This is a genomic window from Algibacter agarivorans (assembly GCF_039543245.1).
In the GTDB taxonomy this organism is placed as follows: Bacteria; Bacteroidota; Bacteroidia; order Flavobacteriales; family Flavobacteriaceae; genus Algibacter_G; species Algibacter_G agarivorans.
Genome location: NZ_BAABJJ010000044.1, coordinates 115,343 through 173,013, shown reverse-complemented (window position 1 = coordinate 173,013; position 57,671 = coordinate 115,343). Strand labels below are relative to the sequence as shown.

Here is a 57,671-nt window from a genome sequence, read left to right as displayed (position 1 = left end):
TCGGAAGCATTTTGGCTGCCTAAAATGTGATTGTCTTGTAAGGCAGCTAAGTTAAACCCATAAATATTATCATAATCGTCATCACAAGATTCAATATCATTAGGTTTATTAGCAATTGGTAATGGATTTATAATAAGCTGAAACGGATAAACGTAATGGCAACCTCTGTTGTCTGATTCTATTCTTATATAAATGGTATCGTTTGTAGTTGCGTAGGTGTAATCGGTACTTATTGGAGCCATGTTGGCTTCGGCATCTGTATCATTCAAATAATAAGAAATTAAGGCATCGGGGTCATTAGCTACTATTACTGAATTAATGGTGTTTAAGTCAAAATAGCGTGTTGGGTTATCACAAATTTCATAGGTATTAAATGTGTTGATCGCTGGCGGAGAGGTTATGATTAGTTCCTGATTAATAACGTTGTAACAATCTGCTGAAACATTATAAACTTTGATATAAATGGTCTGAGGATTTGATAAGTTTGTGTAATTAACTGGGTCCGAAATGGCTGAAGCATCATCATCAATTAACGTTAAATCATCAAAATAAGACACGATGATATTGCTTGAAGGTGTTGTGAATAAGTTGCCTTCATTTGTAGATATATCGAAAACTACTGTTTCGTCATAATCCACATCACATTGAACAAGAGGCGTAACTTCATTGGGATATAAATGTACAATCGTATTAAACTGGGTCGTACTATAACATCCCGTAACATTATTTTCTATACGGATGTAGATAATTTGACCATTAGCGGCATTGTAATTATCTGTTAAAGGCGAATCGTTATTGTTGGCAGAGGCATCATTATCATGATATGTGATGGTAAATGCACTTGGATTTTGTCCTCCTAAAATGCTATTGTTTTGTGTTGATAGGTCGAAGACCTCGAAACCATCTGCGCTAACATCATCACAAGATTCCATATCTAAAGGTTGGTTGGCAACCGGCAAAGGGTTAACAACAAGTTGAAACGGATAGACATAATGGCAACCTCTAATTGCTGATTCTACTCGAATATAAATGGTGTCGTTCGCACTGGTATAGGTGTAATCGGTACTAATTGGTGTGTTACCAATTTCGGCATCTGTAGCAGTTAAATAATATGTAATTATAGCATCAGCATTATTTTCTACAATTTCAGAATTAATTTCATTTAAGTTGAAATAACTAGCAGGGTTATCGCAAATTTCATAGGTTTCGAATTTTACAATAGCAGGAGGTAAGTCTACCGCTAGTTCTAAAGGTAAACTAACCGAACAATTTGAGATGGTGTTATTTATTTTTATAAATACCGTTTCTGGGTTACTGGTATTATTGAAGTTTTCAGGATCGGTAATAATATCTGTATCATTATCAACACCATCTTGCGAAGTATGATATGATATCACTAAATTATCTTGCCTGAGCCCTAAAATTTGTACTTCGGATTGTTTTAAATCGAAGGTTACAAAACCATCATAATCTACATCACATATTATAAGTGGTTCTGGTTCGGTTGTTATAGGTACTTGTACGATACTAAGCGTAAAATCTGCTATCCCATGACAATAGGTGCCATTGGTAATTCGAGCGAAAATAGTTTGTGGATTATAATAGTTTGTGAAGTTTGGGTCGATTTCAGAATAACCATTTTCAGCATCATAACGGCTCGTGTGAAGGGTAACGGTTAGATTGTCACTTATGCCATCTTTTATATCCTCAATGGTTGATGTAAGGTCGAATATTTCAACAGCGTCATTAGAAATATCATCACAAACTTTAATATCATCAGGTTCGTTAAATAAAGGAATAGAGCCTACCTCCACACCAAAAGAAGAAGTGTTATAACAATCAGGATCTGTAATACTTTCGACCCTTACATAAATTGTTTGTGGGTTCGAGGTGTTGTTGTATATGTTGTATTTATCAATCTCATTGGTGCGATCTATGGCATCTTGTTCGGTTTCAAAATAGAGGACTTGTTTGCCGTATTGGTTATTTAAAATTTCAGCATCTTTAACATAGAAATAAAAATCTGCAATATCGCTAAAGCCAGATTCACAGTTTTCAAAGGTGCTAATACTTGTGAATATGGGTAAGGTATTTACGTTTATATAAATGTAAGAGATATTAAAACATGAGGTTGTGGTGCTCTTAACTCTAAAATATATGTATTGATTTGTTGCATTAAAATTTTCAGGATCTGAGATTGCGTTTTCATCATTATAGGCAGCCCAATAATTATCAAAATAGCTAATTTCTAAGTTTGAAGTGTTTGAAACAACATCAGGGACAACATGGGTTAAATCAACTACGGAGTAGGCATCTTGATCATCATCGCAAATAATAATATTGTCGGGGTAGTTAACTACCGGTGCGGTTATAATATTAATTTCAATAGGTTTTATTGCAACACACCCAATATCTGGATTAAAAACCCTGATAAGTAATTTTTGTGGATTTGCTGAATTGTAAATTGTGGGAGGTAATCTGTTCTCGTCGTTTTGGGCATCTATTTCATTGTAATAATAACTTATGCTCACTGGCGATATCCCTGCAGTTAATTCTCTATCAAAAGTGCTCAATACAATGGAAGTATAGCCATCAGTATCCGTATCGCAATAATCCAAACTACTAACATCTGGTAATTCTAAAGCAGGATTAATCACTAAATCTACCAATAGGTTTACTTTACACAAATCGTCAACAACTGTTGTGTAAAGTATTGTTGGACTTGAGGTCACTGTAAACGGTGCGTTTTCGTTTATCGGGTTGGTTTGGTTATCTAGATCATCTTGACTTCTATAGAAAACCACGTTTAAATTGCCATATTCTGATATTATATCTTCTTCAATACTAGCCAAATCAAAACCTTCAATACCATCATTGGAAAAATCGTCGCAAATAATATATTGATTAAAATCAATGCCAAATTCGACTAAATTGGTTTGTAATTCTACGGTTGTAATTGAGAAACATCCAGTTGTGTCATCAACAACTCGAATGTATATGAGTTGAAAATAAGGGTCTATGTTTTGGTAATTGGTTGCGTTACCTATTTCATTTGTACCGTTTTGAGCATCAGTTTCGTTGAGGTGAAACGTGGTTGTTGCATTGGTTACGCCATTTAAAACACTAGTTAAAACGGAGGTTAAATCAAAGTCTGAAAAACCATCAGAATTCATTTCACAAGCATTAATGTAATGCCTGTCTTTTAAATTAATATCTGGGTTTGGTTGTACAGTAACATCAATAGTTGTGGTGGAATAGCAGCCCGTAAAAGAGCTGTAAACCCTAACAAATAAAGTGTCTGTTGGATTTGTATTTGTGTATGGTGGGTATATTTGGTAATAACCTTTATCTGCATCTTGTTGCGAATAGTGATAGGTAACTTGTAATGAGGTGTCTCCTCCTGTAATGCCATAATTAGCTTGGGTTAAATCTATTACCCTAAATCCATCATTGCCTTCATCGTCTTGGTCATCACAAACAACAATAGGGTCTGGATTATTAATTACGGGCACTTCATTTACTATTAAATTGAATGTTGGATACGCTAAGCAACCGTTATTGGTATCTTCAATTCTTACATGAATAGTTTGAGGGTTACTGGTATTTGAATATGCGGATGTAATTGGGTTATTATTGTTTTTTGCATCATCGTCAGAGGGGTGATATGAGATATTATAGTTTCCAGAAGGCACTGAATAAAGAATTTCGTAATATTTTGAATTCAAATCAAAACTTTCTATACCATCATTGCCAGCCGTGTCACAAAGAATAAAATCTGTAATGTTACCGGAAATTTGTTCGCCATTTAGGATAACTTCAATGTCATTATCAATAAGACAAGAGGTATTATTTACTTGTAGTGTTATTTCAACTTTGTAAGTTCCGGATGTTGCTGCCGTATAATTGGCGTTATTTTCACCTGGAATTAAGGTGTCGTTTAAAAACCATGAGTAAGTGGCTAAATTATTATTAATATTGGCATTCAATTCTACAGTATTGGCACAAGTTGATACATCTGGACCTAAATCTACCGAGGCATTAAAACTGTTTCCTTCAATAAAAACTGCAGAATCGAATTTATAATCTGTTTGATCTGCAATAACTAATTTTATATGGTACTTTACATTGGGAGTAATTGTTGCATTTGCAGTAAAAACCGTTGTCCTTCCATTAAAATTGGTATCTCCAATATTGAAACCTTCAAAATAACTTTCATTTTGCGCTGCACAAAAGTCAATAATGTTTTCATGAATAGTTGTTGTATTAACGGGTGTATTTGTTCCCGGTATTAAGGCGATGTTTTGGTATGGATTTGCAGTGCCAGCTTCTTTTATCAAAAAAGCAAATCCATCAGAATAATTACAAGGGTTTGTTTGGTAATACTCTTCTGAAGCTAAAAGATAATTAAATTGAACTTGGTTAGAGAAAGAAACAAAGTCAAACTCGATTGAGGTAGCGTTTAATGTATTGCTAATGCCTAAAGCTGTTTCTAAATCGGTGTCTGTGCCCCAATTATCATTACCTTCTGCTAAAATATTTGTATTTGTACTGTTTCCAGCAGAATTTACACTGCCTGTAGAAAGCACGATTCCATTTTCAAAAGGAAAGTTAGAAGATGCTTTTTCAAAATACCCATAGCTTTCTAAGCTACTGGTACTTCCATTTACGGTAGATTGAATATTGGTTATTTCCACACAACCTTCAGCTAAATTATTTAAAATAAGTTGTTCTAAGGAAATTGAACTATCTGTTGTGATTTGCTGAGAATGTGTTTTATTCGAAAATATAAAACACAATAAAAATGCTAGCGAAAAAAAGTACTTCATGCTAGGTTTTGGTTTTTGGTTTTAGCCAATGTGATTAACATTAACTAATTGGTTAATAGCTAATGTAAATGTATAGATTTAAAAAGAGTTTTACTATACCCAATTATAGGTATATTAAGGTTTTACGATAAAATGTTGAAATGAATAGATTAACATTTTTTATTATTTTATTTCATCGTATAAAAGTACCCTTTAAAAGAAAACTTAGTTATTGTTAGGTGTAACTTTTACAGACTTTATAAGGTAAAATGGATTATTTTATTTGATAATAAGTTTAAATAGTAAATAGTTAGGTCTTATCGTTTTAAAGTAAAATGCCCTGAAAATGCTCTACCATCTTCAAGAAATACTTTAAACCAATAATCGTCTGTTGGCATTACAGCTCCATTAAAAGTGCCATTCCAGCCCTGTTCTGAAGGTCTTATTTGTTTAAGAAGTTTGCCATAACGGTCATAAATTGAAACAGTGCTATTTACTTGATTAGTCGTACTTATACCTTTAATTTGCCAAAAATCATTGTATCCATCTCCATTTGGTGTAAAGAATTTTGGGTGACCTATAACAGAAATGTTTAGTTCTACTGCATCACAAGTAGCTTCATTGTCTTGGACAAATAGTGTGTAAAAACCTGCTCTTACATTATTAAAAACAGGGTTTTCTTGATAAGGAAACGTAAGGTCCCCTGAATCTGAAACAAGAGAGAACATGTAAGTGCTATTACCCAGACCAGATGGATTTAAAATAGTTACTGTATTGTTTTCTGAAAGATCAACTATTTTGATATCGTCTAAAGTAATATTTGCGACGTCTGCTGCTCTAATATTTACTGAAAGTGATTTAACACATAGGCTTGTAGGGTTGGTAAGTGCTATAGTGTATTTCCCTGGTTGAGATATGTTTTCTAATATAAGATTATTCCCTAGAATAGTTCCGTCCTCAAAAGTCCATTGATAGTCAAATGCTTCGGAAGGATTTGTTTGAATTGGTACTAAATCAAATGGAACAAAAGGGGCGTTACAAACAAGAATTTCTTCATCTAAAATAAATTCAGGTAAAGGATTTACAGTAAGTTGAATGTTCGTATTTGCTGTACAAGTTGTATTTATAGGGTTTATAACTTCAACAGTAATCGTTTGGTTTCCAGAAATAAGTGGATTTGGTAGGGTTGTACTATCTGTAATGAGATTTCCATTTTCATCTATATAATCATAATAGATTTCCATGTTAGTTTGTGTGCTTAAAATGGTTTCGGTAAATATTGAAGTATCAAAAGGATAAAACCCGTCATCAGTAATATCTCCTGAATCGCCATCGCATACTATTTGCGCCGGTACTGGATTTGTTATGGGTTGTTCATCTACAATAAATTCTAACGTAGTTTCATCATAACAAGGCCCATCTGGCGCGGCACTTGCATTATTGGTAACACGAATGGTAATGGTTTGATTTGCTGTTAGGAATGAAGGCTGTATAGGACTTGTAACAGGTGTGCCATCAGCATATAATAATGTATTGCCGTTAGAGTCAAAATAAGAAATGTTAACATCTGCTGAATTTTGACCGCTAAGAATATCTGTTTCTAAATTAGATGTGTCAAAAGGAAATTCGCCATCGGCATCATCATCACATTGTCTTCCAATATTTATTGTATGAGCTATAGGTAAAGCTTCAACGTTTAATAATATATGGGCTCCTAGACCTAAACAGTCGTTTGCTATAGCGCTATCTACTCTTATATAAATAAATTGAGAATTTGGATAGCCAATATTTCTGTAATTGGACGTGTTTGTTATTTCGTTTATTTCTGCTAAAGCATCAGCTTCATTTCTGTAATAGCGAGGCGGTAAAGGGTTTTGTCCTGATGGAATAAAACCTAAAATGGTAGCCGTTACGCTGCTAAAATCAAATGTTGCTATACCATCTCTATCATCATTATTATTTACAGTATCATTACCATCAATATCTAAAAAATCATCACATTGGTTAAAAGTGACTACAAATGTTGGAGGGACCACTGTGGTTGACACATTTAATTGAATTTGTGAAGTGGATGCACAACCAAATTGCGATTCTATTCTTGCCCAAATAGCGTCCGAGCTAATGGTTCTGTTTTCAAATATTGTAGGGTCACTAATATAATCGGGACTTGCAACATCTCCTGAAATTGCAGCTGGCTGGGTTAAAAAATAGGTAAAGGTTTCGTTGACTGAATTTGTTGAAATTTCACTGTTTACCTCTGTTAAATTAAAAGGACTGTACCCAAGTGTGGTTAGGTCATTATCATCACATTGTATTAAAATAACAGGTGAGGTAACAATAGGTAAAGGGTTGACAGTTAAATCAATTTCATCAGAATATAATCCACAAGTATTGCCAATTCTATCTATTTTGACTCTGTACTGATACGTGTTGAATGATAAAGGGATACTCGTTATATTTAGATTTGTTGTTTGCGAACCATTATAGGTAGCGTCATCAACAATCATATTCCAATTAATGCCATCTGTACTGACCTCCCATTGATAGGTTTCGGCATCAGGTGATATTACAGCAATTGTTCCAGTTGAAGACTCACAAACTTCTGTATCTATGGGTTGAGTAGCAATGGTTAGAGGAGCAAAATCTAAATAATCACTATTTGGTAGGGAGTAACCATCAGTTGCATTTGTAACTAGCCCTAAAGTATTAGTAGTTACAATATTATCGCCTAAAAAATCATCGCCATTAGCGTCAGAGAAACCTGCCTCAATAACATCGCTACAACCGTCACCATCACTATCAGCATCTAAATAAGTAAAAATAGTATCATTATCTAAGTCATTCAGAGTATATCCAATTATATTACTATCTGGAGAAGTTTCAGCAGCATCTGCCCACCCATTCATACCGTAAGTTGGACCATCTTCTATACCGTCTAAATCGATGTCTGATAATGTACCTAATTGTCCAGTTTCAATTAAATCATAAATGCCATCATTATCGCTATCTAAATCGTAAAAATCTAAAACACCATCGTTATCTGAATCAATAGGGCTTACTGTAATATCATAAACATCATCTAGTCCGTTTAGATCGGTATCTATATTTGATAGTATTGTTAATACCCCTTGATTTTCAATAAAATCTGGGATTCCATCATTATCGCTATCAAAATCAAGTTCGTCTTTTGTGCCATCAGTATCGTTGTCCTGTTTGAAGCATGTAAGCGATAAGTTAGCAGAAAATGTTGATGATTCAGTAATATTTTGGAGCGTATGTACAAAGGAGAACCCTTCGACAGAGTTGGCTAAAAATTGAAAAGGAGTATTTCCATTTGGGGAAGGGTTAATTCTAAATTGAATTTCTGAACCTGACATTTGAGTAACTCCTGTTTCAAATAAACCATCAAAATTGGAGTCTATTAATAGTCTATTGTCAGGGTCAACTAGTGTAATGTTTTTATTTGCAGGAGCAATTCTAACAATAAATACATCACCGTTTACAGCGGTATTAGTTATAGATGGATGTTCTGTAAGTTTAACATTAACAGGTTCTGTAAAATTAACAGTGTAATTACCTTCGGCAGAAGCAGCATTACCAACGGTACTTGTAAAATTTCCTAAGTTGTCGCCAGTTAAACTATTAGAATTACCTGAGCTACTTGACTCTGTATATGCACCACTTGCAATTAGGCTGTTTGTAGAATTATCCTGGAATACTAAAATAGGATTGGTTTCATTTGAAATATCTAAGGTAACATCACCTCTGGATTCAGTACAATTTAGTATACCATCATTATCATTGTCTATATCTATATTGTCAATGATACCATCATTATCAATGTCATCAGGGCATAGGCTTACTGGTATTTCAACAGATTCCAAGGTTTCTCCCGTACAAGTTATAGTGCCAATTAACTTATATCTTGCGGGAATTGTAGGGGTTATAGAAGGGATGTTTGTTGCTAAAGATTGAAACCCTGACCCATCATCATAAGACCATTCATAAGTATCAAAATTTTGAGCATTTGCAGCTTCTAGTGTTACATTTGGAATACAATTCCCTAAGGTTGCAAATTGGGCATCAAAATTAATTTCTGGCGCAGAAGGAAAGCCAGAATAAAAACTTCCTGAGGTCGCTGAACCATTAACATTAAAATAGGCCACGTAAAGCTCATCATCTCCTTGAACAGAAACGTTTCCTGTTAATCCTGTTACTCTATAGGTTACATAGTCGCTTTTACCGTTAACTAAAGTTGGACCAGTTACATTTACGTTAGAAGGCAAGGATGCTAACGCTGTATTATTAATAGTAATTATTGCGCCTTGTTTTGTTACAATTGAAACGCCACTTTCTTGTGAGTAATCTGTTGCTCCAATAAAATCAATAATAGGAATATTATCTATATTCCCTCTGGTTTCACAGCTCAAGGGAGGTACGAAAAACATACCTTGATTGGCTTCAGATGACGAACCAATACCTTGGTATACAAATGCGTCAACACTTGTTTCAATATACATATTTCCATTGGCATTATAATTGTCGCCCTCAAAAACTCTATACTTGTCAGTTGCTGTAATTGTAATAGGAGTTAAACTACCATTTACAAATACGTTAGCAGGATAACTAGAGGGAATTACTAAAATGTTTTCCCAATCATCATTTCCGTTACCTCTTACAAAAATATACTCATTGCCTATTTTTGAACTACCTACAATTTGATCAATACCATAATCTCTTGCCCCACCGTTGCCAAAACTACCATTGGCAGAACCACAATTAACAACAATAGGTTTGGTAGATGTTACAGAGCTCCCTATTAAACCGTCCATTAAGTTATTAACTGATGGCCCGTTGTCTAAAATATTTGCTGCAACAATATAACTTTCACCTTCATTAAGAGTAATGATTATTGGTGTTGTACCAGAAAAATTTTTTATGTTAAATCCTGAAGGTAAATTATCAAAAGTTACTTGTGTATCATCTTCAGTAGCCATAACGGATACAAAGCTTAAATAGTTGCTTTGAGGGTTTTCACTTGTAAACGTTCCAATTCTAAAAGATGTATCTAAGGCAGAAAGTCCTTTGCTAACTAAAGCACCTGCTTGGGCACCACCACCTGCATTCATTCTAACTGAAACGTAAATAGGAGCTTCAGCCTCAATAATGTACCCTTTATTGTTAAATACAGTGCTTGTAGTATTAGAATTAACAAATAATTGTGTTGCCCCTGTACCAATAGACTGAGTTTGAGGCGTTGTGTTAGATACAGTACCAGTTATGTAATTTGCAACCGTTTGTCCTACTGGAATTATTGTGTAAGGCACCATTGAATTACTCGGCGTGGAAATGTATAGGTATTGATCTTCTGGATTAGCATTACCAAATTCCGCAGCAGTTAAAGGTGGGATATAATGTGTTTTACTTAATTGAGAAAAACCTAAATTTCCAATAAGGATAAATAGAACGAGATATAAGTATTTTTTTTGGAACTGAATATACATTTTATCAATTAAAAGTTTACACTTCAATTGGTCTCAATCTGGAGCCAATTACGAAAATATGACATTTAATTAAGTTAGACTTCGGAAATTGAAAAAGGTTTATTTTTTTAAGATGAAATGATTTAAACTTCTGTTGATGTGTTGAAAGGAATTATCGTTTTAAAGCAAAATGCCCTTTGATATCAAATGCATTACCTTCTAAATCTACAATTTTTGCAACAAACCAATAATCGTCAGAAGGCATGTTTTGTCCATTAAAAGTGCCATCCCAACCAATAGATGTATGTGCTAAGGTTTTTAAAAGTTTACCATGTCTGTTATAAATATACACTATGGTTCCTGCTAATTGATTTGCCCCAATAATGTGCCAAGTATCATAATAGCTATCATCATTTGGTGTTACAAATTTAGGAATGTCGAAAACAAAAACATCTTTTGTTTCATCCAAACATCCATTTAAATCTCTAACGGTTACGGTATGTCTGCCAAAAGTTACATTATCAAAAATGTTAGATATTTGTGGTTCTCCACCATCTAAGATATAGACATAGTTTCCTATTCTGCTTGAGTTAATATCTACTGTGATTCTATTTGGGTCTGTAAAATTGACTACTGATGTGAATGTTATTTCTGCCTGTTCTGATTCTCTAACTTCAAATGTTTTTTGGACAGGACAACCATCAGGTGATGTAACTGTTACAGTATATTCTCCTAATTCTGTTGGGTTAATTTGTATTAGAGAATTTGTACTATTATTTTCGCGAGGGTTTATAGTTGTAGACCATAAATAGGTTTCGCCAGAAACACCTGTATCAGCATTTACGAATAGTGGTAAATCATCAAGACATAGGGGCACAATATCATTAATCGGAATTATAGGTAGTGGGTATACAATTGTGTTAAACTGTGTGGTGTCATAACATCCTGTATTATTATTTTCTAGTCTGGCATACACGGTATCTCCATCTTCAGCAGAATGTAAATTATTCAGTGGGTTTGTTTTTGCTTCAGCCTCTCTTAAATCATTATAGTAGGTTACGGTAAACTGACTAGGGTCTTCTGCGCCTAAAATGGCATTCGTGTTATCAGACAGAGTAAATGCAAAAACGCCATCAAAATCGTCATCACAATTTGTTAAATCTTGCGGTGTTGTTGCTACTGGATTTGGGTTTATTTGAAGCGTAAATGGCGACACTATATAACAACCTGTGGTAGTATCTGAAACTCTTATATAAATAATGTGACTACTAGCAGTGTAATTGTATATATTATTTAATAGTGAAAGATTATTTTCTGCATCATTTGCGTTATTATGATACGATATGTTCACTAAAGATGTGTCATTAACAATCATGTTGTTTACCAATGATAGGTCGTAAGTATCCGTACCATTATCACAAATAGCAATTGTGGCAATAGTGTTAATTACTGGAGGTAGATTGACTATGAGTTCTAATGGAATGATACTAAAACATCCTGTTAAGCTGTTTGCTACTTTTATATAAACAGTTTGTGTATTTGAAAGGAAGTTTGTTGGGTCTGTAATTTCATTTATATTATCTAAACCATCATCTGGATTAATATCCGTCATGTTTTCAAAATAATTTGTAGACAGATTACTTTGAACTCTATCAAGGATTTGAAAATCGGCTGTAGTTAAATCAAAAGACGTTATACCATCATAATCCGCATCGCAATTTGTTAAAGGCGCCGATACATCAGTAATATCTGGTGCAGAAACAATGTTAATGCCTATTTCTTCTACCACATAACAAAAAGAAAAATCACTTTCAATTCTAATATAAAGTGATTGTGGATTAGTGATATTTGTATATGTTGTTCCTAAAGGATTTGTATTATCCTCAGCTTCTTGAGTTGATAGATGAAATGAAATATTAAGTACGTCTGGCGAGGTTGCTTTAATTTCATTAGCTTTTTCTTCTAAATTGAATTCATTAAGACCATCGTTAGTAGCATCGTCGCATACCAGAAAATCCATTATTGGGTCGTAAATGGGGTCTGGGGATACTTGTAATGTAATTTCAGCAGTATCAAAACAATCTGTATCTGTAATATTATGGACGCGTACAAATATAAGTTGTGTCCCAGAGGTATTTCTGTAAACATTATTTTTATCTATAGCGTTTGCTAAGTTTCCACTGGTAGCATCAATTTCATCTTCAAAATAAAATACTTCTTTACCTGTTTGTCCGTTTAAAATGTCATCATCTGTATCGACTAGTAAAAAGTCAGCAAAACTATCACCATCATCTTCACAAATTTGAAATATAATGTCTGTTGGTATAATTGGAACAGTATTTATAATGGCTTCAAAAGCAACTATTGAGTAGCATCCTGTTCCGCTAATGTTATCTTCTATACGTATAAACAGTGTTTGAGTGTCAGTGTTGTAATCCGGTCTATCTGCTGCAGGAATGGGGTTTATATTGGCATCGGCATCATTAAATGATGTAAATACATCAATATTAAAACCTGTTCTGTTATTTGATACAGCCTCATCAATTTTAGTTTCAAGATTAATAATTGAAAATCCATCAGGGTTTCCATCAAAATTGTCACATATCACCTCATTTATAGGTTGCGTGGTTGTTGGGGCTGTGAGTACTTCAATTTGAAAAGGGTTAACTGTAGAGCACCCCGAGTTTATACTTTCTATACGCGCATACAATGTTTCAATAGCATTGGTATTGTTATAAAATGGAGGTAGTTGATTTGCCGTATTATTGTTTTGTGCCTCCGTAAGATCATCAAAATAAGTTACTGTGAAATTTGGATTTCCAGCTGTTATGGTATCATCTAAAGAAGCTAAATCAATACTGGCAATACCATCGTCATCATCATCACAATAGGGTAGAACAACATTACCAAATAAAAGTACGGGGTTTACTAATAAAGTGATTTCTGTATCTTCACTACAATTGCCATCATTAATACTTACAAATAAAGTTTGAGGGCTTACTGCTGAGTAAACTTGAGATTTATCTAAAGGGTTATTGCTATTATTTCTATCGTCCTCAGTTTCATAAAATGTTACTGTTATGGTGTTGGGTAAATCGTTTGCAATATAGGTTTCAACAGTATTTAAATTAAAGTCTAAAGTATCAGTACCGTTATCATTATCATCACACAGTGCAAAATCACCAGTATCTGTTCCCGTTAGTAATAAATTAGTGTGTATTTCAAAAGGAGCAATGGTAGCACATCCTGTGGTGTTGTCTTCAACTCTTAAATATACGGTTGCTGAACCTGGTTCTATAACGGCATTGGTATATTGATAATTTGTTTCGTCTGCAATGGCGTTAATATCCATTTCTGCATCATCAAAGGTGGTGTGGAAGGTTGTATTAACACCTGTTAAACCATTTAGGATGTCCCCAATTACTTGGGTTAAATCAAAATTAGCATTACCATCTAGGTCTGTATCACAGGCATCAATATATTGTGTATCTCTATTAACTATAGGGCTAACCGTTATATTAACGTCTAAGGTTGTTGTGTTAACACATCCAGTAGTGGTATCAACAATTCTAACATATACTAATTCATCTGGTGTATTGGTATTGATATATGGCGTTGGTATGGGGTTGTTCCCTGTGCTAACATCTAATGGGTTGTAATGATAGGTTACAAATAGGTTGCTATCACCCGATGTTATTTCATCATCTTTTTGTGTTAAGTCAATTATGGCAAAACCATCAGGATTATCATCGCCATCGCAAATTTCCATAGGCGTTGGTGTTACTATATTTGGAATTGGATTAACTATTAAATCAAAACTTGTGTAGGCAAAACAATTACCATCCAAATCGGTTACTCTAACAAAAATTGGGCGTGGATTTGTTGTATTAGGTATAGGTGTGGTTATAGGGTTTAAATTATTCCGAGCTTCATTATCGGATAGGTGATAACTAAAGGTGTAATTTGTAAAAGGTATATTTTCTATGTTGACTATGAGTTCTGCATCTTTAGTTGATAGGTCAAATAGTTCTATGCCATCGCCAGATGTATCATCACATAATTCGTAATTTGTTATAGGTGCAATAGGCTCTTCTGTGTTTAGAACCACAACAATGTCATCTTCTTCAACACAGTTGGTGCCATTTATAGGTACTGATACTTCAACTCTATAAGTACCATCTTGTAGCGCATCATGTGTAGCACCAACGGCTCCACCAATTAAGGTATTATTAAAATACCAAGCATAAGATGCTAAAGGGTTTTGTATATCTGCATTTAGAGTTACAGAACTGGCACAGGTTGTAATATCTTGCCCTAAATCTAAAATTTTGAAACTATCACCTTCAATAAATACGGCACTGTCAAAAGTGTTATCCGTTTGATCCGCAATAACTAATTTAATATGATAGGTTACATTAGGTAGAATATTTCCTGAAGCTGTTAAAACAGTTGTTCTACCATTGTAATTTGTATCTCCAACATTATATCCGTCAAAAAACTCACTGTTTTGTGGTTCGCAATTGATGGTGTTTGCGCTAACATCATGTATGGTACTTGTGTTAACAGGAGTTGAAGTACCTGGAATCAATGCGATATTCTGATAAGGTGCCGGACTTCCAGCTTCTTTTATAAGAAAGGCAAAGCCATCTGAAAACTGGCATGGGTTAATACCAAAATATTCTTCAGAAGCTAATAAGTAATTAAATTGGAATTGATTTGAAATCGATACAAAGTCAAATTCTATAGAGGTTGCATTAATATAAGCATTTGTTGTGCCCAAAGCAGCTTCTAAATCGAGGTCAGAACCCCAGGTTGTAGATCCTTCGCTAAGTGTAGGTGTTCTTATAGCATTTCCTCCAGAAGCAGCTCCACCTGTTGAAAGCATAATACCATTCTCAAAAGGAAAATTTGAATTGCCTCTTTCAAAATAGGCATAACTTGGAAAACCAAATGAATTTCCGTTAATTACGGAGGTTATATTAGTAACGTCTACACAACCTTTAACTAGATTGTTTTCTATAAGGGGCTGTAAACCAATAGTATCATCTACAGATATTTGCTGCGAAAACACAAAATTGCTGCTGCAAAAAAATAGGAATAAGATATAGTAAATAAATCTCATAATTCGTAGGTGTTTTTCTTTAGATTCTTTTTGGCAAAAATTTTACCGATAGTTTGGTTTAATTTCAGGCGAAAAGTAAATGTTTTTCAGATGAAATGCAAAAATATTAGATTAAATGCATTTTATTTAGTTTTTTGGCTTTAATATTTTAAAGTAAAATGATTTTTAAAAATTCTGCCATCTTGTAGTCTTATTGAAAACCAATAATCATCAGCAGGCAGTTTATTGCCATTCATTAAACCGTTCCATCCTTCACCTAAAGGGGCTAGCTCCTTTATTAATTTACCATAACGATTAAAAATTTGAATTTTAGTATTGGGTTGAAACATGCTAGAAACACCTAATATCTGCCAAGTGTCATGTATGCCATCATTATTAGGAGTAAAGAACTTTGGGAAACCAACAACGGAGACGGGTAATGGAGTAATGCCACAATCGTTTTTGATTTCTTTCACATTAATTGTATATATTCCAGCAGAAATATTTTCAAATACATTACTGTCTTGAAAATCCCTATATATTAGGTTATCTTCATCTAATAAAGCAAACTGGAAGACGTCTTGACTGTCTTCATTAATAAAAACGGTAATCGAGTTGTTTGAAGAAAAATCATTTATATCATAAGGAGGGGTGCTAAACGTAGCTGTGTTTAAGGGTTCAACAATAACCGTTCTTGTTTTAGAGCAGCCATTAGTATTTGTAACAGCTACTGTATACGTTCCAGGTTGGTTTATTTGAATCTCATAATCTCTTTCTCCATGTAGCCAATTATAAGTATAGTTATTAGTAGAGTCGCTTATAAGCCCAGCATCAATGGAAATGGTTTCGGGAAATTTATTCAAACAGTAATATATAGTCTGGTTTTCAATGATTTCTGGTAATTTATCAATGATTAATTCTATTTCGTTAATACCATAACATTCATTATTACTTATCGTTTCCACTCTATAATATAGAAATTGAGAATATGGTGTTGTATTTCGGTATTCTTGAATTTTATTTTCTTCTAACAGCGCATCATTAAGATTCGCATAAAATTTAACTCTAATATCACTAATAGGAATAAGTAAGGTGTTTGCTATTTCAGTTACATAAGGTTCAAGCTGAATTAAATTGATTCCATCAGGAGAATCTATTTCATCACAAATAGGTTTTGCTGTATATGTGGGTACTTGAGTATTGCTAACACCTAAAATGAGGGTGGCGGTTTCAAAACATCCACTCAGATCATGAGTTACACGAGTATACAATACTTCATTTGGTTGCTTGTTTTCGTATGTTTCTGGATTTAGAATGGCATTAATACCACTTATAGCATCATCTGGAGTATTGTGAAATGTTACCGTTATATCATCAGATGGATTGGTTGTCATTTCATTAGCTTCTGTTAAATTGAAAGTTGTTATACCTACTGAACTTAAATCTAAATCGCATTGCAACAATGTAGCATCTAGTGCCTGTGGATATTCGAAGAACTCTATTTTTGCTTGACCTTGAGGAAGCCCACATGAATTAGTGATAACGTTTCCTAACGGTTCTATTACAACTTTATAAGCTCCACTTTCAGTAACAACTAGATCAAAGTCAGATTCAGGTAGCAGGATATTATCACGTGTCCAAATATATTTTGAACCAGGAATAATATCTGCAACTAATGTATAAGTATCATTTTCGCATAATGGCAAGTAGGATGTTGAATTCCCATTTTTTATGATGTCTATTTGTTCATTAAAAAAGGAAGCTATAAAGGGCGGGAGTCCTTGAGTAGAGTTGTTTGTTCCTAAATTTATGGCGTTATGTTGGTAAGAAGCAACAGTTCCTAATAAATTTGGGTTATTAATAGCACCTAACCCATTAAAGCCTATGTCATAGGTTGTGCTTAAGGACCTATATATTTTTCCATTAGGACCAAGTTGTAATGCGCTACGATATAAATCTCTACTATCTAAGATAACTTGACTGTTTACAATATCTGTTGCTTTTAAATTATATTGTAATAGAATTGAATTATGGTTTGAAGGAATGTTATTGTTTGAAGGTTCTGTTCTATCAAAAAAATCATTTGTAGAGGTAACATATAACAACTCACTATTTGGTGAAAATTCAATTCCATAAGGTTTATCATTAATGTTGTTTATGTTGAGAAGTTGGGGTTTGCTAACTATGCCAGTATCAGAATCAAAATCAAATAAATACAACCCAGAAGTAACATTGGCACAGGCTAATTTTGTACCACTAGGTGATAGTTTTAAATATCCACGAGAATCAAAAATATCGATAGGCAATGTACTTTTTACAGGAACGGAATTAACACCTGTCCCATTAATTTCATAAGCGTAAAATGTATTTAATAAAGAGCTACGGTTTATAATACCTGATGCAGTTGAGAGGGTGATGACCCATATGGACTTTGTATCACAATCTTTAACTACTGCAGATATTTTTTCTGCACAATTTGTAATTAAATTAGTGTTTTTGTTTTTTACTTCCCCATTTCCTGAGTTTGCTAAAACATCGACAATAGAATAGTTAAGACCAGTATTGGTTTGGTTTGAGCCAACAGTAAAAATGTAGTAAATATTTGGTTCATTTGGCTTAGGGACAACTATTGCTGATTGAGTACTAGACTCATCACCTAACAAACCAGTTCCATTGGGCATAACTTCATGAAGCGAGTTGTAAACCGTTGTGCCGTCTGTATAAAATAGCAACTGGCCATTTGAATCTGAAATTGAAGCGCAACCTTCGCGAGTATTTATTTTACCATCGGCAAGAAACGTGACCCCACCAGTAAAAACGTTAAACTTTATACCGGCATTTTCACCAAAATACCAATTTGAGGCTTCATTTTGGGAAAAAGTATGTAACCCAATAATACAGAATATTATGAATATTAAAGTCTTTTTCATTTTTCATTAGCAAAAGCTAACAAAGATATCACAAATCTCGCTTTTTTAATAATCTATACGATAAAAAGATAAATAGGGCAGTCCAGCCAATTACTATAACAAATTCATGCCAATGTACGCCGTAGTCGTATATTAAATCCGCTTTATCAGGGAACTTGGTCATGGCTATACGCTGAAATGGTTGGTCTATTAATTTATACATAGATTTGAGTGGAAAGAAATTTTGAATTTTTTCAGCTAAACCAGTATCTAATTTCCATGCCAGTAAACCAAAAATAATCCATTCTAATATGTAAAGAATAAATAAGAATGCCAAGGCAAATGCGGAACGCTTAACTAACATTCCAAAAAACAAACACAAACTAAAAAAGGCGATTAATTTAATGAAGTAAGCCATTAAAAACTCGGTTTCTCTAAAAATTATGGATGCCTCAGTGTAGCTAGAATAATATAAGCCTATACAAAAAGAAATCAAGCTAATCAGTATAGTTGATACTAGTGAAAAGAATATAATAGTATAAAACTTTGATAAAATAAACTCTTTTTTGCTTAACCCATCAATAAGGTTTTGTTTAATGGTTTTGTTGCTGTATTCATTACCAATCATACTCACCACAACTATAGCAAAAAAGAATTTGAATTGTGATGCAAAAAAGGTGGTTAAATGCCATATTATAGGAAAGTTAAAAATGCCTAGCTCGCCTAATTCTAAAGTAAAAAAACCAAAAACATTAATTTTTAAAGACGATAGGAGGATTACGAAAAAAGGTAAAATAAACGATACAAAAATGAGTATTTTACTAGTTCTGTTTAGTAATAATTTTTGTAATTCTAAATTTAAAAGTCGTAACATGTGGCTAGTTTTGATTGTTATTGGTTAGTTGTAAAAACTGTTCTTCTAAACTTTCTTTACGTTGTACCAAATGGGTCAGGATAATACCTTTTTCGAATAAGAATTTATTAAGATTACTAGATTTCATAGGCTCATTTAAAAACGCGGTTACCAAATTATCTTTAACGTTGATTTTCCCGAAGGATTTATGATTTTCCAGTAATTGGATCAATTCAGATTCATTATCCGATTTTAATTCGAAAAACCCATGGCTAGAAATCATTTCATCAACTCTACCAGAATATAGTTTCACACCTTTACGAAGTACTACCACATGCGAGCAAACTTTTTCAACTTCATCTAGCAAATGTGATGCTAATAAAATAGTTGTGCCTTTAGCAGCTATTTGCTTAATAATCTCTCTAATTTGATGGATACCTTGTGGGTCTAAGCCGTTTGTGGGTTCATCAAGAATTAATATTTCCGGGTCGTTTAATAGGGCAGAGGCAATGGCTAAGCGCTGTTTCATCCCTAAAGAATAGGTTCTGAATTTACTATCTTTCCGTTCATGTAAACCAACGATTTCAAGCTTTTCATCTATTTTACTATAATCTACACCTTTAATTTTACAAACCAATTTTAGGTTTTGTGTAGCCGTCATATAAGGGTAAAAATTAGGACGCTCAATAATAGCGCCTACTTTTTTTAAGGCATCATGGGTTGAGGTGTTGCCATCAAACCAATGAAAATTACCTTCAGTTTTATTTACAACATTTAAAACAATGCCAAGAGTTGTAGATTTCCCACTTCCGTTTGGCCCTAAAATACCATAAACATTACCTTTGTTTATAGTAAACGATAAGTCTTTTACAGCGGTTAAGTACCCAAATTTTTTAGTAAGGTTATTAATTGTAAGTATAGGTTCCAAACGGTATTGGTTTTAAATGCTAATTATAGATATTAACAGGGTTAGTTATTAAAGTATGACGATTGTCTTTAATTTTTGTTACAACCTTTTCAATAAAAGCATTAAAATGAAAAAAAATCCTCAATAGTAATGTTGAGGTTTCCGTTGAAATTGTCTTTCTCGCGAAAGCGGGAATTAAATCGAAGAAATTTTCTTTACTTTGATTAACTTTACACCTATGCAAGATTTAAAAATATCTAAACGAAAACCTTCGTTTCCAATAACACCAAAATTAAGTAACTATCTATCAAGGTATAATAGAATTGTACAGATTCCTATTTTCTATGAAGACTTATTGCGTTTTCAGGGGTCTATTGTTGTTTATGATAAAGACGATAACGATACACTTTGGATTCGGGTTTATTATAATGAATATGAAAGGGAAGAGATTGATTTATCTTTAAAGAAGGTATATACTATTTTTCACTCTGATGGAAATGAGAATATACTACCGTTTTTAAATGTTGATGCTATTGATTATTGCACTTTTGGAAATTCAAAGCCTTTTAGGATTAAAATTAGAAATATTTTAAATGATAATACTACGTATTTCTATGTAAAAGTTGCAGATGCTTCCCGGGTTTATGGTTTAGAACTTGAACATATGTTATCTCCATATAATTTGAATTTTTTGGTACATGAAAACACCTTAATTGAAGAGCATATAGCAGGTATACCAGGAGATGAATTTATAAAAAATATGCTTCCGGGATGTAGTAAGACTGAAAAATCTCAAATAGCTAAAGAGTTTGTTAAGTTCAATGAGCGTTGTATGATTAGGCTTTTGGGTGATATGCGCTCTTATAATTATGTTATTGTTCCAACTCATGATTTTGATAAGGTAGTTTATAAAATCAGAGCTATTGATTTTGATCAGCAGTCTTATGAAGGGAAGTTTAACATTTACAGGCCTCAGTTTTTTAAAGAAAACTTTGAAATGGTAAAGCTCGTGTCAAACAATATTCAGAAATTATCTATAGATCAATACAAAACGGAAGAGCGGTCTGTTTTAGTAAAACGATTAAAAAGTTTTCAGAAAAGAGTTGGTAGACTAATGGATAGTATGGAGCAAGATAACATTTCTAAAAAAGAACATATAGATTTATTAAAAATGACCATTTTTGATTATACACATGATGTGAATTTTAAGCGCAGTAAAAACATGGGGGATATCCTAAAATATTCTTTAGAATTCATAACACGTAACTATGAGAATGTAAATTTATTGAACTTAAATCGTTAGAATATATTAATTCCAGTTTTCGTCAAAATCTAAATTGTCGTAATCATCTACGTCAATGCTATCTTCAAACTCATCAAAAAGGTCATCGGTATCAGCTTCAAATAGTTTTTCTGGAGCCGTGTCAGGTACTTGGCCTTGCACGAACATGAGGTTGGGGTAGTCATGACCTTCGGCTTCATCAACAATTTCAGCCAATTCAACATAAAAGGTCCACATGCTTAAAAAGTCATAAACATAAATGAGTTTTGGCTTCATTTCATGAGCCACATCATTTATAGCAGTTTCGTTCATTAAGCGCGCCGGTGATCCGTCACTTATATCGAACAATGAAATTTCTTCACCTTGATTCCATTGATCATCACTTAAATAAAACGAAGCCATTTCGGTGCCATCAAACCCAAAGGATTGCGTGATGATATTATGCAAATCTTCAAGTGTGTCTGTTTCTCGGATTTCTAAATCACGAAAAACATCATCTTCGGTATCATTATCAAGTATAACTCTAAATCTGTAAATCATCAGTAATATATTATGCTACAAAGGTAGACTTTTTTTGAATTATTTAGAAAATCGATGTAATGTAAATGTCATAGCGCTTAATAAGAAAAAAGCAGCTATTTGATGCGCAACACCCAACCACAAAGGAACTGCGTATATTATTGTAAATACACCTAAAACAAACTGAAGACCAACCAAAATCAATAAAGCATTAATACTTTTTGATTGTAGGGCTGTAAGCGACATTTTACGTGCTTTAAACCAAATTATGAGAATGAAAACAACAACTATATAGGCTAGTGTTCTATGGATAAACTGGATGCCACTAGGGTTTTCGATAAGGTTTTTGTAAAATGGTTCTAGCACATAAACAGTATGGTGCATAAATTTGCTTTCGTTCATTAAGGGCCAGTGGTTATGAACCAAACCTGCTTTTAACCCCGCAATAAAAGCACCGTAGATTATTTGAATAATTAAGATTAAATAACTCCAAATAATAAGATTTCTAAATTTAATTTGAATTGACTTTTTATTAGGATATCGTAAATCTAAAGCCACCCAAAGTGTTGCTGCAAAGGTGATGAAAGCCGTTGTTAAATGCGCGGCTAACCGATAATGGCTCACATCTGGCACATCTATCAAACCACTTTTTACCATATACCAGCCTAAAAACCCTTGGAAGCCTCCAAGTACTAATAGCAGGATACATTTTTTGATGGTTTTTTTTGTGAGTTGTTTTCTAATCAGAAAGTAAATAAAAGGAATGATAAATACTAAGCCAATGGAACGCCCAATAACACGGTGAAGCCACTCCCAGAAATAAATACTTTTAAAATCTTCAATATTGAAATGATTGTTATAGGCTTGAAATTCGGGGTGTTGTTTGTATAAATCGAAAGCTTCCTGCCATTCTTGGTCGCCAATAGGAGGAATAGTTCCAGTGATTAGTTTATAGTTTGAAATAGACAAACCAGAATCTGTTAACCTTGTAATACCACCAATAATAACCATTATAAAAATGAGGAAGCATCCTGTTAGTAGCCAATAAATAACTTTTTTATTATCCTTTTTCATATTTGTCATTCCCGTGAAGGTGGGAATCTATTTTATTTGCCCCGTCCCGATAGCTATCGGGAACACGAATTTTATTTTTGACTTTTATTTAAAATCAGGGTTTTTTAGACACCGATTTAATAGATGTTTTTAACTTTCCTAACTCCTAACTCCTAACTCCTAACTCCTAACTCCTAACTCCTAACTCCTAACTCCTAACTCCTAACACGTTCCAATCCCAATTTTTTTCCTTTTTCTAACATCAATTTATATGCTGCTTCATACTCATTTGGAATATCGCCTTCTAGAATAGCTTCTTTTATAGCTTCTTTAATGATACCAATTTCACGTGATGGTTTTAAATTGAACGTCGCAATGATCTCTTCCCCAGAAATGGGTGGTTGAAAATTCCGAACATGATCACGTGCTTCAACTTCAATAATCTTATCACGAACTATTTTAAAATTGTTATGGTATTTGTTGAATTTTTTAGGGTTTTTTGTAGTGATATCTGCTTCACAGAGCGTCATTAAATCATCTACATAATCACCAGCATCAAAAACTAAACGACGTACTGCGGAATCTGTAACGTCTTCTGCTAAAACAATAGGACGAGAACTCATAAATACCATTTTTTGCACGAATTTCATTTTGTCATTTAATGGCATTTTTAACCTTTTAAATAAATGGTATACCATTTTAGAGCCTTCAAACTCATGCCCATGGAAGGTCCAGCCTACTTTTTTACTAAACTTTTTTGTTGGTGCTTTGCCAATGTCATGCAGTAAAGCCGCCCAGCGTAACCAAATATCATCTGTGTTCTTAGAGATGTTATCGACTACTTCCAAGGTATGGTAAAAGTTGTCTTTATGGCGTTGTCCTTCAACTTCATCAATACCTTTTAAAGCGGTTAACTCTGGTAAAATATATTCTAATAAACCTGTTTTTTCTAATAATAAAAATCCAATGGATGGTTTTTCGCTTTCAAGAATTTTATTAAGTTCTGTAACAATGCGCTCTTTAGTTATAATTTCAATTCTATGGCTGTTATTTGTAATAGATTGTAATGATTGCTCTTCTATTGTAAAGTTTAGCTGTGTTGCAAATCTTATAGCTCGCATCATACGCAATGGGTCATCACTATATGTGATATCTGGGTTTAAAGGCGTACGAATGATTTTGTTTTCCAAGTCTTTAACACCATCAAAAGGGTCTATTAAATTACCGAAATCAACCTCGCTTAAATTTAAAGCTAATGCATTTATAGTAAAATCCCGTCGGTTTTGGTCATCTTCTAAAGTGCCATGCTCTACAGCTGGGTTTCTGCTATTTTCAGTATAAGATTCTTTACGCGCACCAACAAATTCAATTTCGATATCATCATGTCTTAACATGGCGGTTCCATACGTTTTAAAAACTTGGACTTTAGGTGTGTTAGGAAGATTTTTTGCTACCTGCTTGGCTAATTTTATACCATCTCCAATAGCAACGACGTCTATATCTTTAGCATTGCCTCGTTTTAAAATATAATCACGAACAAAACCACCAATAACGTAGCTTTCTAGCCCTAATTCTAATGCGGATTTAGAAATGATTTTAAAAATGGGATGTTGTAATGCTTCTTTGTAATTCATCTTTTTTGCTGCCACGAATTCACGAATGATTATGTTTTTTTAATGTTGTGTTTTAATTGCCACGAATTCACGAATTTTTCTTACCCACTCTTTAAAATATTGCCAATAGCTATCTACGATAGCTCACGAATTTTCTATAAAACGATTCTTTTGTGGTCTAATAAATCTTTGTGAAAATTAGCTAAAATTGATAATTTATAGTTAGATACTTTTAAATAATTTATGCATTGGGAAATATGCTTATCATGTAAGTTTTCTACTGATTTTATTTCTAAAATTATTTTATCAAATAAGACAAAATCTGCATAGAATTTATGTTTTAGTATAGTGTCTTTATATTTTACACTAAATTCTTTCTCTCTTTTAAAAGGGATATTGAGTAATTTAAACTCATATTCTAAAGCATCTTTATATACTATTTCAGAAAAAACCACTTCCAAGATTATTATAAACATCAAACAAAACTCCAAGTATTGCATAACTTTCATCTTTATAAATTATGTTAGACATATAAATTCGTGTATTCGTGGCTAAAAACTATTTACGTATAATCTTAACAATACCACTATTACTTAATTTAATAATAGATGACGGTTTATCACAGATTTTTTCGCGTTGCAAATTTACAACATAGTCCACACCTTTTAAAATGGCTGGGGCTATTTCTTTAAATGATTTAGGAGAGGGTTGACCACTTATATTCGCGGATGTAGATACAATAGCTCCATTTAGTTTTCTTGATAATTGGTAGCAAAATTCATCATCAGGGATTCTAATAGCAATTGTATTGTCTTCAGCAATTAAATTTGAAGCTAAATTTTGAGCATCATCATAAACAATTGTGGTTGGTTTGTCGCTAATTTCAATGATATCTAAAGCAGCTTCGGGAATGTTTTTAACATATTTTTTAAGCATTCGATCATCGGCAACTAGACAGATTAATGCTTTGGAGTCTTCACGTTGTTTTAAAGAATAAATTTTTTTAACTGCTTCTGGGTTTGTGGCATCACAACCAATTCCCCAAACGGTATCTGTGTGGTAGAGGATGAGCCCTCCTTGTTTTAAAACATTAAGGGCGTTATTTATTTCGGTTTGCATTATAAATTTAAGTAATCAAAAACTTTATCAGCAAATTTAAGGTTTACTTCTCTACATTCTTCCAAAATGCCTGAATATGATTGTGTTTTGTTTAAATCATTCTCAAAGTTTTCAAAACTTGAAATCACAGGTTGATATTTAAAGTCAAAAAATTTGGAAGTAGTCGGCACAACAATTACTTTTTTGTTTAGTAACATTGCCCAATACATTGCATGGTAACTATCTGTTACTAATGTGTTAGTCGATCCAATAAAATTAACCATTTCTTCTAAGCTAGACATATTTGATGTATTAGGATATGAGCTAATTTTATTTAAAAGAATCTTGTTTTTAGTAGATTTTTTTCCTAATAAAACCCCGATTTCTTTATCCTCAGTAAATTTTTGGTCAAATATAGGGTGTAAGCAACTTACACATGGCACCCATTCATTTGGCATGTTATAATCTCTAGTTCCTACTAACCCAAATTTTGTGATGTCAACATTATACTTAGGGTTCAAATTGAAATTTTTGTAATCTATAGCGTTATGTCCAGCTCCCCAAATAACTGTTTTTTTTCCTTTGTTATTTAATTCCTGAAATAAATTAAGCTGCATTTCAAAATATCTTATATTCAATAAACCACCACCGCCAATAATCAAACTATTATCTGAAACTTTATCAATCCAATTGGCAACTTTACTTTTGTTTTTTAATCTGAAATCAGAAATATCTAAAGCTGTATTTTGTAATTGTTCAAAATATAAATGTGGAGCACAGAAGTAGTCGCCAATATTATTTTTGTCATGTCGATGAATATTTACAACACCCTTATTCGTTTGGTTTTTTGCCAATACACTTCTGACAACTGTTTTTTTACGTTTATCACTGTCTAAAACTGGAAAAATTTTACCTATAGCTTTTTTTAATTTCATTTATTGTGAATTTCAAGGTGGAATAAAGATGATTAAATTAATATGATTGAAACATCAAATTGCATTAGTCTAAGTATTGATTAATTCCTTTTTCTATAAAAGTGATTTTTTTATCGGTTGTTTCTTTTTCAATAATTTCATTGATAGAAATATGGCTTTTATTTTGTTCTTTATGGTAAATATGATAAACAAGACCTGCGAATTTTAATCGTTTTCCTTTCACGCCAATGTTTAATAGTCTTTGAATCATCTCGCTATCATCAATGCCCCAACCTACAAGATTTTCATTAAAACCATTAATCTTTATAAAGTCGTCTCTCCAAAAAGACATGTTACAGCCTCTTAATTTTGAAGACCTTGTAGTTTCTTCTTTATATAAGTTTGCCAATAATGGAATGCGAAGTGTTCTGCCTCGTTTTTTGATGCCTTTAGATAAAAAATGAAAAGAAGTTTGCTTTTTTTTGAATAAATCGTTCAAATAATTTTCTTGAATATTTACTCTGCTACCATATAAAAAGGTGTTTTTTGTTGCCATTTTTAGATGGTCTTTAACAAAGTTCTTATGCATTATAATATCGCCGTCAATTTCAATAATATAGTCGTATTTGGCTTTGGCAATAGCCTTGTTCATTATGGCTGGCTTTTGATTTTTATTGTCTTCATGCCAAACATGATGTAACGGAACAGGGAAATCTTTTTGAAATTTTTTAATTAGTTGTTGGGTTTCTTTTCTAGAGCCATCATCTGCTATAATAACTTCATTAGGGAAATGAGATTGCTTTTTTATACTTAAAAGCAAAAGTTCTAAAGCCTCTGGCCAATTATATGTTGGAGTAATTAAAGAGCAACTAGGATAAGACGACATAGATATTATTTAATCTGCAAATTAATGTAATTTTTATTTTTAAAAAACTAAAAAACTAAAAAACTAAAAAACTAAAAATCATAAAAAGTAAGACTATATTTTTTTAATGTTATATTTTTGAAAAATGAGGAAGATCAGTCGTATTCAAAAACAAACCCCTAATCGAAAACAATTATTAGACCATATAATAAGCCATTTCGATACTACAGGGATTCCTTTTGGTAATCAAGACAGGAATTCTCTTAAACTATTTGACTTAGAAGGATTGACTATAAATGTAAAGTCGTTCCGAGTTCCTAATGTAATTAATCAAATAGCATATAAATTCTTCAGAAAAAGTAAGGCGCAACGCTCTTTTGAATATGCAAATAGGTTAGTGGATTTAAATATTGGAACGCCGCAACCCATAGGGTATTATGAGTTTACGACACCTTTTTTATTCAAAAGCAGTTATTATATAAGCGAGCAAATAGATTGTGATTTAACCTATAGAGAATTAACCACAGATTTTAATTATCCAGATCATGAGGCTATACTAAGGGCTTTTACACGATTTACGTTTCAATTGCACGAAAAAAAGGTGCATTTCTTGGATCATTCGCCTGGCAATACATTAATTGAAGTTAATAATGATAACTATAAATTTTATTTGGTTGATTTAAATCGAATGGAGTTTAAACCTTTAGATTTTGAAACTCGCATTAAAAACTTTTCAAAACTTACTATTCATAAATCTATGATTGAAGTTATGAGTGATGAATATGCAAAATGTTCGGGCGAAGATTATACTAGGATATTCAAATTAATGTGGCAAGAAACCGAAGATTTTCAAGAGAAATACCATCGTAAACGCAGACTTAAAAAGAAACTTAAGTTTTAGAAAAAATCAAGATGAGTTCTTTATCAATTCACGCAGCTTCGTGTATTTTAAAAATGTAATATTGGCTGTTTGAGCACAAATTACAAATCCGTTTAAACCATCAAGAACCCCTAATCGTATAAAATAGGCTTTAAAGAATGCCCAAGTAGGGTTGAATAATATTTTCCAAAAAGGTGCTGTTTTTCCTAAATCGTAGTATGCTTTAGCGGAAATGGTTGAAAAATTTTCTGTCTTTAAATTAAATTCAGAATACGTTTGATACGTCCAATGTAAAATATCGCCTTTTAAGTAGCCTGCCTTTTCTTTTGGGTTTTGTAAAACGACATTATCATGTGGGTTTATACCTTCCCATTTAGATTGTCGTCTGTCAAAAACACGTAATTTTTTATTCGGATACCAATCAGAATATTTAATCCATTGTCCACAAAAATTATTAAATCTATTGCAGTAATACCCATTATGAATCCAATTGGTTTTTAATGAAATAATAGATTTTTGTAGCGTTTCAGAAAGTGCTTCATCGCCATCAAGAGATACAATATAATCGTTTGAAGCTTGGGTAAGCGCAAAGTTTTTTTGTTCTATATAACCTAGAAACTCTTGTTCAATAAATTTTACATTGTATTTGGCACAAATAGATTTAGTATTGTCAGTTGAAAACGAATCTACAATCACAATTTCATCAACAACTGAAATTAAGGATTGCAAGCATTTTTCAATATTTCGTGATTCATTATAAGTAATAATGACACCTGATAGTTTAATCATATTTCATGTATGGTTTGGTAAAAATAGTTATTTTTGTTGCAATGAGCACATTCGATTTATCAGTAATTATTAGCACCTATAACCACCCAGAATGGTTAGAGAAGGTTTTATGGAGTTTTGAGTTTCAAAGTTTCAAAAATTTTGAAGTCGTTATTGCAGATGATGGCTCTGATGATAAAACCAAAAAACTCATTCAGCGTATTCAAAAAGAAGTTACTTATCCCATCCAACATATATGGCATGAAGATAATGGTTTTCAAAAAACAATAATTCTTAATAAGGCTACTGTTGCCACTAAAAGCGATTACCTAGTTTATACAGATGGAGATTGTTTGGCTCGAAAAGATTTTCTTCAAACCCATATAGATTTTAGAGAACAAGGCTATTTTTTATCTGGCGGTTATTTTAAATTACCAATGACTGTTAGCAAGTTAATAACTAAAAAGGATATTGAACAACAACATTGTTTTGATATTTATTGGTTAACAGAGCATGGTTTAAAGTCGTCTTTTAAAAATAATAAGATAACATCCAAAGGGCTTAAAGAACGATTGCTAAATAAGTTTACACCAACAACAGCCACATGGAATGGACATAATGCTTCTGGTTGGAAAGTAGATATAATTAAAGCTAATGGTTATGATGAACGTATGCAGTATGGAGGCGAGGACAGGGAGTTAGGAGAGCGCCTTTTTAATATGGGTGTTAAAGCCAAGCAAATTAGATATTCTGCTATTTGTTTGCATTTAGATCATGCTAGAGGTTATGTGAAACCTGAAATGATTGAAAAAAATAAAAGAATAAGAGCAGTCACAAAAAAGGAAAAAGTGACACGAACAGCTTTCGGGATTGAGAAAGATTAATTTATAGATTTTTTAAAAAATCTTTCATCTTAGGAATGATAATACCTGGAATGAATGTATCATAAAGCATAAAGGCACTCTTTTTTAGGTCTTTAGAAGTTTTACCTTTATAAAGTTCTGTTTTTACATCTTTTAGATGAATAGAAACGTGGGTTTTCCCATCTTCAAACATGTTCCAAGCATCTTTTTGAATCCACGGGGAAAAAACAGTAAACGTTGGAATGTTTAAAGCTTTAGCCATATTTACCGCGCCTCCTTCATTACCAATAAGTGCATTGCAGTGTTTGGTAATAGCCAAAAAATCTCTTAAATTTTTTCCAAAGGCATTAAAAAAGATGCGCTTTTGTGTAGTATTTTGGCATAAATTGAAAAGCGCTTTGGCTTGAGCCTCTTGTTTTGGTATGTAATTAAATAAAATTTGAGCTTTAGTGTTTTCAACAATGGCATCAATAAGTTTTGCCATATAGGGCAATGGATACGTTTTATTATCGGCACTTCCTAAAACACTAATCATAAACAAAGGCGCATTCAAATCAACGTTATGATTTATCAAGAATTGTTTTGAATCCTCAATTTCTTTAGGTGTTAAATAGATTTTTGGTAGAAGTATTTGTGGCACTTCATTTAAAATAGGTTCTAATAGCTGTAATCTGTTTTCAATAGCCAGACCTGCATTTGTTTTAGCTGCTTTTTCTTCTTTAAATGTTTCAGAATATATAAAAGATGTATACCACTTATACTTAGAAACCTTTGTTTTGGCTCCAGAATACAAACATATAAGATTACTTGAAAATTTGGAATAGACATCTATGACAGTATCATATTGTCTATTTTTAGTAGATTTAGCAAGTTTGAAAAGTGCCTTTTTATTAGTTTCTTCTTCTTTGGTAAAAAAGATGAAATTGTCTATGAAGGGATTGTTTTCTACAACAGGATAGGTATGGGTATTAACTAAATAGTCTAACTGAGCATCAGGAAATTTTTGGCGAAGTGCTTCAAACAATATGCTGCTTGTTAGCACATCGCCAATCATTTTCTGTTGTATTACTAAAATTTTCATATTTTAAATTCCAAATACTAAATTCCAATGTTAACAATTTTCAATTGGAATTTAGAATTTACTTTTTTGAAACTTACAAGCAAAGCTAGTCTTTTTAACACCCGAGTAAGACTGCCTACTGCCAACTTTTTCCACACCCGGGTAAGACTGCTTACTGCGGACTGAACACTGTCAGCTTTTTTTAAACCGCTACATCATGCTCACGAAGTGCATCGTTAAGCGATGTTTTTTTATTGGTACTCTCTTTACGCTTACCTATTATTAGCGCACAAGGCACATTATAACTTCCAGAAGGAAATTCTTTAGCATAACTCCCAGGTATAACCACAGAACGCGCAGGAACTCTACCTCTATATTGAACAGGTTCATCCCCAGTTACATCAATAATTTTTGTACTCATTGTAAGTGTTACACCTGCTCCTAAAACAGCTTCAGACTCAACACGTACACCTTCAACAACAATACAACGAGAGCCTATAAAGGCATTATCCTCGATAATTACCGGAGCAGCTTGTAGAGGTTCTAAAACCCCACCAATACCAACACCACCAGATAAATGCACATTTTTACCAATTTGCGCACAACTTCCAACGGTAGCCCAAGTATCAACCATGGTACCTTCATCTACATAAGCACCAATATTTACATAACTAGGCATTAAAATGGTGCCAGCAGAAATATAAGCGCCATGTCTTGCAACAGCATGAGGCACGACACGAATTCCTTTTTCAGCATATCCTTTTTTTAATGGAATTTTATCATGGAACTCTAAAGGACCACATTCAATAGTTTCCATCTTCTGAATAGGAAAGTATAAAACAACTGCTTTTTTTACCCATTCGTTAACCTGCCAACCTCCGGTAGTAGGTTCAGCAACTCTTAATTCGCCTTTATCCAATAAATCTATTACGTTTCTTATGGCCGAAGTAGTGGATTCTTCTTTTAAGAGCTCTCTATTATCCCAAGCTTTCTCTATGATTTGTTGTAATTCTGTCATTGATATTTAATTTTCAGCAAATATAATAGGTATCATTTAAACAGGGAATGAATTAGAGATAATAATAAACAGGTTTATATAAGAATTTTTCATTTTTATTAATGGTTTTTTATGCATCGAAATGTGCATTTTATCTTTTTAACTAGTTGAACAGGGGATGAAATACATAAAAACATGTATTTCGACGATTAAAAATGCTTTTTAACTATTAATCGATAAAAATATTACGCTCCCCTTATAATCGAAAATTCAAGGCTTATAACTAATTTTTTGTGCGTGAGGGTTCATGTGGGTATATATTTGACGTATCAAACAATGATAAACAGATGAAAACAAATATTTACATTTTATTAATTTTATTACTTTCTTTCTCTTTCGGAAATGCTCAAGGTACTGAGTTAGCTTTAGAAGTTGAAACTAGTAATACGATTTCTGTTTCTAATGAAGATGTAAACATAACTGTTGGTACTGAAATTAATACAGTAAAAGAAAACGATTCATTATTGATTGATGTTAATACATTTAAAGCGTCTATTGCTCGTGCTGCGAGTGATATTAGAATTTACTTAAACCGTAAAAGAAAAGTTAGTAATATTAATTTATTATTTCCTAAAATAAATAAAGCTACTAAGGCTTAAACGATATTGTTCAAATATAAATATTAAGGTTATTCAATTGAGAAAGGCTGTCTTAAAAGATAGCCTTTCTTGTTTTTGTTGAAAGCCAATATGACTAAGAATAAGAATATTGATTTTAATATGCTTTTGCCCATTAAATCGGGAATCTAAATAAAGAGTTTTAACCAATTCTTTATTATTTTTGCAAAAAAGATAAAATGGCACGTATTTTAGCAATGGATTTTGGTACCAAAAGAACAGGTATAGCAGTAACAGATGAGTTGCAAATTATAGCTTCTGGACTTACTACAGTCAATACTAAAGAGTTGCTGCAATTCTTGAAAGACTATACTAAAAATGAATCGGTAGAATTGTTATTAGTAGGAGAGCCTAAGCAGATGGATAATACCGCATCAGAGAGCGAAGTGCATATTAAACCATTTATCGCTAAGTTAGAAAAACAATTTCCTAACATTCCTATCCTAAGAGTAGATGAACGTTTTACGTCAAAAATGGCGTTTCAAACTATGATCGATAGTGGCTTAAAAAAGAACCAACGAAAAAATAAAGCACTTATAGATGAGATTAGCGCTACGCTTATTTTGCAAAGCTATTTATATTCTAAATAGATGATTCATTAAAAGAATAATTCTATAAATACTATCAATACATTATAAGTTAGTATTTTTGTGATTCCTAACGAATAATACATAATGATTTTACCAATTATAGCTTACGGCGACCCCGTTTTAAAGAAAAAAGCAAAAGACATTTCTAAAGATTACCCTAATTTTGATGTGCTTTTAGAAAATATGTTCGAAACCATGTATAATGCTTACGGAATAGGTTTAGCAGCACCACAAATAGGGTTGCCTATCCGATTGTTTTTAGTAGATACCGCGCCTTTTGCTGATGATGAGGATTTAAATAGGGAAGAGCAAGACACTTTAAAAGATTTTAAGCGTGTTTTTATAAATGCTAGAATAACACTTGAAGAGGGCAATGAATGGGCTTTTAACGAAGGATGTTTAAGTATCCCAGATGTTAGAGAAGATGTTTTTAGAAAACCAAATATTACTATTGAATATGTTGATGAAAACTTCAAACCTCATAAAGAAACTTTTGATGGCTTGATAGCTAGAGTTATCCAGCATGAATACGATCATATTGAAGGTGTTTTGTTTACCGATAAACTGTCTAGTTTAAAAAAGCGACTCATAAAAGGAAGGCTAGCAAATATTTCCAAAGGAAAGATAGATGTAGATTATAGAATGCGTTTTCCAGATCAAAAAAAGAGACGATAATATTTGCAAGACATCAATAAACAGTTGATATTTGCCCTTTTCAAAAAATAATTTATGAGTTTAGAAAAAGTATTATCAATATCAGGAAAACCAGGATTATACAAGTTAATAGCACAAACGCGTGGTGGTTTTGTTGCTGAATCGTTGATTGACAACAAACGCATATCTGTAAGTGTACAAAATAACGTTAGTGTTTTAAGTGAAATAGCTATTTATACATTAACTGAAGAAGTCCCTTTAAAACAAGTGCTTAAAAGTATTAAGGAGAAAGAAAACGGTGAGCCAACTAGTGTAAAACCTAAAGACAGTAAAGATAAGTTAGAAGAATATTTCTTTGATGTTTTACCTGATTATGATGAAGATAGAGTATACGCTAGCGATATTAAAAAGGTCTTGCAATGGTATAATCTACTGCAAAAACACAACATGTTAGATAAATTAGATTCTGATGATGACGTCAATAAACCATCTGATGAAGAAGAATAAATAATAGAAAAATAGTAATGTTAAGCCTCCTGAATATGGAGGCTTTTTTTATGCTTTTATGTAAGCAATACTTGTTTTTTTCGACTTTATATTCACTAAAATAATCCAATAAAATGAAATCAATTTGGTTTTTTGACGACGTCAATCTTCTCAAGGTCCTCTGTCCTCATAAGTTTAAAGCTTTTAAAGTTGAACATGATTTTGATGCCTACAAAAAGAAGGATTATATCTATTTCGAAGAAGACTCATCAAACAAAGTATATCTTATAGAAAAAGGAAAAGTTAAGATTGGCTATTACAGTGAAGGTGGTGAAGAGGTAGTTAAAGCTATTTTAACACGAGGTGAGTTGTTTGGAGAAACCGCTATTTTGGGAGAATCAGTACGCGAAGAATTTGCACAATCCATAGATAATAGTACCAGTATTTGTCCTGTAGGTGTTGAAACTATGCATAATTTAATGAGAGATAATCAATCTTTTAGTTTTAAGATTTATAAGGTTATTGGTTTCAAATTAAAAAAGTTAGAAAGACGTTTACAATTATTGTTATTCAAAGATGCTAAAACAAGACTTTTAGAGTTTTTGGACGAATTATGTTCGGATTACGGCTATGATTGCGATAAAACAGGAGATAAGGTTATTCGCCATCCATATACACAAAAAGATATAGCATGCTTAATTGGTACATCAAGACCAACATTAAATATTCTGTTAAACGAATTAAAAGCAGAAAAAGTCATTGAATTTACTAGAAAAGAGATAAGAATTTATAAAAATATCGCATAGTGTTAGATAGCTAACATTTATAAACATTGGCTTGGTATACTTTTGAAGTATTAAAAAAAATACCATGATTAAAAAAATGTTTTTAGCAGTATTAGCAATAGGAATTTTTGCTACTTCATGCAGTAATGATGACGAAAATGGATCTACAACAGCAAGTTTGACTTTAGACTTAAACGGTTTAGAAACTTTAGGTTCTGAGTATGTTTATGAAGGATGGGTTATTGTAGATGGAATACCGGTTTCAACAGGGACTTTTTCTTCCATCACATTTCCTCAATCTTTTTCAATTGATGCGGCGCAATTAGCTAGTGCGACTAGATTTGTGCTTTCTATTGAGCCAGCAAACGACCCTGACCCAGCCCCAGCAGACACTAAAGTTTTAGTTGGAGATTTTTCAGGAAATAAAGCTGATGTAAATACAGATATTGTTGGAGATTTTAGTATTGCATCAGGAGCTTTCTTTTTAAGATCTCCAACAGATGAGATAGGGGTAAATAATGGAAATGACCATTATGGTGTTTGGTTTGGCACACCTGGAATGCCTCCAGTACCGAATTTTATGTTGCCAACATTGCCAGCAGGTTGGGCTTATGAAGGTTGGGTCGTAGGAGAGAGCGGACCAATTACAACAGGAACTTTTACAGCTTTTGATATGCGTGATAGTTTTGATGATTTTAGCGAAACAGAACAACCGGGACCTCCGATTCCTGGTGAAGATTTTTTCTTGAATCAACCAGCAGGAGAAACATTTCCTTTAGATGTTAGAGGACGCACTGTTGTTGTGTCGGTAGAGCCTGTACCAGATGATTCACCGGCACCTTTCGTAATGAAACCGTTAGTAGGAACAGCTGGGCAAGATACCGCACCTGCAACTCATAGTTTTGGACAAAACTTAGGGTCTTTACCTTGGGGTGAAGTTACTAGGTAATATTTAAGACTATTTTTTGTTAGATTTAAGGCATGGTTTCGACATAGAAACTGTGCCTTTTATATTTACAGTTATATGAAAATTTCAAAGCCTAGAATAAAGAATATCATTTTTTTAATAGTTATTGGATTATTGCTCATTCCACAAACGCGTCAACCTATACAAGTACTGTTGCATAAAGGATTAGCGCTTTTTAGTCCTTCAATTATAAATGAATCAAAACAAGTTATTTTAAGTGATTATAATTGGAGATTAGAAGGTGAAGGTGGCACTACTATAAATTTTGAGGACACCAAGGGAAAAGTTGTTTTGGTGAATTTTTGGGCAACCTGGTGTCCGCCATGCATAGCTGAAATGCCAAGTATGCAATCACTTTATAACGATTACCAAGGCGAAATAGCATTTGTTTTTGTTTCTAATGAAGCACACTCAAAGATTAATAAATTTTTAAATGAAAACAATTATTCATTTAAAGTGTATAGTCCAATAACCAATTATCCTGAATCTTTTAATGTGACGAGTATTCCAAGAACTTTTTTAATAGATAAATCTGGCAATATTGTAATCGATAAAAATGGAGCAGCTAATTGGAATAGTGAATCTGTTAGAAATACTATAGATAATTTATTGCAGTAGTTTCTTTTATACCAAACGAATTTTAAAATGATTGATAATAAATTTTAATTATACTTTCTTTAGATGAATTAGAAAATATAAGCATAGCCTTAGTTATGGTTCTATTTTATATTGAAATATAAAGGAAATAGAAATGAATTTAATCGGTTATTTTGAAGTTTGTTTGGTATTCGTTTCTAATAAAGTCATAATAACTAAATTTAGAAGAATAAGTGTAAATGCATATACAATATCTTCAATAGGAATGGTAAATATTCTAATGTTTAAATTTTCTAAATTATTATACCAAACCACTTCATTTTCAATAAAGCTTCCTGTTAATATACCATTCACAATAAAAAATGGAATGAGCATCACTAAAAAAGTTAGATAAAAATGGCGTAATAACGCTATATTTTTATTGATTACAATAGTTAGTAACAATGCCGCTAGCGAGAAGTTTATGAGGGTGTACCATTTGTAATAATTATAAAATGAAATTATAATTAATATTAAAACAAATAAGTAACTCATGGTTTTGGTTAGTCCAATAGACAATTTTAAATTAGGAAAATAATAAAGTAGCGCATAATGTGTAAATACACAGGCGTATGGAATACATATAAAAAACAGCCATTCTTCTATAGGAAGAGAAAATAGTGTAATCCCCAAAAAGTAGCCTTTATTAAAACCCCATATCCCTTTCATTGTAAAAATAACATCCCAAGGAATAAAAATTAGCATACTCACTATTATCCCTATCAATAAGGGTTTCCAAAGTTTGTAGAATTTTAATTTAGGATGGAAAGTGAAAATAAAAGGAACTAATAAAGACCCTAAGTTTAGTGTCAGATATAAATAATTCATCTGTTACTTTTGAAGTATTTAAAAGGGACAAATAACATGCCGAAGCATTCGCCGTGTTCTTTGCCTAAATGCTTATGATGCATTTTATGAGCTCGTCTTACACCTTTGGCATACCAATTATTGGCATTTCTGAACAATTTAAAACGCTGATGTATAAAAATATCATGTACTATAAAATAGGATAGTCCATAGGCGAAAATACCCAGGCCAATAGGTAAGCCCTGCCAAAAACTAGTATGTTTCCAAAGCAAAAAGAAGCCTATGCTAACTACGGCATAAAAAATAAAAAAAGCATCATTCCGCTCAAACCAACTGTCATGGTCTTTGTGATGGTGGTCTTTGTGCACGTTCCATAAAAAACCATGCATGACGTATTTGTGAGTAAACCACGCCATAAATTCCATAATACAATAGGTGCCTAAAAAAACGAGTATCCAAAGTAAGGTGTGCATCACTAAAATTTTAGATTAAATTTAATTGATATTTTACATAACTACGCATTAAAAGTTCAATTTTTTTAGGATTAGAAACGCGTATTCTAGAATCTTTTATTTTTAAAGCGGGTGTTTTTTTGAGTTTCTTAAGTAATTGACTGTAGTATCTATATGCCATAAAAACTCCAAACTTGGCTTCAATAGGTAGTTTTTTTATACCACTTAAACCCTTTTCAAAATCTTTTTCAATATCATCAATAATAGCTTGTTTTGAAGATTCATTTAAATTATTTAAATCCGTATTCGGGAAATATGTTCTATCTAAACCTTCGAAATCTGCTTTTAAATCTCTTAAAAAATTCACTTTTTGAAATGCTGAACCTAAGGACATAGCTGTTTCTTTAAGCTCTTCGTACTTTGTTTTATCACCTTTTACAAAAACTTTTAAGCACATGAGGCCAACAACATCTGCAGATCCATAAATGTAAGCTTTATATTCTTCTTCAGTAAGATAATCGGTTTTGTGTAAATCCAAGCGCATGCTTTTCATAAAGGCATCTACCAAATTTTTATCTAATCTGTATTTATGATATGTATGTTGAAATGAATTTAAAATAGGGTTTAAACTGATTTTATTTTTCAGTGCGAATTCTAAATCTTCAGAAAACCTGTTAAAAAGTGATTCTTTATCATAATCATGAAAGGAATCTACAATTTCATCAGCAAAACGAACAAAACCATAAATATTGTAAATATCGCTACGTATAGATTTGTACAACATTTTAGTAGCCAGTGAAAAAGATGTACTGTACGTTTTGGTTACTAGCTTGCTGCTATTGTAAGACACGGTATCGAATAATGCTTTCATACTAAAATACTATGGTGTTTTATTACTAAGTTGGCTGCTAATTTCCCTGATATTAATGAAGGCGGTACACCTGGCCCTGGAACGGTTAACTGTCCAGTGAAAAATAAACTATCCACAAGCTTGCTTTTTAATTTTGGTCTTAAAAAAGCGGTTTGCATCAGGGTATTAGCCATTCCGTAAGCATTACCTTTGTAGGAATTATAGTCTTTTATAAAATCGTTTATGCAAAAACTTTCTTCTAATATAATGTTGTTTTTTACACTTTGCGATGTTAAATTTTCAAATCGTGTTATAATTTTTTCAAAATAGGTAGCTCTTAGTTCAGGGGTGTCATCTAATCCTGGAGCTAGCGGAATTAAAAATATACCAGCTTCTTTTCCTTTTGGAGCAGAATTAACATCTGTTTTACTTGGAAAACTTGCATAAAACAAAGGGTTTTCTGGCCATTTAGGGGTGTCATAAATAGCTTCAGCATGTACATCAAAATCAACATCAAAAAATAAGGTATGGTGGTTAACATTAATTAATTTTTTATCGAAACCAACATAAAATAGGAGCGAGGAGGGTGCGAATGTTTTTTTAGTCCAATAGTTTTCCGAGTATTGCCGGTATGGTTTTTCTAAAAGCGTTTCTGTATGATGATAATCGGCACCACTTACTACAATGTCACTTTTATATGTTTTTCCTTTTGAAATAATACCTGTTGCTTTTCCGCTTTCTACTATAATTTCATCAACAGGTTTTTCTGTTTTTATGGTTACTCCTAATTCTAAGGCTAAACGTTCCATAGCTAGAATTACTTGGTACATGCCTTTTTTGGGGTGAAAGGTGCCCAAACCAAAATCGGCATAATTCATAAAACTATAAAAAGATGGTGTGTCACTAGGTTTGGCACCTAAAAACAATACTGGGAATTCAAGGATTTTTACCAATCTTTCATTCTTGAATTCTTTTCTAACATCTTTTTTAATAGTGCTAAAAAACTGATTAATCTTTTTTATAGTAGTTGGGGTAATTAATTCTAAAGGAGAAACACCGGGATTATAAACCAAATCTTTAATGGCAATATCATAATTGCTTTTAGCTATTTTTATGAATTTATTGAGTTTTTTAGAACTACCCGGTTCTTCTTTTTCAAAAGCTAATATTATTTTTTCTAAAGTGTCTTCTATAGTAATGAAATCATCTTTTCCGAAGTAAACACTATAGGCTGGATTTAATTTTTCTAATATGTAATAGTCGGAGGGCTTTTTATTGAAGTCTGAAAAAAAGCGTTCAAATACATCTGGCATCCAGTACCAGGTTGGACCTATATCAAAAGTAAATCCGTCTTTCACTAATTGCCTAGCACGACCACCGATGGTCTTGTTTTTTTCAAACATTGTGACATCAAAACCAGCTTGAGCTAAGTAGCATGATGCAGCTAGGGAAGAAAAACCAGATCCTATTATATTAACAGTTGTTTTCATATTGTTCAATAAATATACAAAAAAGCTAAACAAAAATAAAATATTTTTATAACTGTTCTATTAATTTTTCAATTGAATTAAATGTATTTACTTTTTTTGGAAGGTTATCTACTTGTAAATCAAAAAGTTGCTTTCCTAGTAGAAGTAGTTTTGTGTTATCTTTTTTTAACAGTAATTCGTTGAATTTATGGATGTAATTTGGAATTTCTTGAGGTATTGGATAAACAGTAAAGTAAGAGATAAATGTAATATCATCAAAAAACTCAAGTAAATCAGTTAAGCTTTCCATAGGAACACTTTCTCCTAAAAAGATAGTATGGTAGCCTTTACTTCTAAGTTGGTAATTTATAAAAAGTAGTCCAATGTCATGAATTTCGTTTTCAGGCAAAAACAACACAAATGTTTTTGAGGAGGGTTTTGGTTCTAAAAGTTGAAGCCTTTCAGTATTTAGTAGTATTTTTTGTTTGATATGAATCGACAAAAAATGTTCATGAGCAGGTGTTATTGTATTGGTTTGCCATAAGAGACCAATTTCATTTAGTAATGGTAAAAATACAGAATAAAAAATTTCACTAAATGTTTTATTTTCTAATAGGTTGTTATAAGTGCTGTAAAATAGCACTTGGTCGAAATTAATCATTGCCATTTTTAAGGCATTAATAGCGTGGTCTTCTACTTTAGTTCTAGAGGCAAGCTCTCTAACTTTTATTGGTATTTCTTCTTCTTTTAGTTTGGCAATTTTGGATATTTTTAGCCCGTTGTTATTTAAATATGATATATTTAATAATTTCTGAAAGCTAGATAAACTGTAGTTTCTAATGTTTGTGTCCGATCTATTTGGGCTAAGTAGATTATACCGTTTTTCCCAAATTCGTATGGTGTGAGCTTTGATGCCAGTAAGGTTTTCTAAATCCTTAATACTAAAGTTAACCTTAATATTGTTCATTTATTTTTAATTTATATTAAACAAAAGTAAGTATAATTTAATGGACAACAAAATTTTTAAATATGCATTACGTATTTTATGAACTTAATGACTATTGATTTTTAATTTATTCTATAGAATAAATTAGCTATAGTATTCAATCTTTTAAAATTTTTGTTTATTGAATTTTTTTGTTTAAAATATGGTATTAATTAGGCTTTTAGATTTATAAAATAATTACTTTTAGACGATTATTAATCATAAAATTCTTTTTTTAAATTGAAATTCATAAATATAACGTCTGCTGTTTTTATTGTAATGCTTTTTTTGTCCTGTAAAGAAAAAGAATCAAAGTATATATCTGCCATGAGTGATACGGAAGTTGTTTTTACTTCAACAAAACAAATACCAGACAATCATTTTTTAGGAGACGAAACCTGTAAAACATGTCATGCTGATCAATTTAAATCATGGCAAGGGTCGCACCATGATAAGGCCATGCAAGTAGTTTCAGATTCTAGTGTTATAGGCAATTTCAATAATGTAAAGTTTAAAAGCCAAGGGGTTACATCTCATTTTTACAAAAAAGGTAAAGATTATTTTGTAAATACTGAAGGGCCAGAAGGCGATTACGTAGATTATAAAATTGAATATGCCTTCGGAATTAAACCATTACAACAATACATTGTACGGTTTCCTAACGGCCATTATCAATGTTTAAGAACTGCTTGGGATACCGAAAAGGGCAAGTGGTTTGATTTATACCCAGATTTTAAAGTGGTGCATTCAGAATGGTTGCATTGGTCTAGAGGAGGTTTAAATTGGAATACTATGTGCTCTGATTGTCACTCAACTAATGTTAGAAAGAATTATGATTTTGATACACACAGTTATAATACCAAATATGCTATTATAAATGTAAGTTGCGAAGCTTGTCACGGTCCAGGTAAAAACCATGTAGGTCAAGTGAATGTATTGGGTAAAAAGTATAAGCCTTCTGGAGACTTAAAAATGACTGTTGAAACTCCACCTAAAGAATTGGTCGATCAATGTGCCAGATGCCACATGAGAAGAGAGCAAATTTCTGAGTATTTTAATTTTGAAGGCAGCATGTTAGATCATTATTTTCCTGAGTTAATTAATGAAAGAACGTATCACCCAGATGGTCAAATTTTAGATGAAGTTTATGTATATGGCTCTTTTGTTCAAAGCAAGATGTATCATAATGATGTAACCTGTATTAATTGTCATGATGCACATTCATTAAAACTTAAGTTTGAAGGCAATAAATTATGCCTACAATGTCATGTACCTGAAACATATAACTCGCCCGCTCATCATTTTCATTCAAATAATTCAGAAGGTGCTAAGTGTATTAATTGCCATATGACGGGAAAATATTATATGGGGAATGATTTTAGACGCGACCATAGTTTTAGAATTCCAAGACCAGATTTGAGTATAAAGTATGGCACACCAAATGCCTGTATTCAATGTCATACCGATAAAGACAATGAGTGGGCATGGGATAATTTTAAAAAACACTATGGAGAGCCAGATTATAAGCATTTCTCAGAATTATTAGCTCCAGGGATATTACAAAAGGAAAATGGGTTAGATGCCTTGTTGGAGTTGGCTAGAGATACTATATATCCAGATATTGCAAGAGCCTCAGCGGTTAGTAGTATGTCTAATTATTTGGATGCAGATACTATTAATAATATGATAAGTTTTTTAAATGATGATTCGGCATTGGTAAAGGGGACTGCTCTTGACGTATTAGGTAATGTGGATACTAAAGATTATGTGAATTATTTATTACCCAAACTTAAAGATGAAAAGCGTTCTGTGAGAGTTAAGGCTTTTTTCGCAATAAGTTATTTAGATGATATTCAAATACCAGAAGATTATAAAACGGTTTATAAAAAAGCTAAAAAAGAGTTTGAAACTAAATTAAATGTAACATCAGATTTTGTTGGTGGTAGGGTAAAAAGAGCTGATTATTATTTAAAGAAAGGTAATTTAAAAGCCGCTATTAAAGGTTATGAAAATGCTTTAGAACTCGATAATCTTAATAATATAGTAAGAACGAACCTTGCTAATTTATATTACAGAGATCAAAATTATCCAAAAGTAGAAGAAGCCTATAAAAAAATTATTGAGTTAGAACCTGAGTATGCACAAACATATTATTCTTATGCACTTTTATTGGCTGAATTAAATAGATTGGATGAAGGGATAGAACAGATGCATTTGGCAATTAAATACATGCCAGAGAATATTCGATTTTATTATAATTTAAGTTTGCTATATGATAAAACAAATAATCTAAAACAAGCTGAGATCATAGCAGCAAAAGGTTTAAAACTAGATGCTAATAATGAGAGTTTGTTGTATGTTTTAGCTTATGTGTATAATAAAGGAAACCAAATAGATAAAGCTAAAAATATAGCTTCTAGGTTAGTGCAGTTATATCCTAATAACTCCCAGTACTCAAGTTTTTACAATCAATTGAATAACATTAACTAGAGTACAAGGTCTTTAAAAGTGCGCACGAGAAGACTATACCCTTTGATTTTTAATGATTTTCAATGAATTCAATATACAACTCTATATCCCTTTATATATGGGATTTTATGAGATGTTATATAAATAGTGAATTCAAATGAATAATTAATATTCATTAAAAATCATTCAATATGGGGGTGGTTTTGGGGGAATTCATTAACTTTGTGAAAACCTTTTTTTATGGCTTCCGTAAGATATAGAACAAAAACTAATAGCAAGAAAAATACAATATTTTTAAGGTTCAAACAAGGGGGGCAGTTTGATTTTGAAGTTAAAACTGGTATTCAAATACCTAAAGGAAAGTTTAGCTTAAGCTTACAGCGAATAAATCCTACCGATGAAGTAGATTTTAATAAATTAAACAAAAAATTAAGAAACTTAAAAACTCATATAGAGAATCAATATGGTTCTGATTCAGTAGAAGGCATTATTATTGATAATAAATGGTTGAGTGGAAAAATCAATGGATTTTTAAATAAGAAGTCTAATGACAAAGCTATTGATGAAAAGCAGTTTTTATCTTCATTTATGCAATTTTTTATTGATACTGCAAAGAAACGACTAGATAAGCCAAATAATCCGATAAGTTATAGAACCATACAGCATTATCAAACAACAAAGATTAAATTAAATGATTATGAACGGCATGCAGGGAAGTTGGTTAAACTGACAGATGTTGATATGTTTTTTCATGAGGCTTTTATTGAGTACTTGGATACAGAGCAGAAATTAAACCCAAATACGATTGGCGGTTATTTGTCTGTAATAAAACGAGTTTGTCGAAAGGCTGAGTTAAAAGGGTATGAAGTTAATGCAAATTATAAAAGTTCAGATTTTAAATTGCCTTCAAATAAAACAACTGACACTTATTTAACCTTGAAGGAGATTCATGAAATCAATAGTTTTGAATTTAAAAAGGATTATTTGGATAATGCTAGAGATTGGTTAATCATAGGGGTTTGGACTGGTTTTAGGGTGTCAGACCTGTTAACATTGACAAAATCTAATATTGATGGGGATTTTATTCAAAAAGATACTTTAAAAACAGACTTTCCAGTTTATGTTCCGATGCATAATCATGTTAAGAAGATATTAGAAAAAAGAAAGGGCAAGTTTCCAAGAAAAATTTCTGACCCAAAGTTTAACGATTATATAAAAGTGGTTTGTAAGGATGTGGGGTTGACCTATGAAATTAAAGGGTCAAAGATGTCTCCTATTGAGATTGAAAAAAACGGAAAAAAGAAAACAGTATACCGCAAAGTAAACGATGTATATAAAAAGCATGAATTAATTTCAAGCCACGTTTGTCGTAGAAGTTTTGCAACTAATCATTATGGCAAACTTGATACCCTTACTATCATGAAAATTACAGGACATAAGACTGAATCACAATTTTTGAAGTATATTAAAATCACTCCTAGAGAATATGCTGTGAAGCTTAAAAAATATTGGGAGAAAATTAATGTAAATGAATTTGTAAATAGTTAATTATGTTAAAACAAAAGGATTTTAGCCAGTTCTATATAATCAATTATAATCCATGGGCAAAGGAAGAAGATTTAAAAAATCGGGTAGAGCATCCTTTTGTTTTTATTGAAACTTATATTCATGATTTATCTGATTATCCATCCTTAAATACTTTTGAAAAAGCACAGGCAATATTTAATGATATAAGGGAGTATCAAAAGGTTGGTTACAACTGTTTTGAATTAGAATTAAATTTACTAAAAGAGAATAGAATAAAATATCTAAATCAAATTGCATCAAGGTTATTGAGTGTTCAAGCAGATTTGAGACAAATAAAAAGAAAGAAAGATTTGAAAAGGTATAAATCAATAGATAGCTTAATTCTTTTGCTTCTGAATTCAATTAAAGAAATTCTTCAATCAATCTTCATTTCTTATCATCTTGAACTTAACAATTCCAATAGAGAGGTTTTGTCTAAATGGTTCTATTTAAAAAAAGCTATTATTTCTTTCCGCTTTAATACATACCCCGAAGATAAAAGGCTAGAAATTCTATATCATAAATATTTAACAGATAGGGGGTTCATTTCTACGCTAACAAATTTCAACACTTTTAAATCTCTGTTTGAAGCAAAGCAATTAGAGAATAAAATAAACTGGATAGATAGAAAATCTTCTCTTTACTATTTCATCAAACTACTAGTAAAGAAAAAAGTAGTTAAAAACCCTAAAAACAAACATTGGGAAATTACATCTGAATTCTTTTTACTAAATGGAGAGGCACTTATGCCTAGGGATTTTCTAAATCAAAAAGAAACACAAAATAAAAAGAGTAGGGTAGTCCTTGAATCTTTCGTAAATGCCCTTTCTCAAAACTCTTAATTTAAAATTAATATTTCCACATTAGCTAATTCAAAAGCTGCAACCCATTATCGGGCTTGGTATTGTGATTATTTTTACCTATAGTTACTCTTACTTTTAAATCAGAGTATTTCTTTTTTATGTAATTAACCTTCTCTTTGTAAGGCGTTAACAGTAAAAAAGTCAACTATGAATCAAGTAATTTTAACTTCTATTAAATTAGATGAATTAGTTCAACTATTAACTAATAAGTTTGAGGATATAATCCAAAAGAATAATGAAGTAGTTTCCAAACAAGTTTTTAATACTGAACCAAAGAGCAAATACTTAAACAAAAAAGAAGTTGCTGAAATTTGTAAAATAACCTCTCCAACTACCCTTTGGAATTGGGAGCAGAAAGGAAAACTTGTACCAACAAGAAAAGCAGGGAAAAAACCACTTTATCTTAGGAAAGATGTTGAAGAATTCCTGAAAGGAAATTACAATGGGTCTAACTCAAATGCAGCTTAATTATGTTAGACTTTGTGAAATTTAGAATAGAAGACAAAGAAGGTTTTGAAACCTTTGTTCAAGGTAATTCCTCTTTAGAGAAATCATATAAGGCTTATTCCAATGAAGATGGTGTATTTTACCCAATTATAGGTAAACTTCATAACATGGAATATAGAATTACTAGAACTGAAGCAATTGTGTCTGGTAGTATTCATAAGTTTTATAATAGTATAAATGGTTTTGGCTGTATTAATTATAATGATTTTAGTATCAAAGAGTTTTATTTAGCTATTGATTACCTATGTGATACATTGCTAATTGATAAAACGAAAACGACAATTACTAATTTAGAGTTTGGATTTAATATTATAATAAATAAACCAAGTAGTTATTTTATAGAGCAAAGTGTTCAGATGTATGACTTTCAGCCCTACGACAATCGAATTAAGACCAAAGCAGGAACTACATTTAAGCTTTTTAAAAAATCTGATTTTTCAATCAAAATTTATGATAAAGGGTATGAATCTAAATTAGAGCAAAAAAATTTATTAAGAATTGAGCTAAAAATTATTCAAAAAAGATTTTTAAACAAGATTGGAATAAATTCCTTAGACCAATTAGATGAACTAGCTGTTTCAGCTTTATTTAAAGCCTTTGTAGAGCGTTATAATAAAATGTTAATAGTAGATTCGATTTCCGCATGGAATGCTCTTGAAACTCACGAAAGAGCGTTTTATGAAAACTATACAAATCCAAGCTACTGGGTAATGTTAAGAAGCACCAAAACATCACAGGAAATCAGGAAAGATAAAAAGAGAATTATGTCATTTATAAAAAGGATAGGTTATGATTCACATAAAAATCAAATATTAGAATTCATCTCTACTAAATTCAATCAACTGGTTACTTCATAATACAATAAACTCTTACATTATGTAGTTTTATATCAAATTGCTAACTATAAGACATCTTACATTCTTACAACTGCACATAATCTAATAGTTACACCTACTCAATCTTCAGCCTACCATTCAAAATTTCAGCTTTAAAGATTAGGGCAATTATTTCATTCAACTTCATTTATTTTTATTGTGTGTAATTACTTTAATAGCTACAAGTTTTTGATTCTGAACTGTTGTTACTGCTCTTGTTGAAAACATACTGGTAAACTGATAAGTTAGTATAGCGTATTCTTGTCCATGGGCTAGTAATGAGTGATTTATTTCGGGTAAATACTCATAGTTATTTAAAGATTTTTCCAGTTTAAAAAAAGTAGAAATTCCATCAATGTTCCTGTCGTATAATTCTCTTTCATCATAAACGATATTCGTTAAAATTTGGTCATAGTCAATATTGTAGAAAACAAATTCTAAGTCTAAATAAATCTTAAATAGTTTCTTATTCGGTATTGTGATGTCCATAAACGTTTAATTGTGTTACTTGTAAAACTTCTTATTATTGGCACGTGCTATAAATTATTATTAACGTCTATCATTTTTACAACCTACCCATCAAGCTCTCTTTTTAGGCTTTTTTTATTAAATATGAAGAATTTAAAATACAGTCCTACGTGCGCCTATTACATAAAGGCTTTAATGGCTTTTTTTTAGCTCGATTCTCTTTTTAATATAGATTATCAAAAATGTTAATATAAAAGCTGGATATAGAATACAAAAAACGACTGCATTAACCTCGTAATAGGATACCCCTAACAAATTAGCTAAATTGATTATAAAGTCTCCACAGTATGCAAATATTTGGTTAACTAAATCCATCATAAGGTCTTTTTTAAAGCTTTAATTTGATAATGCATTTTTATAGACTTAACCAATAAATAGAACATCAATAAAGGAATTAGAATCACTAAGAAAACGACATTCATAAACTGATAATTATTTCCCGAATGCAATATTTTTATCATGCCAAAATAGATTGGGTCGATGTACTTGAAATAAGGTTTGGCAAACTTGACATGATAAGCTTTACAATGGCTAGTAGTTTCTGTGTAGCAATACCATGAACATTTATCTAATTCAGGCTTAAACGAGTTAATAGCTTTAACTCCCCTTAACTGGAACGGTTTGTTTTTAATAGTAGGTCTTACCGATTCATTTACCGCCACCATTATTAAAAAGGGCAATAACAATAAGCACAGATATAAAATAACTCTTTTCAAATCAAAATTAAATATTGGTAAATGGGTTAACTGAGAGTTTATCCTTTAATCATTTTCAACCTCCAATGGTTTAGAATACTAGCTATCTCAAAAAGTTCCTTTTTTTCGGACTGTTTAATTAGGTTTTGAAGTTCTGTTACGATTTCATCTGGGTTTTCAAAATAACCATATAAGTCTCTTTTACCTCTCATTAAGTCATAAATCCATTTGGTCGTTCTATGCTCTATACCAACTGCTTCCCACTCCTTCTTTTTCTGCAATAGCTTTTCATCATTGCTATATCCAGAATTTACATGACTTATTAGTTCATTCCTCTGCTGATAGCCTAGTTTGTGCTGTTCTGATGTTAATGTTTTATTTTCTTCTTCTAAAGCTATAAAAACCTCTCGAAGTTGTTTTTGGTATTCAATATTAACCATAGTAACACTTAAGCCCTTTTTTAATTTTTTGATAGATTTTCTATTGATATTTCCGCTTACTTTTACTAGCCTCTGCATAAGAAGTATAAGCATAAACATCTCGTGTTATAATTTTAGTTCTATGCTTTTTTAATTCCTCTTTAGTTTGAAAATCCCTAACTTTATTTAAAACGTTTGATTCATATTTAGAATCTATTAAAGGATAATGTATTTGTTTATATTCATATTCTGCTTTATCCAATAATTTATACTTTTCATCTTCATTATAATTTTCTATTTCAATAACCCCAGTTGTGAAGGCTTTTTTATCCCATACTACAAAATCATAGCCATCAATTTTATCGGTATATGAGCCTCCTGTTGGAGTTGGCACTTCCATATAAGTAGGTTCAGAATGTTCTAATCGAGGGGATTCTAACTTAAAAACTACATAAGCAAACTTCTTGTTTTTTGCTTTTTCTATTTTATCAGGTTTTGATGCAGAATTATTTCCCCTTATGTCATCGATTCTTTTAACTTCATTTTTACAAGAAAGAACCATTAACACAACTAACAATACAGGCAATAATTTTGAATTTTTCATTCTAATTTAAATTTTATTTTGTTCATAACGACTACAATTATTGACAGGAAAAACCATAGGAATAATATATATTGGTAATCATTAAATGTAGCCTTAATATAATATGGTAGTTTATTTCTATAGGCATTAAAATCTCCGCCATACATCAAGTCTTTGACTTGATAGTTTAAAGAAGAATTTTTGAACTGGTGGTTGGTAACAATACTACCTAACTGGCTGTTAAATTGTATTCCAATAACCCTATCAGTGCCGTATTCGTAAGCGGAATTAGTTTTATTTTCTGAATGATAACTAAATGTTCCGAAATTTTGCAGAATAAATATCAATCCAAATGATAGAACTAGGCATAGTATAATCCTGATAATTATTTTTTTACTTAATCTGATTTCCTTTTTAGAATCCATTCCTCATTTTTATTAATCCGAATATTACAAAAATAAATTGATTTAACCCCTCTAGGGGGTCGATGAATTTGTTAAAATGGGCAACATTTCGACATGTTGTCAAAAAAGGAAGAACAAGAGATTTTAAATAACATTGGAGAAAGGATTAGAGTATTGAGAATTGAAAGAGGCTTAAGCCAATTTCAATTAAATGTGGATGCTGACCTATCCAAAAATCAATTAGGAAGGATAGAGCGTGGAGAGCGTAACGTTAAGATATTAACGCTCTACAAAATTGCTAAAGCATTACAAGTTGAAATATCAGAAATCCTTTAGCTTTAATTTATTTAACAGCTAATCTTCTAAATGCTTTTATTATTTGAAATATAAAAATTCCTAAGAAAAGTCTATGTAATAGGTCTAGGAAGTAAAGCCAAGTAGAAACATTTTCACCGTAAGTTACTGAAAATCTTCTAGCAGGATTAAACATATTTGCAAGTGTTGAAAGATTGTCAACAAATACTCCTTTTATCAAAGAAAAATCAGCAAACGGTAAATCAAAATCATACCATAATTCTTTGGTAAATAGTGGCAGACTTATTCCGTAGCATACTATAGTAATACCAATTAATAAAATAAGTGGTTTTAACCAATTTAGACCATAATCATTAGTTCTGCTAATAGCCATTATAACTTTATCACCTAAATTATAATTTCCAGAAGCTTTAAGTTCATTGCGGTATGCTTGCATTTCACGAGCTTGAAACATAAGGTTGTCTATCTGATTTCCGCTTGATTTTAAAGTGTGCTTTATTTGTCTATATAATTCTCTCCTCCTGCGAAAGCCTTGTGCTGCTTCATTTTCAGGTGTTGTTATTCTAATTTTGCTATCATCAAACCAGTTAACATTTGAAGCCTCAATTCCATTAAATGACACATTACTGATATCAATAAAATCAAATGAGTTAAAATCAAACTCGTTGAACCTTGTTAATCCTAAACTACTATCATACGCTATTATGGAAGAATCAGGGTCTTCTTCTGTTTTAAATAAAGTGTTTTCAGCTCCGCTCCTTTCAAAAGTAATATCGCCAGAATTGGAAAAGTCAATTAGCTGAAGCCTTTTAAAGTTAATCCTTTTGAAAACAACCTTCAAATTCTCATTCATTCCAGAAATCGAGGTTTCAAATATTTTCCAACCAATAATTCTAAGAATTCCCTGAAAGTTCGGAGATAGTCTAAGAGTTAAATTCTTTAATTCTTTACTCATTCCATCAAATTCAAATCCTTCAATAAAGTTTGCTTCTGAAATGTAAATATTATCTAAACTTGATTCATGGTTTGTCCCTGTGTCACCCCTATTTTCTAGTTTAGCTTTTTTTTGGAAAGTATCACCATGGATGTAGATACTTTCTATTCTTGAAGATTTTATTCCAAATTCTTGCTCAAAAACATTTTGATTAAAGGTTAGACTTTTGTTCGTATCTACATTCCAAAGTTTAACAGAACCTTGAAATGTAGATTTAATAAAAGCTAAATCCAATTTAGAAGAAACAATGCGACAATTGTTTACTCGACTTTTACTGATATTTAAGGAATATAGATTTGCTCCTTTAACATCTAAAAGCTTTGATATTTCACTGTTCGATATTCTAAAAGCATTCCCTGTAAAAATAGAGTCTAATATGGATAGAGTGCCTATCGAGCTTTCATTTTCTATTGCAACACCTCTATTAAATAGACAACCTTCACTAAACGTTAAAAATTCAGTTTTACATTTGTTAAAAAGGATACTGCAATTATAAGGGTTGTATAGCGTGTCAAATTTATCTGTAGAGCAAGCTCTAAAAATGATTCCTTTTTTAAATTCACAATTGAAAAAGGCTAAACCAGAATTTAATTCAGCGGAGTAAATAGTAACAAGTTCTTTGAAAACTGTATTTCTAACAACTCCAAAGTTCCAATCAACATGTTCTCTACCAATTGAAATTTTGGAATTGGTTTCAAAATTACCTTTTTGCAAGGTATCTTTTTTAAGTCTATCTATAAACTGTGCTTGATTTAAACCTGTGCTAATCATTTAATCAATTTTTTATCCCATCCTAAATCTTTAATTAGAGTAATCATGGCAAAGGTTTCAGATTTGGTAAACTTATCAGCTTTGGTTTTATAATCCCCTTGTTTTATCTCCCAATTTTCTAAATACCTGTAAATCGTATTTCCTAATAATGACTTAGTGTCTTTAATAGCTCTCCATACAGTATTTAATAACTCTACACGGTCTGTAGAACCACTAATTAAAGAGCTTTGATAAACTTTTATAAGCTCATCTATAGATTGTATAAATAATGCATTTTCAGGGGCGTTTAAAGCTTTTAAAACCTCTTGTTGTTTACTTGATTTAACTTCCAGAATTTCGCCTACATCCGTTTTTACTTTTCTTAAATAGGGGTTTTTATCTAAATCGTCCGAAAGTTGATATGAAAACTCTCCATAATGAGATTTCTCGAATGTATATGGAATATCAACTCCAAAAATATTCTTAAGATTAGCCGATGTTTTTTGAGCATAAACTTTACCACGTCCAGAACCCAATCCCAATTCTGTTTTTTGAATAATCATGGCTTGTTGAAGATTTGCTACTTCAGCAATGGTTTCTAAATTTGGAAATAAAGCTTCTATTACATCATCACTATTTTCTTTCTGCTTTGGATTAAATACTTCTTGTAAGACTGCTTGTATCAGTTGTTCTGCCTGTAGCTTACTCTCCTCAACCTGTTTTTCTAATTGGTCGCAATGAGTCATTAACTCATTTACTTTTGACACTATAGCTTTTTGCTCATTCAAAGGAGGTAATGGTAAAGGTATTTGGTTTAACCTTCCTTGATTTAGCTTTATTTGCATAGGCGGTTGTCCATTCAAATATGGGCTTAAATCAATAGAGTTAATATATATAGCTAAATATGCAATAGTTACTTTATCGAATGAATCAACCACATGAGCATGATTATTTACCCAATATTTACCTTCAGCAAAATATGCTACAGGTTTAGTTCTTCTAAGTAGATTGCCGCCATCTTCAGCAATAAGTAGTAATCTCTCATTAAATAAGAAATCATCTATATGGTCTATAACACCTTGTGCGCCATAATAGTCATATGCTCCTTGTCTTAATGCACGTTGTGCTTTAGACAATGGTATTCTTTCACCATCTCGATTAATACAAGACTCTAAAAATCTACACCACTCCCAGTAATCAGGTAATTCATAAGGAATTTCATCTTTAGTAACAGGGAGAAATTGTTTTTCCTTCTTTATTTTTTTCTTGGCAATAAGTTGTTCTTTTTCATTTTTAATTCGCTTAAGCAATTCAGAGGCAGATTCTAGATTGGGGTTCTTTTTTCTCCAGTCAGCAGTCAATTTGCCTTGAACTGCTTCTTGAAGAATACTTTGACGTAATTTCGAGATTTGGTCAAATTGGTCGATTGCATTAATATTTATGGTTTGAATTTTAACTCCTATCTCTTGAAGTTCAAGTATTTTATTTTCAATTTCTTGATTAAAGTATATTCCTGAAACGCATTCATCTTTCAAGTCATTAAAAAAGCTAACGATACTTCTCTGAAATCTCTTATCTGGAAAAGGAAATTTTAGAGCCTCAATTTGCTTATTACTTACATTTGGTTGCGCTCCGCCATAGCCTAAATTTTGAACAATAGATTGAATTCCTCTTGCCAACCAGTAAACATATTCACTTTCAAATTCATCAGGGTTTAGTACTTCAAATTTACCTACTCTTTGGTTCAAGTATAATTTACCCAATCCTTCTTGAACAATTGCTAGTTTACCAATTGTTCCTCCTGTCATGGCTATAATAATATCTCCTTGATTAAGTTCGTATCGTTCAAGAGATTTGCCTTCCTTATAATATTTAACAGAACTTAAATCAATCTTTTCATTATTGAAATCAGATATTCGAATTATTGGCACACCAGATTGAATATAGTCTCTACTTTTAAAAGCAAAACCTCCAACCATTTTTATATGCTCACCTAGAGGTTGTAAGTCTAAAGATTTTGATAGTTCATCATTCATTATCTTGATATATTTATCAAGATTATCATAAAACACATTTAGATAAATATTATTCATTTGCTACATGTGTTTTAATTTCATTAAGAAGATTTAGGCTTTCACTAAGACTAACTTCAAGCGATTTAATAACTTCTTGACTTGAATAGACCTTGTTCTCTTCAATAATATTGGGATTCTTTATATCCAGATTATAGCCCCTTTTGGCAATCTCATCAATAGAAACTTTCCAAGCTAATTCATTTTCTTTTCGCTTGTTCCACCATGCTTTTTCCTTGTCAAACTCCTTGATTTTTATTGGCTTACTTTTATTATAGCTTTTTTGACCTTCTGGGTAAGGATGTTCATAATACCAAATCTCTTTTGTTGGAGTGCCTTTCTCTAAAAAGAGTAAATTAGTTTTTATACCAGTATATGGGTTAAAAACTCCATTGGGAAGTCTAACAATAGTATGTAAATTACATTTGGTCAAAAGCTCCTCCTTTATTCTGGTTTTAACACCTTCTCCAAATAAAGTGCCATCTGGCAATACAACAGCGCAACGCCCACCATCTTTTAACAACTTTATAATTAATGCTAAAAACAAGTCTGCTGTTTCCTTTGTTCTGAATTTTTGAGGAAAGTTATTTTCTGTTCCGTCTTCCTCTGTACCACCAAATGGTGGATTCATCAGTATAATGTCCACACGGTCTTTTTTACTCCAATCGCTATAAGGCATGGTTAACATATTATCACGTCTTACAGCAGGTAAATCAAACCCATGTAACATTAAATTTGTGGTGCATAATAAATGAGGTAAGGGTTTCTTTTCTATCCCTCTAATAGACTTCTGCAAAACGTCTCTTTCCTGTGGAGTATTCACTTGTTTGCGTACATGCTCTATACTACAAGTTAAAAAACCTCCTGTACCACTAGCCATGTCCAAAATAGTTTCGCCTAATTGGGGGTTAACCATATCAACCATAAATTGTGTAACAGCCCTTGGAGTATAGTATTCTCCAGAAGACCCTGCGCTTTGTAGTTCCTTTAAAATAGTCTCATATAAATCATTAAAAACATGTCTATCTTTACTGTTATTAAAGTCTATTTTATTGATGATATTTATAACTTGACGGAACAAAGTTCCATTTTTCATGTAGTTGTAGGTATCCTCAAAAACCGATCGAATAATATTGGCTTGTGGGCTTTGTATATTTAATTCTTTTAGGGTAGGGAATAGGTCATTATTAATTAACTCCATCAAAGCATCACCAGTTAAACCTTCATCATCACTAGCCCATGAATCCCATTTTAAACGGTCTGGAATAGGGCTTTGATAACCTTCAACGGTTAATTCCCATTCTTCTTCTTTGTCTGCAAAAATCTTTAAAAAAAGCATCCAAACCATTTGAGATATACGTTGTGCATCACCATCTACACCTGCATCTTTACGCATGATGTCTCTTATGGATTTTATATTTGTTGTTATTTGTGTCATTTGTTTATATTATCCTTGTTCTACTATTGCCCTCTTCAATAAGCTCTGAAATCCTATCATTAATTCCATTATTGTTATAGATAGAAATAAGTTCATGTAAAATTTGGTCTCCTGATAATTCTACTAATACCCTTTCTTTGTTGACGAAATTTAATAGTAAAACAGATTCTGAATAAAATATTAATTCTGAATCGCTTACAAAAAAAGACTTACTAAAAACATCTATTCTTTCAATAGTCATCTCACCTAAATCAATAACCCCACCAATATCTGGAAAACTAATTCCTTCAAAAATATTCATTGAAAAAGTTTGATAAGGAATATATTCAAACTCTTCATCTTCCACAAAAAGAATATTTAGAATTATTCGTTCAACAGGTTCAGATAAATCAATTAGTATTCCTGAATTAGTGAAACCAATTTTGGAGCTAACACCAATTAAACTTTGAAGTTTATTAATTATTTCATCTTGAATTTCTATCATAATTAACTAAGCTCCAGTATTATAAATTTCTTGTTCCAATTCTAATAAAGCTCTATCGAAATCCCGTTTCTTACCAAAAGCACGTACTAGTTCAACTGGAGAACCCATATCAATTAACGGCTTAACTTTAAGTACTCCATTATCTTCAATGGCTATAACGCCTTCATTTTCATATTTATCCAAAAGCTTTTCTATTACTTGCCTTGCTTGTTCTCCATACTTTCCAAAATAGTTTCTTTTACGCACATTATTGGCACGTTCCTTTCGGGTTAATGGTGGTTGGTCAAACGCAATGTGGCAAATGAGGTCGAAGACATCCATGTCATTTCCAATTTCCTCTTTTAATGCTTCATATAAAATACCCTGTTCTGCTAGTTCTTCTAATAGTTCAGATTTTTTTGGAGAATTTCTCCACTTGATTATAAAATCATCTAGTGAGGCAAAATTTGCTTTAATATTATCTTTAGTGTAATCTTTTAGAGATTCAGTAATAAGCTTGCCATCCTTACCATAATATTGCACTCGTTCATGGGCTACTTCAACTTTAATATTATTAACGTAATATTTTCTAGGCTCACTATCCTCGTCATCAATATCAATATTAGGTAGGTTTCCATCTGGATAATCTGGTTCATCGTCCAAGGGAGACCATTCTTCACCATCAATAATTCCTACTTCATCTTCATCTGGTGGTATAACTGGCTGTTCTGGTTCTGGCTCATAAATTTGAACTGGGTCTCCGTCAAAATCTGGGTCTGCAAAATGATTTGTCGCCTTTCTGAAATCCATGATAGTGAAATACACCTTTCCATCATCTTCCCTTATTCGTGTACCACGCCCAATAATTTGCTTAAATTCTGTCATAGAATTTATATTGGATTCCAAAACGATACATTTTACCATCTTAGTATCTATACCAGTTGTAAGCATTTTTGAAGTGGTTGCTATTACTGGAAATCGTTCCTCTACATCAGTAAAATTATCAAGCTCTTGTTTGCCTACTTCATCATCTCCCGTAATTTTAACTACATATAATGGATGCTTAGCTACCAAATCGGCATTCTCATTTATTAAAGCAATACGCATGCGGTTAGCATGGTCTATATCTGTACAAAAAACAATGGTCTTTGCATAACGGTCAGTTCCCTTTAAATATTCAGTGATTTTTTTGGCAACCAATTCGGTTCGTTCATCTATGGCTAAAGTGCGGTCATAATCTTTTAGGTTATAGATACGGTCTCTAATCTCATTACCATATTTATCAATCAAGCCCCTAGTGGGTCTCCAACCTTCATCAACCGTAGTGGATATTCGGACTACTTTATATGGTGCTAAAAATCCATCCTCAATACCTTGCTTTAAAGAATAAGTATAAACAGGC

At 31.9% G+C, this 57,671-nt stretch carries 45 protein-coding genes (2 of these 45 running past the window's edge); 16 read left to right on the top strand and 29 right to left on the bottom strand.

Annotation, left to right across the window (positions count from 1 at the left end):
• The 6 genes from ABD935_RS15660 to ABD935_RS15635 form a co-directional block, all read right to left on the bottom strand.
• Positions 1 to 4,826 carry the 5' portion of a choice-of-anchor L domain-containing protein gene (locus ABD935_RS15660; RefSeq protein ID WP_345193669.1) on the bottom strand. The gene continues 859 nt to the left of window position 1, outside the view, so only the first 4,826 of its 5,685 coding nucleotides appear in the window; it begins with the start codon at positions 4,824 to 4,826; its stop codon lies beyond the left edge, outside the window.
• A 296-nt stretch (positions 4,827 to 5,122) separates the two neighbouring features.
• Positions 5,123 to 10,309, bottom strand: a complete 5,187-nt coding sequence (locus tag ABD935_RS15655; protein ID WP_345193667.1) for a T9SS type B sorting domain-containing protein — start codon at positions 10,307 to 10,309, stop codon at positions 5,123 to 5,125.
• Between the two features lie 151 nt (positions 10,310 to 10,460).
• Positions 10,461 to 15,410, bottom strand: a complete 4,950-nt coding sequence (locus tag ABD935_RS15650) for a choice-of-anchor L domain-containing protein (RefSeq protein WP_345193664.1) — start codon at positions 15,408 to 15,410, stop codon at positions 10,461 to 10,463.
• 140 nt (positions 15,411 to 15,550) lie between these two features.
• Positions 15,551 to 18,319, bottom strand: coding sequence for a T9SS type B sorting domain-containing protein (locus ABD935_RS15645; protein ID WP_345193662.1), 2,769 nt, complete (start codon positions 18,317 to 18,319; stop codon positions 15,551 to 15,553).
• 28 nt (positions 18,320 to 18,347) lie between these two features.
• A complete protein-coding gene (locus ABD935_RS15640; RefSeq protein ID WP_345193659.1) occupies positions 18,348 to 19,172 on the bottom strand; it encodes an ABC transporter permease in 825 nt (274 codons plus the stop codon).
• A 4-nt stretch (positions 19,173 to 19,176) separates the two neighbouring features.
• Positions 19,177 to 20,079, bottom strand: coding sequence for an ABC transporter ATP-binding protein (locus ABD935_RS15635; RefSeq protein ID WP_345193657.1), 903 nt, complete (start codon positions 20,077 to 20,079; stop codon positions 19,177 to 19,179).
• Between the two features lie 217 nt (positions 20,080 to 20,296).
• Here ABD935_RS15635 and ABD935_RS15630 point away from each other — a divergent pair, with 217 nt between their 5' ends.
• A complete protein-coding gene (locus ABD935_RS15630) occupies positions 20,297 to 21,361 on the top strand; it encodes a hypothetical protein (RefSeq protein ID WP_345193656.1) in 1,065 nt (354 codons plus the stop codon).
• A 6-nt stretch (positions 21,362 to 21,367) separates the two neighbouring features.
• Here ABD935_RS15630 and ABD935_RS15625 read toward each other — a convergent pair whose 3' ends face one another.
• The 7 genes from ABD935_RS15625 to ABD935_RS15595 form a co-directional block, all read right to left on the bottom strand.
• Positions 21,368 to 21,880, bottom strand: a complete 513-nt coding sequence (locus ABD935_RS15625) for an IS1096 element passenger TnpR family protein (protein ID WP_345193654.1) — start codon at positions 21,878 to 21,880, stop codon at positions 21,368 to 21,370.
• 39 nt (positions 21,881 to 21,919) lie between these two features.
• Positions 21,920 to 22,933 (bottom strand): COX15/CtaA family protein, encoded by a 1,014-nt coding sequence (locus tag ABD935_RS15620; RefSeq protein ID WP_345193651.1) that lies wholly within the window; start codon positions 22,931 to 22,933, stop codon positions 21,920 to 21,922.
• Positions 22,934 to 23,127: 194 nt separating this feature from the next.
• Positions 23,128 to 24,546: a CCA tRNA nucleotidyltransferase gene (locus ABD935_RS15615; RefSeq protein WP_345193649.1), complete on the bottom strand. Its 1,419-nt coding sequence runs from the start codon at positions 24,544 to 24,546 to the stop codon at positions 23,128 to 23,130.
• A 134-nt stretch (positions 24,547 to 24,680) separates the two neighbouring features.
• Positions 24,681 to 25,034: a GxxExxY protein gene (locus ABD935_RS15610; RefSeq protein ID WP_345193647.1), complete on the bottom strand. Its 354-nt coding sequence runs from the start codon at positions 25,032 to 25,034 to the stop codon at positions 24,681 to 24,683.
• A 49-nt stretch (positions 25,035 to 25,083) separates the two neighbouring features.
• A complete protein-coding gene (locus ABD935_RS15605) occupies positions 25,084 to 25,644 on the bottom strand; it encodes an L-threonylcarbamoyladenylate synthase (RefSeq protein ID WP_345193645.1) in 561 nt (186 codons plus the stop codon).
• Complete coding sequence (locus ABD935_RS15600; RefSeq protein WP_345193643.1) at positions 25,644 to 26,558, bottom strand: polysaccharide pyruvyl transferase family protein; 915 nt, start codon at positions 26,556 to 26,558, stop codon at positions 25,644 to 25,646. Before ABD935_RS15600 ends, ABD935_RS15605 begins: the two co-directional genes overlap by 1 nt.
• A gap of 64 nt (positions 26,559 to 26,622) precedes the next feature.
• Positions 26,623 to 27,423: a glycosyltransferase family 2 protein gene (locus tag ABD935_RS15595; RefSeq protein ID WP_345193641.1), complete on the bottom strand. Its 801-nt coding sequence runs from the start codon at positions 27,421 to 27,423 to the stop codon at positions 26,623 to 26,625.
• A gap of 124 nt (positions 27,424 to 27,547) precedes the next feature.
• Between ABD935_RS15595 and ABD935_RS15590 the strand changes: the two genes are divergently transcribed.
• A complete protein-coding gene (locus ABD935_RS15590; protein ID WP_345193639.1) occupies positions 27,548 to 28,303 on the top strand; it encodes a lipopolysaccharide kinase InaA family protein in 756 nt (251 codons plus the stop codon).
• Between the two features lie 6 nt (positions 28,304 to 28,309).
• Here ABD935_RS15590 and ABD935_RS15585 read toward each other — a convergent pair whose 3' ends face one another.
• Positions 28,310 to 29,071 carry a glycosyltransferase family 2 protein gene (locus tag ABD935_RS15585; RefSeq protein WP_345193637.1) on the bottom strand — a complete coding sequence of 254 codons (762 nt, stop codon included), beginning with the start codon at positions 29,069 to 29,071 and terminating at the stop codon, positions 28,310 to 28,312.
• Between the two features lie 41 nt (positions 29,072 to 29,112).
• Here ABD935_RS15585 and ABD935_RS15580 point away from each other — a divergent pair, with 41 nt between their 5' ends.
• A complete protein-coding gene (locus tag ABD935_RS15580; protein WP_345193634.1) occupies positions 29,113 to 29,934 on the top strand; it encodes a glycosyltransferase family 2 protein in 822 nt (273 codons plus the stop codon).
• Between the two features lies 1 nt (position 29,935).
• Here ABD935_RS15580 and ABD935_RS15575 read toward each other — a convergent pair whose 3' ends face one another.
• Complete coding sequence (locus tag ABD935_RS15575) at positions 29,936 to 30,994, bottom strand: glycosyltransferase family 9 protein (protein ID WP_345193632.1); 1,059 nt, start codon at positions 30,992 to 30,994, stop codon at positions 29,936 to 29,938.
• A 181-nt stretch (positions 30,995 to 31,175) separates the two neighbouring features.
• Entirely contained in the window at positions 31,176 to 31,991 is an 816-nt protein-coding gene (locus ABD935_RS15570) for a 2,3,4,5-tetrahydropyridine-2,6-dicarboxylate N-succinyltransferase (protein ID WP_345193629.1), read from the bottom strand.
• 326 nt (positions 31,992 to 32,317) lie between these two features.
• Here ABD935_RS15570 and ABD935_RS15565 point away from each other — a divergent pair, with 326 nt between their 5' ends.
• From ABD935_RS15565 to ABD935_RS15535, 7 genes are all read left to right on the top strand, one after another.
• Positions 32,318 to 32,629 carry a hypothetical protein gene (locus ABD935_RS15565; RefSeq protein WP_345193627.1) on the top strand — a complete coding sequence of 104 codons (312 nt, stop codon included), beginning with the start codon at positions 32,318 to 32,320 and terminating at the stop codon, positions 32,627 to 32,629.
• Between the two features lie 197 nt (positions 32,630 to 32,826).
• Complete coding sequence (gene ruvX / locus ABD935_RS15560) at positions 32,827 to 33,237, top strand: Holliday junction resolvase RuvX (protein WP_345193625.1); 411 nt, start codon at positions 32,827 to 32,829, stop codon at positions 33,235 to 33,237.
• 84 nt (positions 33,238 to 33,321) lie between these two features.
• Positions 33,322 to 33,912: a peptide deformylase gene (def, locus tag ABD935_RS15555; protein WP_345193623.1), complete on the top strand. Its 591-nt coding sequence runs from the start codon at positions 33,322 to 33,324 to the stop codon at positions 33,910 to 33,912.
• A gap of 54 nt (positions 33,913 to 33,966) precedes the next feature.
• A complete protein-coding gene (locus tag ABD935_RS15550) occupies positions 33,967 to 34,398 on the top strand; it encodes a DUF5606 family protein (protein WP_345193621.1) in 432 nt (143 codons plus the stop codon).
• Between the two features lie 113 nt (positions 34,399 to 34,511).
• Positions 34,512 to 35,183 carry a Crp/Fnr family transcriptional regulator gene (locus ABD935_RS15545; protein ID WP_345193619.1) on the top strand — a complete coding sequence of 224 codons (672 nt, stop codon included), beginning with the start codon at positions 34,512 to 34,514 and terminating at the stop codon, positions 35,181 to 35,183.
• Between the two features lie 64 nt (positions 35,184 to 35,247).
• The gene (locus ABD935_RS15540; protein WP_345193617.1) at positions 35,248 to 36,111 is read left to right on the top strand and encodes an anti-sigma factor; all 864 of its coding nucleotides are present in this window, start codon (positions 35,248 to 35,250) and stop codon (positions 36,109 to 36,111) included.
• Between the two features lie 75 nt (positions 36,112 to 36,186).
• Positions 36,187 to 36,747, top strand: coding sequence for a TlpA family protein disulfide reductase (locus ABD935_RS15535; RefSeq protein WP_345193615.1), 561 nt, complete (start codon positions 36,187 to 36,189; stop codon positions 36,745 to 36,747).
• A gap of 147 nt (positions 36,748 to 36,894) precedes the next feature.
• On the opposite strand, the gene ABD935_RS15530 is transcribed toward ABD935_RS15535, so the two are convergent.
• From ABD935_RS15530 to ABD935_RS15510, 5 genes are read right to left on the bottom strand one after another with little or no spacing between them, the layout of a single operon-like run.
• Positions 36,895 to 37,593, bottom strand: a complete 699-nt coding sequence (locus tag ABD935_RS15530; protein ID WP_345193613.1) for a lycopene cyclase domain-containing protein — start codon at positions 37,591 to 37,593, stop codon at positions 36,895 to 36,897.
• Positions 37,590 to 38,045: a sterol desaturase family protein gene (locus ABD935_RS15525; RefSeq protein WP_345193611.1), complete on the bottom strand. Its 456-nt coding sequence runs from the start codon at positions 38,043 to 38,045 to the stop codon at positions 37,590 to 37,592. Before ABD935_RS15525 ends, ABD935_RS15530 begins: the two co-directional genes overlap by 4 nt.
• 10 nt (positions 38,046 to 38,055) lie before the next feature.
• Entirely contained in the window at positions 38,056 to 38,895 is an 840-nt protein-coding gene (locus ABD935_RS15520) for a phytoene/squalene synthase family protein (RefSeq protein WP_345193609.1), read from the bottom strand.
• Positions 38,892 to 40,364, bottom strand: coding sequence for a phytoene desaturase family protein (locus ABD935_RS15515; RefSeq protein WP_345193607.1), 1,473 nt, complete (start codon positions 40,362 to 40,364; stop codon positions 38,892 to 38,894). Before ABD935_RS15515 ends, ABD935_RS15520 begins: the two co-directional genes overlap by 4 nt.
• Positions 40,365 to 40,410: 46 nt before the next feature.
• Positions 40,411 to 41,310: a MerR family transcriptional regulator gene (locus ABD935_RS15510; protein ID WP_345193605.1), complete on the bottom strand. Its 900-nt coding sequence runs from the start codon at positions 41,308 to 41,310 to the stop codon at positions 40,411 to 40,413.
• A gap of 345 nt (positions 41,311 to 41,655) precedes the next feature.
• Between ABD935_RS15510 and ABD935_RS15505 the strand changes: the two genes are divergently transcribed.
• From ABD935_RS15505 to ABD935_RS15485, 5 genes are all read left to right on the top strand, one after another.
• A complete protein-coding gene (locus ABD935_RS15505; RefSeq protein ID WP_345193603.1) occupies positions 41,656 to 43,818 on the top strand; it encodes a multiheme c-type cytochrome in 2,163 nt (720 codons plus the stop codon).
• 219 nt (positions 43,819 to 44,037) lie between these two features.
• Positions 44,038 to 45,345: a phage integrase SAM-like domain-containing protein gene (locus tag ABD935_RS15500; protein ID WP_345193601.1), complete on the top strand. Its 1,308-nt coding sequence runs from the start codon at positions 44,038 to 44,040 to the stop codon at positions 45,343 to 45,345.
• A gap of 2 nt (positions 45,346 to 45,347) precedes the next feature.
• On the top strand, positions 45,348 to 46,205 hold the full coding sequence (locus tag ABD935_RS15495) for a hypothetical protein (RefSeq protein WP_345193599.1): 858 nt from the start codon (positions 45,348 to 45,350) through the stop codon (positions 46,203 to 46,205).
• A 168-nt stretch (positions 46,206 to 46,373) separates the two neighbouring features.
• Positions 46,374 to 46,694, top strand: coding sequence for a helix-turn-helix transcriptional regulator (locus tag ABD935_RS15490; RefSeq protein ID WP_345193597.1), 321 nt, complete (start codon positions 46,374 to 46,376; stop codon positions 46,692 to 46,694).
• A 2-nt stretch (positions 46,695 to 46,696) separates the two neighbouring features.
• A complete protein-coding gene (locus tag ABD935_RS15485; protein ID WP_345193595.1) occupies positions 46,697 to 47,590 on the top strand; it encodes a hypothetical protein in 894 nt (297 codons plus the stop codon).
• 162 nt (positions 47,591 to 47,752) lie between these two features.
• Here ABD935_RS15485 and ABD935_RS15480 read toward each other — a convergent pair whose 3' ends face one another.
• The 3 genes from ABD935_RS15480 to ABD935_RS15470 form a co-directional block, all read right to left on the bottom strand.
• The gene (locus tag ABD935_RS15480) at positions 47,753 to 48,097 is read right to left on the bottom strand and encodes a hypothetical protein (RefSeq protein WP_345193593.1); all 345 of its coding nucleotides are present in this window, start codon (positions 48,095 to 48,097) and stop codon (positions 47,753 to 47,755) included.
• Between the two features lie 793 nt (positions 48,098 to 48,890).
• Positions 48,891 to 49,349 carry a hypothetical protein gene (locus ABD935_RS15475; RefSeq protein ID WP_345193591.1) on the bottom strand — a complete coding sequence of 153 codons (459 nt, stop codon included), beginning with the start codon at positions 49,347 to 49,349 and terminating at the stop codon, positions 48,891 to 48,893.
• A complete protein-coding gene (locus ABD935_RS15470; RefSeq protein WP_345193589.1) occupies positions 49,312 to 49,854 on the bottom strand; it encodes a hypothetical protein in 543 nt (180 codons plus the stop codon). Before ABD935_RS15470 ends, ABD935_RS15475 begins: the two co-directional genes overlap by 38 nt.
• 497 nt (positions 49,855 to 50,351) lie before the next feature.
• Between ABD935_RS15470 and ABD935_RS15465 the strand changes: the two genes are divergently transcribed.
• A complete protein-coding gene (locus ABD935_RS15465) occupies positions 50,352 to 50,573 on the top strand; it encodes a helix-turn-helix domain-containing protein (RefSeq protein ID WP_345193587.1) in 222 nt (73 codons plus the stop codon).
• Positions 50,574 to 50,580: 7 nt separating this feature from the next.
• Here the strand turns inward: ABD935_RS15465 and ABD935_RS15460 are convergent, their stop codons facing one another.
• The 5 genes in view from ABD935_RS15460 to hsdR are tightly spaced (at most 6 nt apart) and all read right to left on the bottom strand, a layout consistent with a single transcriptional unit that may run on beyond the window.
• Positions 50,581 to 52,317, bottom strand: coding sequence for a hypothetical protein (locus tag ABD935_RS15460; RefSeq protein WP_345193585.1), 1,737 nt, complete (start codon positions 52,315 to 52,317; stop codon positions 50,581 to 50,583).
• Entirely contained in the window at positions 52,314 to 54,389 is a 2,076-nt protein-coding gene (locus ABD935_RS15455) for a restriction endonuclease subunit S (RefSeq protein WP_345193583.1), read from the bottom strand. The genes ABD935_RS15460 and ABD935_RS15455 overlap by 4 nt, the downstream gene beginning before the upstream one ends.
• A complete protein-coding gene (locus ABD935_RS15450; RefSeq protein ID WP_345193581.1) occupies positions 54,382 to 55,806 on the bottom strand; it encodes a class I SAM-dependent DNA methyltransferase in 1,425 nt (474 codons plus the stop codon). The genes ABD935_RS15455 and ABD935_RS15450 overlap by 8 nt, the downstream gene beginning before the upstream one ends.
• Positions 55,807 to 55,810: 4 nt before the next feature.
• A complete protein-coding gene (locus tag ABD935_RS15445; protein WP_345193579.1) occupies positions 55,811 to 56,290 on the bottom strand; it encodes a hypothetical protein in 480 nt (159 codons plus the stop codon).
• Between the two features lie 6 nt (positions 56,291 to 56,296).
• On the bottom strand, positions 56,297 to 57,671 hold the 3' portion of the coding sequence (hsdR, locus tag ABD935_RS15440) for an EcoAI/FtnUII family type I restriction enzme subunit R (protein WP_345193577.1). 1,010 nt of this gene lie beyond the right edge of the window; only the last 1,375 of its 2,385 coding nucleotides appear in the window; its start codon lies off the right edge, out of view; its stop codon occupies positions 56,297 to 56,299.

Excerpts from the sequence above, each read along its gene's own strand:
- ABD935_RS15655 (WP_345193667.1), bottom strand. The coding sequence starts at position 10,309 with ATGTATATTCAGTTCCAAAAAAAATACTTATATCTCGTTCTATTTATC.
- ABD935_RS15650 (WP_345193664.1), bottom strand. The coding sequence starts at position 15,410 with ATGAGATTTATTTACTATATCTTATTCCTATTTTTTTGCAGCAGCAAT.
- ABD935_RS15645 (WP_345193662.1), bottom strand. The coding sequence starts at position 18,319 with ATGAAAAAGACTTTAATATTCATAATATTCTGTATTATTGGGTTACAT.
- ABD935_RS15640 (WP_345193659.1), bottom strand. The coding sequence starts at position 19,172 with ATGTTACGACTTTTAAATTTAGAATTACAAAAATTATTACTAAACAGA.
- ABD935_RS15630 (WP_345193656.1), top strand. The coding sequence starts at position 20,297 with ATGCAAGATTTAAAAATATCTAAACGAAAACCTTCGTTTCCAATAACA.
- ABD935_RS15625 (WP_345193654.1), bottom strand. The coding sequence starts at position 21,880 with ATGATTTACAGATTTAGAGTTATACTTGATAATGATACCGAAGATGAT.
- ABD935_RS15620 (WP_345193651.1), bottom strand. The coding sequence starts at position 22,933 with ATGAAAAAGGATAATAAAAAAGTTATTTATTGGCTACTAACAGGATGC.
- ABD935_RS15615 (WP_345193649.1), bottom strand. The coding sequence starts at position 24,546 with ATGAATTACAAAGAAGCATTACAACATCCCATTTTTAAAATCATTTCT.
- ABD935_RS15610 (WP_345193647.1), bottom strand. The coding sequence starts at position 25,034 with ATGAAAGTTATGCAATACTTGGAGTTTTGTTTGATGTTTATAATAATC.
- ABD935_RS15605 (WP_345193645.1), bottom strand. The coding sequence starts at position 25,644 with ATGCAAACCGAAATAAATAACGCCCTTAATGTTTTAAAACAAGGAGGG.
- ABD935_RS15600 (WP_345193643.1), bottom strand. The coding sequence starts at position 26,558 with ATGAAATTAAAAAAAGCTATAGGTAAAATTTTTCCAGTTTTAGACAGT.
- ABD935_RS15595 (WP_345193641.1), bottom strand. The coding sequence starts at position 27,423 with ATGTCGTCTTATCCTAGTTGCTCTTTAATTACTCCAACATATAATTGG.
- ABD935_RS15590 (WP_345193639.1), top strand. The coding sequence starts at position 27,548 with ATGAGGAAGATCAGTCGTATTCAAAAACAAACCCCTAATCGAAAACAA.
- ABD935_RS15585 (WP_345193637.1), bottom strand. The coding sequence starts at position 29,071 with ATGATTAAACTATCAGGTGTCATTATTACTTATAATGAATCACGAAAT.
- ABD935_RS15580 (WP_345193634.1), top strand. The coding sequence starts at position 29,113 with ATGAGCACATTCGATTTATCAGTAATTATTAGCACCTATAACCACCCA.
- ABD935_RS15575 (WP_345193632.1), bottom strand. The coding sequence starts at position 30,994 with ATGAAAATTTTAGTAATACAACAGAAAATGATTGGCGATGTGCTAACA.
- ABD935_RS15570 (WP_345193629.1), bottom strand. The coding sequence starts at position 31,991 with ATGACAGAATTACAACAAATCATAGAGAAAGCTTGGGATAATAGAGAG.
- ABD935_RS15565 (WP_345193627.1), top strand. The coding sequence starts at position 32,318 with ATGAAAACAAATATTTACATTTTATTAATTTTATTACTTTCTTTCTCT.
- ruvX (WP_345193625.1), top strand. The coding sequence starts at position 32,827 with ATGGCACGTATTTTAGCAATGGATTTTGGTACCAAAAGAACAGGTATA.
- def (WP_345193623.1), top strand. The coding sequence starts at position 33,322 with ATGATTTTACCAATTATAGCTTACGGCGACCCCGTTTTAAAGAAAAAA.
- ABD935_RS15550 (WP_345193621.1), top strand. The coding sequence starts at position 33,967 with ATGAGTTTAGAAAAAGTATTATCAATATCAGGAAAACCAGGATTATAC.
- ABD935_RS15545 (WP_345193619.1), top strand. The coding sequence starts at position 34,512 with ATGAAATCAATTTGGTTTTTTGACGACGTCAATCTTCTCAAGGTCCTC.
- ABD935_RS15540 (WP_345193617.1), top strand. The coding sequence starts at position 35,248 with ATGATTAAAAAAATGTTTTTAGCAGTATTAGCAATAGGAATTTTTGCT.
- ABD935_RS15535 (WP_345193615.1), top strand. The coding sequence starts at position 36,187 with ATGAAAATTTCAAAGCCTAGAATAAAGAATATCATTTTTTTAATAGTT.
- ABD935_RS15530 (WP_345193613.1), bottom strand. The coding sequence starts at position 37,593 with ATGAATTATTTATATCTGACACTAAACTTAGGGTCTTTATTAGTTCCT.
- ABD935_RS15525 (WP_345193611.1), bottom strand. The coding sequence starts at position 38,045 with ATGCACACCTTACTTTGGATACTCGTTTTTTTAGGCACCTATTGTATT.
- ABD935_RS15520 (WP_345193609.1), bottom strand. The coding sequence starts at position 38,895 with ATGAAAGCATTATTCGATACCGTGTCTTACAATAGCAGCAAGCTAGTA.
- ABD935_RS15515 (WP_345193607.1), bottom strand. The coding sequence starts at position 40,364 with ATGAAAACAACTGTTAATATAATAGGATCTGGTTTTTCTTCCCTAGCT.
- ABD935_RS15510 (WP_345193605.1), bottom strand. The coding sequence starts at position 41,310 with ATGAACAATATTAAGGTTAACTTTAGTATTAAGGATTTAGAAAACCTT.
- ABD935_RS15505 (WP_345193603.1), top strand. The coding sequence starts at position 41,656 with ATGAGTGATACGGAAGTTGTTTTTACTTCAACAAAACAAATACCAGAC.
- ABD935_RS15500 (WP_345193601.1), top strand. The coding sequence starts at position 44,038 with ATGGCTTCCGTAAGATATAGAACAAAAACTAATAGCAAGAAAAATACA.
- ABD935_RS15495 (WP_345193599.1), top strand. The coding sequence starts at position 45,348 with ATGTTAAAACAAAAGGATTTTAGCCAGTTCTATATAATCAATTATAAT.
- ABD935_RS15490 (WP_345193597.1), top strand. The coding sequence starts at position 46,374 with ATGAATCAAGTAATTTTAACTTCTATTAAATTAGATGAATTAGTTCAA.
- ABD935_RS15485 (WP_345193595.1), top strand. The coding sequence starts at position 46,697 with ATGTTAGACTTTGTGAAATTTAGAATAGAAGACAAAGAAGGTTTTGAA.
- ABD935_RS15480 (WP_345193593.1), bottom strand. The coding sequence starts at position 48,097 with ATGGACATCACAATACCGAATAAGAAACTATTTAAGATTTATTTAGAC.
- ABD935_RS15475 (WP_345193591.1), bottom strand. The coding sequence starts at position 49,349 with ATGCAGAGGCTAGTAAAAGTAAGCGGAAATATCAATAGAAAATCTATC.
- ABD935_RS15470 (WP_345193589.1), bottom strand. The coding sequence starts at position 49,854 with ATGAAAAATTCAAAATTATTGCCTGTATTGTTAGTTGTGTTAATGGTT.
- ABD935_RS15465 (WP_345193587.1), top strand. The coding sequence starts at position 50,352 with ATGTTGTCAAAAAAGGAAGAACAAGAGATTTTAAATAACATTGGAGAA.
- ABD935_RS15460 (WP_345193585.1), bottom strand. The coding sequence starts at position 52,317 with ATGATTAGCACAGGTTTAAATCAAGCACAGTTTATAGATAGACTTAAA.
- ABD935_RS15455 (WP_345193583.1), bottom strand. The coding sequence starts at position 54,389 with ATGAATAATATTTATCTAAATGTGTTTTATGATAATCTTGATAAATAT.
- ABD935_RS15450 (WP_345193581.1), bottom strand. The coding sequence starts at position 55,806 with ATGACACAAATAACAACAAATATAAAATCCATAAGAGACATCATGCGT.
- ABD935_RS15445 (WP_345193579.1), bottom strand. The coding sequence starts at position 56,290 with ATGATAGAAATTCAAGATGAAATAATTAATAAACTTCAAAGTTTAATT.